This window comes from Psychrobacter sp. Ps2 (assembly GCF_022129405.1).
Taxonomy (GTDB): domain Bacteria; phylum Pseudomonadota; class Gammaproteobacteria; order Pseudomonadales; family Moraxellaceae; genus Psychrobacter.
The window spans coordinates 57,672-102,144 of the sequence record NZ_JADQAM010000055.1 but is presented as its reverse complement, the minus strand read 5'-3'; the positions used below and the strand labels follow the sequence as shown (position 1 = coordinate 102,144).

The 44,473-nt window shown below is 40.2% G+C and carries 33 protein-coding genes (1 of these 33 running past the window's edge); 25 read left to right on the top strand and 8 right to left on the bottom strand.

The features are described from left to right. Positions 1 to 196: 196 nt before the first annotated feature. Complete coding sequence (gene argH, locus I3254_RS08710; RefSeq protein WP_201571919.1) at positions 197 to 1,570, bottom strand: argininosuccinate lyase; 1,374 nt, start codon at positions 1,568 to 1,570, stop codon at positions 197 to 199. A gap of 239 nt (positions 1,571 to 1,809) precedes the next feature. Here argH and I3254_RS08705 point away from each other — a divergent pair, with 239 nt between their 5' ends. From I3254_RS08705 to I3254_RS08680, 6 genes are all read left to right on the top strand, one after another. Beyond that, complete coding sequence (locus tag I3254_RS08705) at positions 1,810 to 2,835, top strand: histidine kinase (protein ID WP_238052559.1); 1,026 nt, start codon at positions 1,810 to 1,812, stop codon at positions 2,833 to 2,835. Between the two features lie 330 nt (positions 2,836 to 3,165). Then, positions 3,166 to 3,903, top strand: a complete 738-nt coding sequence (locus I3254_RS08700) for a LytTR family DNA-binding domain-containing protein (RefSeq protein ID WP_179798594.1) — start codon at positions 3,166 to 3,168, stop codon at positions 3,901 to 3,903. A gap of 228 nt (positions 3,904 to 4,131) precedes the next feature. Beyond that, positions 4,132 to 5,166 (top strand): hydroxymethylbilane synthase, encoded by a 1,035-nt coding sequence (gene hemC / locus I3254_RS08695; protein ID WP_102091379.1) that lies wholly within the window; start codon positions 4,132 to 4,134, stop codon positions 5,164 to 5,166. Positions 5,167 to 5,348: 182 nt separating this feature from the next. Next, a complete protein-coding gene (locus I3254_RS08690) occupies positions 5,349 to 6,266 on the top strand; it encodes a uroporphyrinogen-III synthase (protein WP_238052557.1) in 918 nt (305 codons plus the stop codon). Between the two features lie 60 nt (positions 6,267 to 6,326). Continuing rightward, a complete protein-coding gene (locus tag I3254_RS08685) occupies positions 6,327 to 7,361 on the top strand; it encodes a hypothetical protein (RefSeq protein WP_238052555.1) in 1,035 nt (344 codons plus the stop codon). Positions 7,362 to 7,413: 52 nt separating this feature from the next. Beyond that, positions 7,414 to 7,905: an acyl-CoA thioesterase gene (locus tag I3254_RS08680; protein WP_238052553.1), complete on the top strand. Its 492-nt coding sequence runs from the start codon at positions 7,414 to 7,416 to the stop codon at positions 7,903 to 7,905. Positions 7,906 to 8,047: 142 nt separating this feature from the next. On the opposite strand, the gene ribBA is transcribed toward I3254_RS08680, so the two are convergent. Together ribBA and I3254_RS08670 are read right to left on the bottom strand one after the other, a co-directional pair. Beyond that, positions 8,048 to 9,160 carry a bifunctional 3,4-dihydroxy-2-butanone-4-phosphate synthase/GTP cyclohydrolase II gene (ribBA, locus tag I3254_RS08675; protein ID WP_057757842.1) on the bottom strand — a complete coding sequence of 371 codons (1,113 nt, stop codon included), beginning with the start codon at positions 9,158 to 9,160 and terminating at the stop codon, positions 8,048 to 8,050. 344 nt (positions 9,161 to 9,504) lie between these two features. Beyond that, complete coding sequence (locus tag I3254_RS08670; RefSeq protein ID WP_238052550.1) at positions 9,505 to 10,794, bottom strand: replication-associated recombination protein A; 1,290 nt, start codon at positions 10,792 to 10,794, stop codon at positions 9,505 to 9,507. 479 nt (positions 10,795 to 11,273) lie between these two features. Here I3254_RS08670 and I3254_RS08665 point away from each other — a divergent pair, with 479 nt between their 5' ends. After that, a complete protein-coding gene (locus tag I3254_RS08665) occupies positions 11,274 to 11,807 on the top strand; it encodes a type IV secretion protein Rhs (protein ID WP_238052549.1) in 534 nt (177 codons plus the stop codon). Between the two features lie 220 nt (positions 11,808 to 12,027). Next, positions 12,028 to 12,960 (top strand): hypothetical protein, encoded by a 933-nt coding sequence (locus I3254_RS08660; protein WP_238052548.1) that lies wholly within the window; start codon positions 12,028 to 12,030, stop codon positions 12,958 to 12,960. Positions 12,961 to 13,092: 132 nt separating this feature from the next. Here I3254_RS08660 and gltA read toward each other — a convergent pair whose 3' ends face one another. Continuing rightward, the gene (gene gltA / locus I3254_RS08655) at positions 13,093 to 14,373 is read right to left on the bottom strand and encodes a citrate synthase (RefSeq protein WP_102078275.1); all 1,281 of its coding nucleotides are present in this window, start codon (positions 14,371 to 14,373) and stop codon (positions 13,093 to 13,095) included. Between the two features lie 1,017 nt (positions 14,374 to 15,390). On the opposite strand from gltA, the gene sdhC reads away from it, so the two are divergent. The 11 genes from sdhC (at position 15,391) to I3254_RS08600 (ending at position 33,694) form a co-directional block, all read left to right on the top strand. Further along, the gene (gene sdhC, locus I3254_RS08650) at positions 15,391 to 15,777 is read left to right on the top strand and encodes a succinate dehydrogenase, cytochrome b556 subunit (protein ID WP_082624524.1); all 387 of its coding nucleotides are present in this window, start codon (positions 15,391 to 15,393) and stop codon (positions 15,775 to 15,777) included. A gap of 2 nt (positions 15,778 to 15,779) precedes the next feature. Beyond that, on the top strand, positions 15,780 to 16,184 hold the full coding sequence (sdhD, locus tag I3254_RS08645) for a succinate dehydrogenase, hydrophobic membrane anchor protein (RefSeq protein ID WP_057762261.1): 405 nt from the start codon (positions 15,780 to 15,782) through the stop codon (positions 16,182 to 16,184). A 331-nt stretch (positions 16,185 to 16,515) separates the two neighbouring features. Then, a complete protein-coding gene (sdhA, locus tag I3254_RS08640) occupies positions 16,516 to 18,366 on the top strand; it encodes a succinate dehydrogenase flavoprotein subunit (RefSeq protein ID WP_057757857.1) in 1,851 nt (616 codons plus the stop codon). A gap of 223 nt (positions 18,367 to 18,589) precedes the next feature. After that, positions 18,590 to 19,300, top strand: a complete 711-nt coding sequence (locus I3254_RS08635) for a succinate dehydrogenase iron-sulfur subunit (protein WP_238052561.1) — start codon at positions 18,590 to 18,592, stop codon at positions 19,298 to 19,300. 914 nt (positions 19,301 to 20,214) lie between these two features. Next, positions 20,215 to 23,091 (top strand): 2-oxoglutarate dehydrogenase E1 component, encoded by a 2,877-nt coding sequence (locus I3254_RS08630; protein ID WP_238052547.1) that lies wholly within the window; start codon positions 20,215 to 20,217, stop codon positions 23,089 to 23,091. 155 nt (positions 23,092 to 23,246) lie between these two features. Beyond that, entirely contained in the window at positions 23,247 to 24,494 is a 1,248-nt protein-coding gene (odhB, locus tag I3254_RS08625; protein ID WP_101204629.1) for a 2-oxoglutarate dehydrogenase complex dihydrolipoyllysine-residue succinyltransferase, read from the top strand. A gap of 261 nt (positions 24,495 to 24,755) precedes the next feature. Then, on the top strand, positions 24,756 to 26,210 hold the full coding sequence (gene lpdA, locus I3254_RS08620; RefSeq protein ID WP_238052546.1) for a dihydrolipoyl dehydrogenase: 1,455 nt from the start codon (positions 24,756 to 24,758) through the stop codon (positions 26,208 to 26,210). A gap of 158 nt (positions 26,211 to 26,368) precedes the next feature. Then, the gene (sucC, locus tag I3254_RS08615) at positions 26,369 to 27,535 is read left to right on the top strand and encodes an ADP-forming succinate--CoA ligase subunit beta (RefSeq protein ID WP_114701391.1); all 1,167 of its coding nucleotides are present in this window, start codon (positions 26,369 to 26,371) and stop codon (positions 27,533 to 27,535) included. A gap of 150 nt (positions 27,536 to 27,685) precedes the next feature. Beyond that, positions 27,686 to 28,561, top strand: a complete 876-nt coding sequence (gene sucD, locus I3254_RS08610) for a succinate--CoA ligase subunit alpha (RefSeq protein ID WP_101204626.1) — start codon at positions 27,686 to 27,688, stop codon at positions 28,559 to 28,561. Positions 28,562 to 28,671: 110 nt separating this feature from the next. Next, on the top strand, positions 28,672 to 32,481 hold the full coding sequence (locus tag I3254_RS08605; RefSeq protein WP_238052545.1) for a CDP-glycerol glycerophosphotransferase family protein: 3,810 nt from the start codon (positions 28,672 to 28,674) through the stop codon (positions 32,479 to 32,481). 109 nt (positions 32,482 to 32,590) lie between these two features. Continuing rightward, positions 32,591 to 33,694, top strand: a complete 1,104-nt coding sequence (locus I3254_RS08600) for a stealth family protein (protein WP_238052544.1) — start codon at positions 32,591 to 32,593, stop codon at positions 33,692 to 33,694. A gap of 38 nt (positions 33,695 to 33,732) precedes the next feature. Here I3254_RS08600 and I3254_RS08595 read toward each other — a convergent pair whose 3' ends face one another. Next, the gene (locus I3254_RS08595; RefSeq protein WP_238052543.1) at positions 33,733 to 34,704 is read right to left on the bottom strand and encodes a hypothetical protein; all 972 of its coding nucleotides are present in this window, start codon (positions 34,702 to 34,704) and stop codon (positions 33,733 to 33,735) included. Between the two features lie 161 nt (positions 34,705 to 34,865). Between I3254_RS08595 and galE the strand changes: the two genes are divergently transcribed. The 6 genes from galE to rfbC all read left to right on the top strand — a co-directional run bounded on the left by galE (position 34,866) and on the right by rfbC (position 41,063). Then, positions 34,866 to 35,927 (top strand): UDP-glucose 4-epimerase GalE, encoded by a 1,062-nt coding sequence (galE, locus tag I3254_RS08590; RefSeq protein ID WP_238052542.1) that lies wholly within the window; start codon positions 34,866 to 34,868, stop codon positions 35,925 to 35,927. A gap of 164 nt (positions 35,928 to 36,091) precedes the next feature. Further along, positions 36,092 to 37,342 (top strand): sulfate adenylyltransferase, encoded by a 1,251-nt coding sequence (sat, locus tag I3254_RS08585; protein WP_179799702.1) that lies wholly within the window; start codon positions 36,092 to 36,094, stop codon positions 37,340 to 37,342. Between the two features lie 122 nt (positions 37,343 to 37,464). Next, positions 37,465 to 38,538 carry a dTDP-glucose 4,6-dehydratase gene (gene rfbB, locus I3254_RS08580; RefSeq protein WP_160021409.1) on the top strand — a complete coding sequence of 358 codons (1,074 nt, stop codon included), beginning with the start codon at positions 37,465 to 37,467 and terminating at the stop codon, positions 38,536 to 38,538. After that, positions 38,538 to 39,446, top strand: a complete 909-nt coding sequence (gene rfbD / locus I3254_RS08575) for a dTDP-4-dehydrorhamnose reductase (RefSeq protein WP_160021410.1) — start codon at positions 38,538 to 38,540, stop codon at positions 39,444 to 39,446. The genes rfbB and rfbD overlap by 1 nt, the downstream gene beginning before the upstream one ends. Before the next feature lie 113 nt (positions 39,447 to 39,559). Further along, entirely contained in the window at positions 39,560 to 40,429 is an 870-nt protein-coding gene (gene rfbA, locus I3254_RS08570; protein ID WP_238052541.1) for a glucose-1-phosphate thymidylyltransferase RfbA, read from the top strand. Between the two features lie 94 nt (positions 40,430 to 40,523). Further along, the gene (gene rfbC, locus I3254_RS08565) at positions 40,524 to 41,063 is read left to right on the top strand and encodes a dTDP-4-dehydrorhamnose 3,5-epimerase (protein ID WP_160021412.1); all 540 of its coding nucleotides are present in this window, start codon (positions 40,524 to 40,526) and stop codon (positions 41,061 to 41,063) included. A 99-nt stretch (positions 41,064 to 41,162) separates the two neighbouring features. Here rfbC and I3254_RS08560 read toward each other — a convergent pair whose 3' ends face one another. From I3254_RS08560 to I3254_RS08550, 3 genes are all read right to left on the bottom strand, one after another. Further along, positions 41,163 to 42,089, bottom strand: a complete 927-nt coding sequence (locus tag I3254_RS08560) for a sulfotransferase family 2 domain-containing protein (RefSeq protein ID WP_238052538.1) — start codon at positions 42,087 to 42,089, stop codon at positions 41,163 to 41,165. 36 nt (positions 42,090 to 42,125) lie between these two features. Then, the gene (locus tag I3254_RS08555) at positions 42,126 to 44,306 is read right to left on the bottom strand and encodes a glycosyltransferase family 2 protein (protein WP_238052537.1); all 2,181 of its coding nucleotides are present in this window, start codon (positions 44,304 to 44,306) and stop codon (positions 42,126 to 42,128) included. Between the two features lie 68 nt (positions 44,307 to 44,374). Continuing rightward, positions 44,375 to 44,473, bottom strand: the end of a protein-coding gene (locus tag I3254_RS08550; protein WP_160021415.1) for a hypothetical protein. The gene runs 903 nt beyond the window's last position; only the last 99 of its 1,002 coding nucleotides appear in the window; its start codon lies beyond the right edge, outside the window — the gene reads right to left on this strand; its stop codon occupies positions 44,375 to 44,377.

Below are 44,473 nucleotides of genomic sequence, written 5' to 3'. Positions count from 1 at the left end.
ATACCTCTTACTTTATAAAGTGTATGCTTTATTTTAGAAGATATATACTTGTTTGCCAATTAGGGACACGCCCTAGTGATATTTTGAAAATGACATTGGCTAAACCAGTAAAGGCCAGATGACAAATAAAAACACCCGCTATCTATGCGGGTGTTAAATTTAAATTAGCAGGTTGGCTTTTATTCAAAAGTACTCATTAGGCAAAGGCTTTTAAGCGAGCACGGCCATTGACCACCGCTTGCTTGACTTGGTTTGGCGCAGTGCCACCCAAATGGTCACGAGCTGCTAATGAGCCTTCTAGCGTTAGATAGTCGAAGACATCCTCACCGATGGCATCGCTAAATTGCTGTAACTGTGCCAATGACAAATCACTTAGATCAACACCTTCTTTGATGCCTAAAGCAACAGCATTACCAACGACTTCATGAGCGTCACGGAATGCCACGCCTTGACGTACTAGGTAATCTGCCAAGTCAGTCGCAGTCGCATAGCCTTTCATCGTAGCGGCACGCATGGCATCGACGTTTGGCGTGATGTTTGGTAGCATATCAGCAAAGGCAAGCAGCGAACCTGTCAACGTATCAACGCAATCAAACAAAGGCTCTTTGTCTTCTTGGTTGTCTTTGTTGTAGGCAAGTGGCTGGCTCTTCATTAGGCTAAGCAAAGTCATTAGCTGACCAAAGACACGCGCCGCTTTACCGCGTACCAACTCAGGTACGTCAGGGTTCTTCTTTTGCGGCATGATCGATGAGCCAGTACAGAAGCGATCTGGTATTTGCACAAAATTAAACTGCGCTGACATCCAAAGAATAATCTCTTCACTCATACGCGACATATGCATCATCAGGATAGATGCTGCTGAAGTAAACTCAATCGCAAAGTCACGGTCTGAAACGGCATCGAGTGAGTTTTGGCAAATACCTTCAAAACCTAGTAGTTCAGCAGTGATGGTACGATCGATTGGGAAAGTTGTACCAGCAAGCGCTGCACTACCAAGTGGCATCTGGTTGATACGGCGGCGTGCATCGACAAGACGCTCAGTATCGCGATACAACATCTCAAACCATGCCATCACGTGATGCCCAAAGCTAACAGGCTGTGCTGTTTGCAAATGAGTAAAGCCTGGCATGATAGTATCAGTATGTTGCTCAGCCAAATCAAGTAAACCACTTTGCAAACGTACTAATAACTCAATAATATTATCAGTCTCTTCGCGCAACCATAGGCGAATGTCTGTGGCTACCTGATCGTTACGGCTACGACCAGTGTGTAGCTTTTTACCAACGGCGCCTATAATGTCAGTCAAACGTGACTCGACGTTCATATGCACGTCTTCAAGGGCGATCGACCAGTTAAACTCACCCGCCTCAATCTCGCGCAATACTTGCTGCAGGCCATCGATAATGGTGGCAACTTCATCGGCAGTTAAAATATCACATTCTTTCAGCATCGTTGCATGCGCAATCGAGCCTTGAATATCATGACGAGCAAAGCGTTGGTCAAAGCCTACAGAGGCAGTAAAGGCGGCAACGAAGCTATCTGTCGCTTCACTAAAGCGCCCGCCCCACATTTGTTGGCCTTGGCTACTAGCAGGCGCAGTCTGCGTTGTGGTACTTGTTATCGGAGCATCTGTGCTAAAATCAGAGTCAGATGAACTTTTACTTGATTCAGGATTACTAGGTTTTGAAGAATTGGCGTTCATATCGGTACAAGACAAGTCAAAAGAATAAGAACTCGAGTATAGCAAATGATGAGGTTGCCTTACTAGCTACACGCTTAGAGTTTTTTATTCCTAAACTCATGGAGATCATGAGGCCTTGGCAGTGGCTGACATATATCTTTTTTTGGTCCTTGTTCCTAACGGTAATGGCGCGCCATAGCTTAGCCACTTGGTCAGATTTCATGATTCAGTTTGTACGTAGTTTCACCCAAAACGCTCTGACGGTTATCCCCTCACTGTATTTAGTTGACTATCTACGCCCTGCATTTAAAAATGCCAGTATTCTTAGCGTAAGTATGCGCATTGTATTGTTACTGATGTTTGCTGCTGCAGTTTCGATGGCGTTAGTCACATTATCTATGATTAATTTTGGTTGGCTAACATATGATAGTCGCACGTTTGTATTGAATATCGTGCTCAATACAGTGTTGTCTGGCGGTTTTACGACTGTATTCTTATTATATTTTTTGCGTAGCTACCGTGAGCTTAATGCGCTTAAGTTGTCCTTTGAATACAAATTGACTGCGCAAAATGATCTAATAAAAGCCCGTACGGCCCCGCACTTTTTCTTTAATACTATCAATACACTTGTATCTCTGATTGAATCGAACCCGCCAAAAGCCGCTATCTTATTACAGCACGTTTCTGCACTATTTCGCGCTAGTTTTAGTGGTACACGTGAGATTAGCTTTGAAGAAGAGGTTGATCTTTGTGAGCATTATTTGGCAATCGAATCTAGTCGTTTAGCAGACAAGCTCGAAGTCAATTGGACGTTACCTGATGAAGATATCATGTATGACATGGTTATCACTGCACTAACGCTACAAAGCGTGCTAGAGAAAATACTGCTCAATGTGGTAGAGATGACGACAGAAACTATCTGCATTAATATCGAAGTCACGTGGGAACAACACCGAGTTAAAATTATGATTGATGTTGCGCTTCCCAAAAAGACATTAATTATCAATCATGATTTGCGCCAGCATATGAATTTCTATATTCAAGCTGATCGTTTGCGTGCCCATTTTGGTCAAAGTGCTGACATTCAAAGCTCGGTAGCCAGCACTCAAATTATCACCATCATCGACTATCCTCTACAAGACGTCGGTTTATAACCAACTGTTCTTTATTAACTTTCTCCATTTTTTTCAACTCTTAAAAGCCTATTTGGCATACTTATTGCATCGCCATGTATAGACGTCATAATTTATGTTTGATAAATAATGATTACGAATAAGTAATATCATAACTACCGTGAAACACAATTACACCATATAAAATCTACCGATAGCAGGAGTATATTGTCCGCTATAAAAACTGGTGGTTTTTGTCAGAATTTTATTAAATAATTTAGATTTTATATTCTAAGTGATTGATAATGAGTGCTAATATAGCCGTAATATTATTAAATAAAATATTAAGTATGTCCTTGGATGGGAGTTTGCATGCGTATCGTAGTTTGTGATGATGAGCCCCTAGCGCGTGAGCGCTTGGTGAGAATTGTACAGGAGTCAGGCCATGAAGTCGTTGCTCAGGCCACAACAGGTGCAGAAGCCATCGTCGCTGTAAAAACCCAGCAGCCAGATATTATATTATTAGATATCCGAATGCCTGAAATGGACGGCGTACGCTGTGCTCAAGAACTTGCCAAACTTGAGCATCCACCAGCGATTATATTTGTGACGGCATACGACCATTATGCGATCGCAGCATTAAAAGCCAATGCAATTGGCTATTTGTTGAAACCTGCAAACAAAGATGAGCTACTAGAGGCATTAAACAAAGCAAAGAACTTAAATGCCGCTCAACTAAATGAAATTCGTAAGCTTGAAGACCCGACAGCACGTCCGATACGTGAACATATCGCTGCTCGTACGCATCGCGGTGTTGAACTGATTAAGCTAAAAGATATCTATTATTTTGCGGCAGATCAAAAATACGTCAAAGTACGCCATAAAGATGGTCTTGTATTGATTGATGAAACGCTAAAAGAGTTAGAGCAAGAGTTCGATGATCGTCTGTTCCGAGTACATCGCAATGCCATCATCAACCTTAGTTATTTGGACTTTCTAGAAACTTTGGATGCAGGCCAGTATCAGATACGTTTTAAAGGTATTGATGAGACGCTAGCGGTAAGCCGTCGTCACTTACCTGCCTTACGTGATAAAATCCAAAGCATGTGATAGGCTGTCCTGATAGCGACCAATCATTCCATATCATCAAACCCTTATTTATGCTTAAATAGGGGTATTTTTTTGCGTCAGCATCTACTATTAATCATTTGAGTCGCCTATGCTTTGGCAAATTTGCCCTATCGAGTAATATCGATACTATTCAGTATAAATATGAATGGTACTGACATAGGGACTATAGCCACTATAGTATTAGTATCGAACTTATTGAGGCCCTTTATGAGCAATCCGCAGCAACCTGTTTTGACTACTCTAAATATCGCTACACGCCAAAGTCCGCTAGCCTTATGGCAGGCCGAGCATATTCGTGATCGTTTATTGGCGTTGTATCCTAATCTGACGATTAATTTACTAAAAATTGTCACTAAGGGTGACAAGATTTTGGACACGCCTTTGGCCAAAATCGGTGGTAAAGGATTGTTTGTAAAAGAGCTTGAGCAAGCGCTGTATGACAAGCAAGCCGATATTGCAGTGCACTCGCTAAAAGATGTACCGATGCAGCTTCCCGAAGGCCTCACATTAGGTGTCTACTGTAAACGCGCCTCACCAACAGATGCCTTTGTCTCAAACACTTATAATAGTATTGATGAGCTACCACAAGGTGCAGTCGTTGGGACATCAAGTTTACGTCGTCAATGCCAGATCAAAGCCTATCGTCCTGACCTGCAGATCAAAACATTGCGCGGCAATGTCGGCACTCGTTTGGGCAAGCTAGATGCTGGTGAATATGATGCCATTATTCTGGCAACTAGCGGCTTGCAGCGTATTGAGCTAGACGAGAGAATACGCGGTGAGCTTGATATCGCAGCTTGCTTGCCTGCAGTTGGGCAAGGTGCCTTAGCAATCGAATGCCGTGAAGGCGATGAAGAAGTCCTTAAATTACTTGCACCACTCAATGATGATAAAGCCCGTATTCGACTTATCGCTGAGCGTGCTCTGAACCGTCATTTAGAGGGCGGCTGCCAAGTACCGATCGCCGCTTATGCAGTTCTGCAGACAGCTGAAGAAACCAGTGTTAATAATGATAACAATGGTGATAATGGCAATAACGATAGCGGGAATGTGCTGTGGCTACGCGGTCGAGTGGGTCAAGCCGATGGTAGCGAATTGTTGAAGGCAGACAAACGAGCTACGTTGGTTGGGACACAAGCTGAGCAAGAAGCCCAAGCCAACCAACTGGGTATCGATGTCGCAGAAATGCTACTTGCTGATGGTGCAGGCGCTATTTTGTCAGCGATCTATCAGCCTGAATAGTAAAAGTACAGTCGCTATAGGCTTGATTAATCGCAAGATAGGCTGATCTAAGCATCAGCCATTTTTGTATACTTAAGCCTTTTTCATTCTTTTTTTGTCATGGTATATCGATGTCATCAATGCCAACTCAGTCTACATACACAACTTCTCATAAGAATTGTTCTAATGAGAAGTCAAAAGTCATGCCGCAAATTGTCATCAATACTCGCCCAGTAGAGCGAGCAGCACCGTTGACGCAGCATTTACAAGCGGCAGGATTGACAGTGATTGATATACCGATGTTGACGCTACTACCACGTTCAACAACTGATATAGATATTGCATTAATGCATCAGTGGTTGGCGGGGGAGTACAAAGCGCTTGTTATCGTCAGTCCAACTGCTGCAGCTTCGGGACTAGCAGTTTGGCAGTCACTTGAACATGAAGAGCGTGAATACAAAGAAAAAGACAGTAGTGACAAGTACGCACAGAGTTCACTAGAAGGCTTGTCATTACCTAGTCCTCTGGTTGCAGTTGGTGAAGCAACAGCGGCAGAGTTCAGTCAGGTGCGTATAGATACAACAGATTATCAAATACTTCAGCCTGAGACTGCCAATAACGAAGGCATGCTAGCAATGCCTGAAATCGATAGCTTACAAGCAGGCGATAAATTGCTGATATGGCGTGGGCTTGGTGGACGACGATTATTGGTTGATACATTGCAGGCGCGCGGTGTACATATCGATAGTATTGCGTGGTACGAGCGTGCGATGCCTATCGAGGCATTGGCTCATTATCAGCAGTGGCAACGAGCATTTCTTACTCATAGTACTGCGTCATCACAGCAGCCAAAGCCAATAGTCGTCATCAGTAGTGCGGCAGCTTTTGAGCATTGGTCAAATATCGTCAATGATGGCGAATCGAAGACGTTAAAAAAAAAGCAAAATACGGATGCAGTGGCTGATATAGCAGAGCGGCCTTCGCTTACGCTAAAAGACTTTTCTTACGTTGTGTTGGGTGAGCGTCTTGCCAATATGGTTGCCGCACAGCAGTTGAGTTACTGGCGAGTAGAGGATTTGTCGCCAGATACGATTCTCTCAGCCATTCATTCTAAAATATAATACCTAAAACTTCTCATTTGCTTTAAACATGTTTATCTATACCAATAACGGTACTGCCTTATGTCAATGAATTCTGAGTCCTTATCTAAGGATCTTTCTACTGTTCAGCAGCGCCGGCAAGCAAATATTTTGCTGCTACGGATGCAATGGCTGGTTATCTTATTACTGATCGCTGCATTATTGTGGTTATATATTAGTCAGCAGCGCTTTCAGCATAGTGTCAACGATCGTTTGCAGAGCAATGAGCAAGTAATCAGTCGACTAAACGAAATGGACGATCGTCTATTTGCTATGAGTCAGCAGACGCTGCCAGAACCTAGAGTTAAAGCCAGTAGCCAAGCTCAGAATCAGTTGGACCTATTGCGTATCCAAATCAAAGCTGCTGATAGACTGTTGGCGGATAGCAATGACAGTGCCGCGATTGAGCTATTGCGGGGTTTACATTGGCAATTATCGCAAAGCAGTAATGAGATTGCGCCTGCGTTAACCATCGTTATCAAGCAAAGTTTGCTAAAAGATATTGAGCGTCTGCAAGCACAAAGCTCGCAGCCAAGCCCGTGGCAAATACAAAATCTTGCGATTCAGAACATTCAGGAATTTTTGCACAGTCATGAGCGTCTTGGCAGTTATGAAGGTACGGATCTACAGCGTCGAGAGCTGGTAGATGCAGCTATTGAAAATAAACAGCAGCCTAAAGCAACCAATGCCACTGATACTTCAGCGACTAGTGATACAAATTTAACGCGTCGTCAGCTCACTATTCATGAAGTCATCATGACGTTAAATTTAGCAAGCCAAGCCAGCAATATGCGTAAGCAAGATCAACTGGTCAGCTATTTGACGCAGGCACGCAAACAGTTAAAAACGTTGGTACCTAAAGCTTCAACTAGCGACAATAAAAAGTCAGCACAAGCTGGTGCGATTGGCATTGTACAAGCAGATAAAAAACGAATCGATGGTCAAAGTAATCTTGAGACAATGAAAGCACCAAGTGACATACCAGAAGTAATTGTATGGCTAAATCAGTTGATTGCTCATGCACCCAAACCAACGCCATTATTGACGACAGAAATCTTAGACAAGCCGCAACGCTAAAGAGAGTTAGTCACAATAGTTAATACAGAAAATATAAAATGTAAGGTAAGTAATGACCCATTCTAATGAAAAGTCAGCATCTATATCTGACGCAGCAAACGATCACCGCCCCGAATTACTAGCTCATTATCCTGTTATTCATCATCAGCCGATACAGTGGGGAGAGATGGATGCCTTCAATCATCTGAACAATGTGGTTTACTATCGTTACGCTGAGTCAGCACGCATTAGTTATTTGCATGCGCTAGGTATGTTTGATGGCAGTATGGTCACTGTTTTAGCCCAGTCTAGCTGCCAGTATTTACGCCCAGTTACCTATCCTGATACATTATTATTAGGGGTTCGTTGTAAGCGTTTAGGCAATACAAGTATGGCGATGGAATATAGTTACTATAGTATCGTGCAAGAGATCATCGTTGCTACGGCAGAGGCTGTGGTAGTACGTCTGGATAGTGATGGAAAAGGTAAATTGCCATGGACAGCAGCAGAGCGTCAACAGCTGCTAGCACTGGAAGCCAAGTTTGGTCATACGCCTGAGTTTTAGGTCGGTTTCTATATGAGTCGATGATTCATTTCATCGAAGAAGCTATCTTTAATTAAAATCTAAAAACAAAAAAAGGCACGCTAACATAATGTTAGCGTGCCTTTTTTATCACTCATTCTGCAACTAAACTCTTAAACAGTCGTTAGTCTTGTTGCGGTGCATGAACAAAATCAACCACGTTTAGATCAAAACCTGACAATGCAAAAAACTTCATTGGCGATGATAATAAGCGCATATCACGGACACCTAAATGACGTAATATCTGTGCACCAACACCGATGCTACGATATGGCTGTTGCGTGATGGTTGATTGCGACTCGTTATCTGCGGCTTTATCCAACGCATCACCCAAATCAACTGGCTGATTGCTACCAATCCATACCAGCACACCGCGATCTGAAGCACTGATTTCTTCTAGTGCTGACTGTACGCTCCAGCCACTACGGCCAGTCATATCATTTTTAGCTGCAAACAAATCGCGTAATGGGTGGAAACCGTGTACACGTACAGTGCTGACGCCTTCGCTGACATCACCTTTTACCAAGGCTAAATGTGTTTCTTCAGCGCCAAACTCACGGAAGCGATGTAGCGTAAAAGTACCGTGTTCAGTTTCAAACGGATGTGACTCAATCTCTTCTACCGTTTGCTCATTCGCGATACGATAATTGATAAGGTCAGCAATCGTGCCTATCTTGATGTCATGCTCTTTTGCAAATATTTCAAGGTCGTCACGGCGCGCCATCGTACCATCTGCATTGATAATCTCTACAATCACCGCTGCAGGCTCTAGACCTGCTAAACGTGCTAAATCACAACCCGCTTCTGTATGGCCTGCACGGTGAAGAACACCACCGTTTTGGGCCATAATTGGAAAAATATGTCCAGGCTGAACGATGTCTTCAGGCTTTGCTGATGAAGATACCGCTGCCTGAATAGTACGTGCACGATCACCAGCAGAAATACCCGTAGTGACGCCTTCAGCCGCTTCAATTGAAACAGTAAAGTTGGTGCTAAACTTTGCCTCGTTACGATCTGACATTAGTGGCAGTGCCAATTGCTGGCAACGTGCTTGTGATAAGGTCAAACAAACAAGACCACGCGCGTGAGTAATCATAAAGTTAATATCTTCAGGGCGGACATGCGTCGCTGCCATGATGATATCACCTTCATTTTCGCGGTCTTCATCATCCATCAAGATGACCATTTTTCCAGCACGAATGTCTTCGATAATCTCAGGGATTGCATTTAAACTCATAGTAAATCTCAATATTTTATTATTTATAAATAGGTGTCATTTGGAATATAGGGCTCTATCTGCTTATTGTAGCAGTAGATAATACAAAGCGCTGTTACGGTCAAGCAAAGCGCTACTACGGTCAAGTAAATCGCGCTATAAGCAATATCATTTGATATAAAAGTGACTCGCTTAATTGCCTGTATATATCATTATGAGGTTATTTTAACGCTTTTCAGCGTCACGTGCTGCGCCATCTTCCCACTATATCGTTCAGTATGTCAAAAATAGTCATAAATATTATCAATGAACATTAAAACTGGCTCATAAATCTAGGCGTTATATTTTATTGATCTATATCACAGTTAGTCATTGCTCGCTGCTTGGCTTTTTAACCAATCCATAAACTGCTTACTGTGCTGCTCACGCTGATTGTCTGCAAACTCGTAAAAACTGGTACCAACCAAATTATCTGGTAAGTAGCTTTGAGGATAGTAATGGTTAGGATAATCATGCGGATAAGCATAACCTTGACCGTAGCCTTGACTACGCATCAGTTTGGTCACGCCATTGCGCAAGTGTAGCGGTACAGGTGAAGCATCTTTTTCAGCCAACGCCATCGCAGCATTGATTGCTTTATAAGTGCTATTGCTTTTGGCACTGGTCGCTAAATACACCACAACTTGCCCTAAAATAATACGTGCTTCTGGCATACCAATAGATTGCACACTACGTAATGCTGCATCAGCTAGGAGTAAAGCATTAGGATTGGCATTACCGATATCTTCACTGGCCAAAATCACCAAGCGCCGCGCAATAAAATCAGCAGGTTCGCCGCCTACGAGCATACGTGCCATCCAATACAATGCCGCATCCGGATCTGAGCCACGGACTGACTTTATCATTGCTGAGATAATATCGTAATGCTGCTCACCATCTTTGTCATATCTTACCAAAGCAGTTTGTGCCACTCGGCTGACCAATTCATCATCGATAATCACTGACGACTGTTTGGCATCAGCGGTCTGAATCGCTAACTCTAATAAATTTAGCGCTTTTCGAGCATCACCATGGGCCAGCTGGCTGATGGTATCTTTTGCTTGTAAATCGACGGTCAACTTTTTGAGTATATTGTCTTCCGAGAGTGCTCGTTGCAGCACGGTACTTATCTGCTCAGGTGTTAACGGCTCTAAACGATAAACTTGGCAACGTGATAGTAGAGCGTTGTTGACACTAAATGATGGGTTTTCAGTGGTAGCGCCAATTAAAGTAATATCACCAGACTCTACCGCGCCCAATAGTGCATCTTGCTGTGCTTTATTAAAGCGATGAATCTCATCGATGAAGACTACAGGTGACTCAAATGCCAGTGAGTCTTTATTATCTAAAACTTCACGTAACTGTTTGACACCAGTATTTAATGCGGAGAGCGCATGAAAAGGTCGATTAACGGCATCAGCTAACAACATCGCAATGGTTGTTTTGCCAATACCTGCTTCACCGTGCAGGATAATAGATGGCAGATGTCCTTGCTCTACCAAGCGTCGTAGCGGTGCACCAGTTGCCAGCAAGTGCTCTTGACCAATAATATCGGTAAGAGAAGTAGGGCGCATACGCTGAGCAAGTGGAGTATCGGCATGGAAGTTAGGTGACATAAGACTCTCTATCGAAAAATGAAAAAGCTATTTACTAGCTGCAAAGGTAGTAACGGCAAGGTCTTTATAGTTAAATTTAAATAACAGCATACTAGGCTAACTCCACCATTCTCATTGGATTTTAACACTCGTATACGTTTGGCATGATTTTCGCAGCAATTTTATAATGGCAATGAGTATTAGACATCAGCAGTAGAAGTAAGCTAGTTTATAAGGATGGTACTTGTTATAAGTCATACGCGCTAGGTTAGCGCAAAAATATGTTAATGAAAGCTAACTAAGCGTATAGCTTGTGTCCGGAGTACTTTAGTTTTCATCATTCATCTATATTAACGGCTCTACTATTAACAGTTTTACCGTATCGATGGGAAAAGTTGGCCAATTGCGACTGTTAACTATTAACTATTAACTATTAACTATTAACTATTAACTATTAAACACTAAAAATGGCTTATCAAATATAAGGTATTGCATTAACGATGTCTGAACCGACTCTTAAACGCTTATTCAATCGTTACTTGCGTAGTGATACGGGCAAGCAGCAGTCACGTTATCTGACAGTTGGCGAGATAGCATTGGCACATTCGGTATTTGATGACAGTATCAAACTCGATGCAGTGCAGTTAAAGACAGCATGGTGGGTACTAAAACATTATGCCGTTAGCCCCAATGGCAATATTTACTTTAATTCAGTCGATTGGATTACGGATTTTAGCAAAGCTCCACTGAGCAAACAAAGCTGGCTTATACATGAGCTAACGCACGTATGGCAGCTACAGAAAGGCTTAAAGGTTGTACGCGGAGCGATTATCAACCGAAAATATGACTACGTGTTAGAAAGAGGCAAATCATTTTTTAAGTATGGTATTGAGCAGCAGGCACGCATGGTTCAAGACTATTTTGTACGTCGTCAGCGTGGTCAGAACTGCCAAGAGTGGGAAGCTTGTATTCCATTTCTGACGGTGCAGTCTATTGTTAAGGCAAAAAATACTGATGATCTATCAGTCCTCTAGTTTTTAAAAGTAATAGTAAGCTTGGCTTATGAGAAGTCCTAACCGAGCTATAGAACGATTAAACTATATAGCAATTGAGATACAGGTCAGTTGAATGAATACTGGATAACTATATTGGACGATTTAACAGTTAATTGTATTGCTAAAAATCAAAAAACAATGAACCGTAATTGTAATTTACCCTTTAATAATTTTGCTTTACCAAAGGATATGCACTCTCATGTTTAAATTTTTGTCAGTAAAGCCTAATGTTGATACCCGCTACCCACCGACTTTGCTTTTAGCCGCACTGTCAGGAGTATTGTTTTTGACAGGCTGTCAGCAGTCTGACACATCGCCTGTAGCTGATGACAGTCAAACCAGTGAAAAAACAAGCGTAGAAGACAGTCGGCCTATACCAAAAAGTGACTCAGCTGCTGCGCGCATAAAACAATTTCAACCGATATATGTCGCACAGGCGCAAAGTTTACAGAGACGATTGCAAGCAGAGTATGAGTCATTGCAAGCGGCAGATGCGTCAGACAGTGAGGAGCTTTTATTACTGAATACTAATAATAGTGAAAATACAGATAGTAATAACGAAGTAGCGATCGATAATACCGCTCCTAACGCAAATACTAGCGCTACCAGTCCTGAAGAAGTGGTGTCATCGAATATCAATATCGCCCCGATAGACAGCAATCCAAATGTAGATGCAGAGGTTGACGTCAATACTAGCACTGAAGTTGGTGAGCGTGATTTAACTGTTTTAAAACGCATCAGTCTTGAGCCGCGTAAACCTGTTATGTTGACCGAGGACCAAATCATAGAACGCTATCAGCAAACTATGGACGCTTTATATCAACCGGTGACAACACCGCTCAGTGCAGAGGATTCTGATACATTAATCAATATAGCGACGTTGGTGCCGCAGTTATTTGAGCATGCAGAGATTGCTGGCAGAGTGAGTGCAAAAAGTCCGGCACTTGCCCGTTTGATCATTCAGCATCAGGTATGGGAACAAATAGAAGCCCAACAAGTGGTTGATATGCAGCAAATGAAGCAGAAGCAGCAACAAGAGTTTGAAGCGCTAATGGCTAAGTTCAACGAAACTATCGAAGGATACGATGAGCAGATTGCCAAATATGAGCAAACGTTAAAAGAGTTTCAGTAACTGACTATATTTTTATGAACTGATTGAATTAATCATTTCTCATAAAACAATCAATATCAAATAACGAGAGTTAAGACAATAAAAAATCCCGCACGATGGCGGGATTTTTTATTGGATAACGATTATTTTTGCTTACTTGCGATCTTCAACTTTTACAAAATCACGGCGCGTTTCACCAGTGTATAACTGACGTGGACGACCGATTTTGAACGGTGCACTGTGCATTTCTAACCAATGGCTGATCCAACCTGAAGTACGAGCCAATGCAAAGATTACGGTAAACATAGACGTTGGGATACCGATAGCTTTCAAAATGATACCAGAGTAGAAATCAACGTTTGGATATAAGTTACGCTCGATGAAGAACGGATCTTCTAACGCAATTTTCTCTAGTGCCATCGCCAATTCAAGTTTAGGATCGTTGATACCTAGTGCTTCTAGTACTTCATCACAAGTCTCTTTCATTACTTGAGCGCGTGGATCGAAGTTTTTGTAAACACGGTGACCAAAGCCCATTAGCTTCACTTCACGGCTCTTCACTTTTTCCATGAATTCAGGCACGTTCTCAACAGTACCGATTTCATCTAGCATCTCAAGAACAGCTTCGTTCGCGCCGCCATGTGATGGTCCCCAAAGGGCTGCGATACCAGCAGCGATACACGCATAAGGGTTTGCACCAGTAGAACCAGCTAAACGTACCGTTGACGTAGAAGCGTTTTGCTCATGGTCAGCGTGCAAAGTAAAGATTTTGTCCATTGCGCGAGTGATAACGTCGTTTTTCTCGTAGTCTACGTCAGCAGGTGTTGCAAACATCATGTATAAGAAGTTTTCTGCGTAGTTAAAGTCGTTACGCGGATACATGAACGGTTCGCCTTGTGAGTATTTATAACTCATCGCAGCAAGCGTAGGCATCTTAGCAATCAAACGAATCGCTGTGATTTCGCGATGTTCTTCATTGCTTACGTCTAGGTCTTCATGATAGAACGCTGATAAGGCACCAACAACACCAACCATAATAGCCATTGGATGCGCGTCGCGGCGGAAGCCTTCAAAGAATTTACGCAATTGATCATGAACAGCAGTATGCTCGCGGATTTTTTCAAAAAAGTCTGCTTTTTGCTCAGCAGTAGGTAGGTCACCATGTAGAAGTGCATAAGCAACTTCTAGGTATTCAGCGTTGTTCGCTAGCTCGTCGATAGGGTAGCCGCGGTGTAATAACTCGCCTTTGCCACCATCAATATAAGTAATCTTTGATTCAACAGGAGCAGTTACTTTAAAACCAGGGTCATAAGACCAAAATCCTGATTCTTGTAAAGCAGCAATATCGATAACTGGGCGCCCTAAAGTACCTTTAATAATAGGAAGTTCGTATTCTTCACCATTCACGGTTAGTTTGGCATTAGTATCAGCCATAAATTGCTCTCCATTGGTTTGACTTGTTAGAATAAATTACTACAGACGCATACCCTCGCGTCATTGTCGGTTGAACGGTAAAAGTGCATTCAACTCATTTAGTACGCAGGGTATATTAGCAGCAATTCTTGATGATTTGAAAAAACTTTTATGGACCATGTGTCCAATTGGCGCGGTGTGGCGGTGGTTATTCGCTGTAATTTTTGTATCAAAATATGTCTGTCAGGTTATTTTGCTTAAAATTCCTCTGTTTTTGAGCAAGTTTATAGCAGCATTACCGGAACAATATTTTGGGTTTTTAAATATATTTTAGAGACAAAACTTATAAATAATGACACCAAAAACTGGCAGACTATGCCTAGTAAGCGGATTAAAGTTTGTCATAAAAATCCCTGTCAAAACTAGCATTATTCTTATCCATTCATTTATTGATTAAATATGTATATATTCTTACTGAATGGATAAATTTGTAATTATTGCTCAGGCATTTTATAATTGTAGGAATTAACTGGCACTAGCTTTGCGCGAATTAATAAATGACCATGTTATAGTGTCGTTCAGAGCGTCTTCTATTCATGCTTATTTACGATTGTCTGGTGTTACGATAGACCAAACCGCATTCTATGGTTTGAACTTTCTTCTTAACCAATCTTTTTTATTTGTTTAGCACAAGATTTCAAGTGCCTAATATAAGGTCTGCTCTGATATAGAAGACATAGTAACGTTGTCTTACTATTCATACGACCTCTAAAATAGACTGGTTAGTCGATGTTACTCATGTTTATTTTCTTTGTTGTATAATAGATAGGTTGTTTGATAGGCCTGTCGATTCGACAAGCGACATTGAACAGTCTATCAATACCTTTATATACATGATCCTTTCTTCATATTTAGCGCAAACTAAACGAAGTCAGCTAGCTCTTCCTTACTTTATTCGTCTCGTGTGTTGCTCAATGCTCAATTGGCACTATTTATGTCAGGCGTTGATAGCAGATACAGGAGTATAACCGCAAAAGGATGCCCGCTGTGAAAAGCAACCGACCTATTGATCTGCCTTTAAGCCAAGTGATTAGCGTTAATCGCTCACCGATCGCGATCGCCTCTATCTTGCATCGTATCTCTGGCATTATTTTATTTTTATTGATTCCTGTCATGTTATGGATACTACAGAACTCATTGGCATCGCCTGAGAGTTTTGCGACCGTATTTGACAATGTACTTGTGCGCTTTTTGGCATGGATATTTGTTGCCGCCATTGCATATCATTTTGTAATGGGTATCAAACATTTATTTGCTGATATGGGCATGAACGAAGAGCTAAAATCTGGCCGCACTGCCTCTATGGTCAGTTTTGTGATTGCAGCGATTTTAGTTGTCGCGTCATTTGTATGGGTGATGTTCTAATGATAAAAAATGATTCAGGAATCAAAAGTGCTACTGGTCTGACAGGTTCAGGCTCACGTGATTGGATTATTCAGCGTATTAGTGCTGTTGTTTTAGCCGTTTATAGTGTGGTTTTGCTGGGCTTCTTTTTGACCCATGGCGATGTCACTTTCGTTGAATGGTCATCATTTATGACCAGCCTACCGATGCGTCTATTCAGCTTGGTTGCAGTACTTGCACTAGCTGGTCATGCTTGGGTTGGGATGTGGACAGTATTTACTGACTATATTACAACAGGCAAACTGGGCTCAAGCGCAGCAGGTTTACGTTTAGTACTACAGTCATTGATGATTATCGCTATTTTAGTATTTCTATTTTGGGGCATCATGATTTTTTGGGGTAACGGTTTCGGTATCGCTGCCGTTTAACCATCTCATAAAAAGCTCTGATATCTATATATAACGACGGATGCATCCAACTGCTACATTAGTTGGCAAAGTATTTTAGAGTCATCCGTTGATAGCCAAGAATAGTCATAGCATTGGACTGGCATTACTGATCAGCTAATCTGATTATAGTTGAGTAGGCTTAGTTCAGTATAACGATAGATATGCAAATTAAGTGGTTAACGATTATTGAGAGTCCTTATTTTATAAGCGTATGAAATGGCCAAATAGTAAGCCTTTATAGCTGTAATAGAGATGTCTCAAAAAATCTTTGATTTACTTTTACGCATTAACAGGCATTAGGAAAACCGTAATGGCAACTAGACAAGACAATACCATTAGTAATATCAAGACCCTAAACTACGATGCAGTTATCGTTGGTGGCGGTGGCTCAGGTATGCGTGCTTCATTGCATTTAGCAGAAGCGGGCATGAAGGTTGCAGTCCTTACCAAAGTATTCCCAACGCGTTCGCACACAGTTGCCGCTCAGGGTGGTATCGGTGCAAGTTTGGGCAACATGAGCAATGACAACTGGCACTTTCACTTTTATGATACCGTTAAAGGATCAGATTGGTTAGGTGACCAAGACGCTATCGAATATATGTGCCGTGAAGCGCCAAAAGTAGTCTATGAGCTTGAGCATATGGGCATGCCGTTTGACCGTAACGAAGACGGTACTATTTATCAGCGTCCGTTCGGTGGTCACACGTCTAACTATGGTGAAAAAGCAGTACAACGTGCTTGTGCCGCTGCTGACCGTACAGGTCACGCACTATTACATACGCTATATCAGAAAAACCTAGAGCAGGGCACTGAGTTCTTTATCGAGTGGATTGCCCTTGATTTGATCAAAGACGAAGCTGGCAACATCAACGGTGTTGTCGCGCTTGAGCAAGAGACGGGTACGATTGCAGTATTCCAGTCACCAATTACTGTCCTAGCGACAGGTGGTGCTGGTCGTATCTTCGCAGCTTCTACCAATGCTTATATCAATACTGGTGACGGTATTGGCATGGCAGTACGTGCTGGTATTCCATTGCAAGATATGGAGTTCTGGCAGTTCCACCCAACTGGTGTTCATGGTGCAGGTGTACTATTGACTGAAGGTTGCCGCGGGGAAGGTGCTATCTTGCGTAATAAAGATGGCGAAGCGTTCATGGAGCGTTATGCACCAACCGTAAAAGACTTGGCACCACGTGATCTTGTATCGCGTTCAATGGACCAAGAAATCAAAGAAGGCCGTGGTTGTGGTCCTAATGCTGACCATATCGTAATGGATATGACGCATTTAGGTGTTGAAACCATCATGAAGCGTCTACCATCAGTATTTGAGATTGGTAAAAACTTCGCCAACGTTGACATCACTAAAGAGCCAATTCCAGTAATCCCAACCATTCACTACATGATGGGTGGTATTCCAACCACTATTCATGGTCAAGTGATTGTACCGGATCTAGAAGCAGGTACTGATGAAGATGGCCTATATGCTAAAGGCAATGTGGTTAAAGGTCTTTATGCAATCGGTGAATGTGCTTGTGTAAGTGTACATGGTGCTAACCGTCTAGGTACGAACTCTCTGCTAGATCTATTGGTATTTGGCCGTGCAGCTGGTAAGCATATCGTTGATGAGTTCCACCATGCAGATCACAACTATAAGCCGCTTGATCCACGCGTACTTGACTTTACAGTGAAGCGTTTAGACAAGCTGCAACAGTCTACTGAAGGCTATAACGCTCAAGACGTGGCTGATGAGATTCGTGCTACGATGCAAAAACACGCTAGTGTATTCCGTACGCAAGCGATGATGGACGAAGGCGTTGAGAAGATTTTAGCGCTAGGTGAAAAAATCGACAAGATTCATCTTGGCGATAAATCACAAGTGTTCAACACAGCACGTATTGAGGCATTCGAAGTTGCTAACTTATATGAGGTAGCAAAAGCGACAATGATATCTGCAGCGAAGCGTCATGAAAGCCGCGGCGCACACAGTGTATCTGATTATGATCGTCCAGAAGATGATGATTACGCACCTAACGGCCGTAATGACCACGATTGGATGAAGCATACTTTATGGTACTCTGAAGGCAATCGCATCATTTATAAGCCAGTACGTAAAGTGCCATTAACCGTTGATTATATCGAACCAAAAGTCCGCGTCTACTAATTCTAGACTGCATGCTTTATATATAGTTGATAGATAACAGCAGTGTTAACGTTTTATCCCTTATTAATTTATTAAAAAGGTGACCGCCAGCTACATGCTCATGCCAGCGCTACTACGCTATTAATTGGTACCCGATACTGGTTATCAGTACTGATTAATAGCTAGCGCAAATATGTTGCAATCTTTGTATGCCCGCCATCACCTACGTGTGGAGTTTAGCATTATGAGCCGAGGTACTCGCACCATCGAAATCTATCGCTACGATCCTGATCTGGACGCAGCGCCACGCATGCAAACTTATACGATTGAGCTACTTGATTCAGATCGTATGTTGCTTGACGTACTATTACGCCTAAAGAAAGAAGATGAAACGCTTACTTTCCGTCGCTCTTGCCGTGAAGGTATTTGTGGCTCTGACGGCATGAACATCAATAGTAAGAACGGTTTGGCATGTCTAATCAACATGAACACGCTACCAGAAAAAGTAACGGTTCGTCCGCTACCTGGTTTGCCAGTGGTTCGTGATTTGGTTGTCGATATGAACCAGTTCTATGAGCAGTATGAAAAAGTACATCCATACTTAATTAATGATCAGCCAGCACCACCAACTGAGCGTCTACAGTCGCCTGAACAGCGTGAAAAATTGAACGGTCTATACGAATGTATCCTATGTGCTTGCTGTTCAACCAGTTGCCCATCTTTCTGGTGGAACCCTGATAAGTTCCTAGGTCCATCAGCATTACTGCATGCTTATCGCTTCGTTGCTGATAGCCGTGACGGTGATACTCAAGCACGTTTAGCTCGCTTAGACGATCCGTTTAGCTTGTTCCGTTGCCGCGGTATCATGAACTGTGTATCGGTTTGTCCAAAAGGCTTGAATCCAACCAAAGCGATTGGTCATCTACGTAATATGTTGATTGACCAAGCTGGTTAAGCATAAATAATGGATCTTTATAGTTACTATACGAAAAACACCACCTATATATTAGGTGGTGTTTTTGTTAGTTAAAAAGCTGATATATAGATTTACTACTTTTTATAGCTAACTTGTCATTTAGAAATATGATGAATTTAGCCTATTGAAAAATAGGTATTAAATGATTTAAGAGTAAAACTGTATGGTCAATACGTTGGTCGTATGTAAGAAGAAATAATATATAGACAATCACCCTATATAATCAAATATAGACATAGTCGAATTTTGGTATAATTGTATTTGTTATTTAGTGAGATGATCAAAGCATCTTTTTTAGCGCTTAATATGTGCCGTTTGAGCAGATTATGACATTATCAGGCTAAAATACTATGCGCACAATGATTATGCGTTTATAATTGATGATAGATATTCATTACATAAATACCTAGTATTGAATAAACAAACTATGTCGAAAAAAATGGGCATGATAATCTATACAGCAATGTATGTCTGTCTGAAAAGGCAGAATTTATCAGCAAATTTAGGGTAGTTCAGCATTAATAACCAGTTTATAGGTTAGCTGAAAATATAATTATCTATTAATAGCTTATCATTAATGGATTGGTTATGACTCAAAGAAGTATATATAAATTAATGTTGTGAAACGAGCTAGATAAGAAAACTGAGCGTTCACAAATAGTTTTATTTTTAGACGGGTATTGCAATAAGACTTGTTACCACTATTTAGCATCACTTGCTCCTGTAGACAATGACAGCAATATTCTATGGTGATGGCAATACTTAGGGATAAAAGTGTTTTATCGAATAGTATTTAACAGGATATGACACATTGTCTAACTACCTGAGCATACAACGACTGACACAATAATAAGCACGATTCCATTCATTTATCTATCAAATAGACGATTATTATGAATAGTATAACCAAAGAAAAATCTGGCCAAGTACATACCGAACTGGCTGCCGATAACGCCAACTATATAGAAGCTCTCTACGAGCAATACCTAACAGACCCTGATAGTGTTGATACTGACTGGCAAACGTACTTTGAACAGTATAAGTCGCAGAATGATGCTCAGCATAACGCTATCAAAGATCAGTTCTTACTACTTGCTCGTAATCAAACGGCGAATAAGAGTAGCAGTACTGATACGGACTCTAGCAGCTCTGACAACTGTGATCCTAAGCAGATGGGCGTACAGCAATTAATCTCAGCATATCGTCGTCGCGGTCATCGCCGTGCCAAACTTGATCCTTTAGATTTGCATCCACGTGCAGAAGTAGAAGATTTGACGCTTGCTTATCATAATTTGTCAGAAGCTGATCTCGATACCGTATTCCCAACCAATGATTTAGTTATTGGTAAAGATGAAGCCACATTGCGCGAAATCATCGAAATCATGGAACGTGTTTACTGTGGCCATATCGGTGTCGAGTATATGCACGTTACCACCAGTACAGAAAAACGCTGGATGGAAGAATACCTAGAAACCAATCTAGGCTATATCAAATTCGATAAAGAAAAACGTTTATCTATTCTTGAGCGCTTAACCGCTGCTGAAGGTCTAGAAAAATATCTTGCTCGTAAATACACGGGTGTTAAGCGTTTCGGTCTAGAAGGGGGTGAAAGCTTCATTCCTGCGATCAATGAAATCATTCAACGTGCTGGTGGTTATGGCACCAAAGAAATGGTCATTGGTATGGCTCACCGTGGCCGCCTAAACCTACTAGTCAACATCTTAGGTAAAAATCCTGCAGACTTGTTTGACGAGTTTGATGGTAAAGTACAGCCAGAAAAAGGCTCAGGTGACGTTAAATACCACAACGGTTTTTCATCTAATGTGATGACACCAGGTGGCGAAGCGCATTTGGCTTTAGCATTTAACCCATCGCATCTTGAAATTGTCGCGCCAGTACTACAAGGTTCAGTACGTGCCCGTCAAGTACGCCGTAACGATCAGCCATTACTAGACAACACTGGTGGTAATTCAGTATTACCTATCGTGATTCATGGTGATGCTGCTTTCGCTGGTCAAGGTGTGGTCCAAGAAACCTTCCAAATGTCACAGACCCGTGCTTATACCACTGGCGGTACTGTGCATATCGTGATCAATAACCAAGTTGGCTTTACTACTAGCCGTCAAGAAGATGTTCGTTCAACTGAATATTGTACTGACGTTGCCAAGATGGTTCATGCTCCTATCCTACATGTAAACGGTGATGATCCTGAAGCAGTCGTATTTGCCGCTCAGTTAGCATTAGATTATCGTCATAAGTTTGACAAAGACATAATCATTGATTTGTTCTGCTATCGTCGTAATGGCCATAACGAGGCAGATGAGCCATCTGCAACTCAGCCATTGATGTATGCTGTTATTAAGAAGCTTCCAACTACTCGTACTCTTTATGCGCAAAAACTTATCGCAGAAGGTATCTTGAATGCCGAAGAAGAGAAACAGTACGAAGATGACTATCGTGAGTCGTTAGACCGTGGTGATTATGTTGTTAGCTCACTGGTTCAAGAGCCTAACGAGCAGCTGTTTGTAGATTGGAAACCTTATCTAGGTCATGACTTGGTTGATGACTGGGATACCAGTGTTGATATCGAAAAGCTCAAAGGTTATGGACGCCGTATGGCCGAAATGCCAGAAGGCTACAAGTTACAACGTCAGGTTCAAAAAGTTGTTGAGCAGCGTCTAGCGATGCAAACGGGCGAAGAGCCTCTTAACTGGGGTGCAGCTGAGACATTGGCTTATGCATCATTGGTCGATAACGATGGTGTATTAGTACGTATTACTGGTGAAGATGTTGGCCGTGGTACTTTCTCACATCGTCACAGTGAAATATATAATGTAAATGATGGCAGCATGTATGTGCCGTTGTCTAATTTGAGTGAAAATCAAGCACGCTTTGCCACTTATAACTCATTGCTATCAGAAGAAGCGGTACTAGCTTTCGAATATGGTTATGCGACCACTGTACCGAACGCATTGATCGTTTGGGAAGCACAGTTTGGTGATTTCGTTAACGGTGCTCAGGTTGTGATTGACCAGTTCATCTCAAGCGGTGAGACCAAATGGCAGCGTGTTTGTGGTTTGACAATGTTGTTACCACATGGTTTCGAAGGTCAAGGCCCTGAGCATTCATCTGCACGTCTAGAGCGCTTCTTACAGCTATGTGCTGAAGACAATATGCAGGTCATTACCCCAACGACTCCTGCGCAAATTTATCATGCATTACGTCGTCAGGCTGTACGTCCTATTCGTAAGCCACTGATCGTTATGTCACCAAAGAGCTTATTACGTCATAAGCTAGCAACTTCTAATTTAGAAGAGCTTGCGAATGGTAAGTTTGAGACGGTATTGTCAGAGATGGACGATCACAACGCAGATAAAGTGACTCGTATGGTTCTGTGTGGTGGTAAGGTTTATTATGATTTGTTAGAGCAGCGCCGCGCATTAGGTCTTGATCATGTGGCTATCGTTCGTATTGAGCAATTGTATCCATTGCCAGAGACTCGCTTAATCGCTGAAATCGAAAAATACAGCAACCTAACTGAAATCGTATGGACGCAAGAAGAGCCATTAAACCAAGGCGCTTGGTACTATTTAGCACCGCATATGTTCCGTATTGTCGTACCGCATCCAACCAAAGCAAAAGTCATGGAGCCAGTAGCGCGTCCTCCTAGTGCAGCCCCTGCAACAGGGTCACCGAAACTGCATGCTCAACAACAGCAAGCACTTATTGCTGGTGGCCTTGGCATAAGTGTTGATGAATTAGCTCAGTAACACCTTGCCTAATCAAAAGATTATAGAATATAAATGAATCAGGCGATGACAGTCAGTGTTTTTTAATAAAATATAAGCAAAGTTATTAAAAGATTACCGGCTGCCTATCACGACTTAATAATAAGTATGAATATCCAAATCTAAGGAGTATATCGATGGCTGACATCAAAGCCCCCGTTTTTCCAGAATCGGTTGCCGATGGCACAATCGTTGAGTGGCATGTCACTGAAGGTCAACAAGTTAATCGTGATGACCTATTGGCTGAAATTGAAACTGATAAAGTTGTATTAGAAGTTGTAGCACCTGATGATGGTGTATTGACCAAAATCGTAAAGCAAGTTGACGATACTGTATTGTCTGATGAGCTTATCGCTCAGTTTGAAGCCGGTGCAAGTGCTGGTGCTAGCGCAGAAGAAGCGCCAGCAGTAGATCCAGACCAACCAGCTGCGCCAGTTCAAGCAAAACAAGCTGCTGATGGTGGCGAGCCTGTTCAAGCAACAGATAAGAAAGGCGAAGCTGATCATAAAGATCAAAGCCCAGCAGTTCGTAAAGCAGCAAAAGAGTCAGGCGTAGATCCTAAAGAAGTTGAAGGTAGTGGCCGCGGTGGTCGTGTAACCAAAACTGATATGGCTAATCCAACATTGAAATCAGACAGCAGTATCAAGTCTGATAGCGGCCGTCCAGTTGCTGAATCGATGGGTGAGCGTACTGAAAAACGTGTTCCAATGACTCGTCTTCGTAAGCGTGTTGCTGAGCGTCTATTATCAGCATCACAAGATACTGCGATGTTGACGACGTTTAACGAAGTGAACATGAAGCCATTGATGGACATGCGCGCTAAGTACAAAGAGAAGTTTGAAAAACGTCATGGCGTACGTTTAGGCTTTATGTCGTTATTCGTAAAAGCAGCGACAGAAGCATTGAAACGCTTCCCAGCAGTAAACGCTTCACTAGATGGCGATGACATTGTTTATCATGGTTTTTATGATATCGGTGTAGCAGTATCTTCAGATCGCGGCTTGGTTGTTCCAGTATTACGTGATACTGATCGCATGAGCATGGCTGACGTTGAAAGCACAATCCGTGAGTTTGGCGGTAAAGCACAGCAAGGTAAACTTGGCCTAGAAGATATGACTGGCGGTACTTTCACTATCTCTAACGGTGGTGTATTTGGTTCATTGATGTCAACACCTATCTTGAACCCACCACAAACTGCTATCCTAGGTATGCACGCTATCAATGACCGCCCAATGGCTGTCGATGGCAAAGTTGAAATCTTACCAATGATGTACTTAGCATTATCTTATGACCATCGTATGATCGATGGTAAAGAAGCCGTACAGTTCTTGGTAACTATCAAAGAGTTGGTCGAAGACCCTGCAATGCTACTACTAGACCTGTAAGCTTTTAAGCTTGTATTGGCAACCGCTGATACAAGCTTTTTAACTTTGGTATAGATAATGATTTTTATAAATCAGTGATCACTTGATGCGCTGATAACTGTATTTAAATAAATTTAATAATGGTGACTTGCTATCGATTATCGATGAGTGAGTCTATCTCATTGATATAGTGTATTAACTGTTCAGTGTAGATAACGCTGATCTATCAGCGAGATAACAACCAGTTTAAATGACACATACAATTAAAAATAGGAACGTACTATGAAAGACAATTATGATTTAGTCGTCATCGGCGGCGGTCCTGGTGGTTACGAAGCAGCTATTCGTGCAGGCCAGCTCGGTATGAGTGTTGCTTGTATCGAAAAGCGTGTTTATAAAGGCGAGCCAGCACTTGGCGGTACTTGCTTAAACGTTGGTTGTATCCCATCAAAAGCCTTACTTGACAGCTCACATCGTTACGAAGCTACTAAACATGACCTTGACGAGCACGGTATCAGTACTGGTGACGTTGCTATCAATATCGAAAAAATGATAGAGCGTAAAGAAGGCATTGTTAAGCAGTTGACTGGTGGTGTTGCAGCGTTGCTAAAAGGCAATGGTGTTGACTGGCTACAAGGCTGGGGTACATTGGTCGACGGTAAAGGCGCTGACAAAAAAGTCAAATTTACTGCTCTAGAAGACGAAAGCGAAATGACGATCACTGCTAAGAATGTCATTCTTGCGGCAGGTTCTGTGCCTATCGAGATTCCGGTTGCCAAAACTGACGGTGACCGCATTGTTGATTCAACTGGCGCACTTGATTTCACCTCAGTCCCTAAGCGTCTAGGCGTTATTGGTGCTGGTGTTATCGGTCTTGAGCTTGGTTCTGTATGGCGTCGTCTAGGTAGCGAGGTCGTCGTATATGAAGCACTTCCTAGTTTCTTAGCTGCTGCTGACAAAGACATCTCAAAAGAAGCTGGCAAAATGCTGAAGAAGCAAGGCCTTGATATCCGTGTCGATACCAAAGTAACCAATGCTGAAGTACAAGGTGACCAAGTTGTCGTCACTAGTGAAAGTAAAGGCGAATCGAGCGAGGAGAGCTTTGATAAGCTAATCGTTTGTGTTGGTCGTCGCGCTTATTCTGAAAAACTGCTTGGCGATGATAGTGGCATCACGTTGACTGAACGTGGCCTTATCGATGTCAATGACCAGTGCAAAACCAATCTTGATGGCGTTTATGCTATCGGTGATTTGGTCCGTGGTCCTATGCTTGCGCATAAAGCTATGGAAGAAGGCATGATGGCTGTTGAGCGTATTCATGGCGAAAAACCTCAAGTTAACTATGACACTATCATCAATGTCATTTATACTCACCCAGAAATCGCATGGGTAGGTTTGACTGAGCAAGAAGCCGAAGAAGCTGGCTATGAAGTTAAAACAGGTTCTTTCAACCTAGCTGCTAACGGTCGTGCATTAGCGCAAAGTGAAGCGCAAGGTTCTGTGAAAGTAGTTGCTGATGCAAAAACAGATCGTCTATTAGGTATGCATGCTATCGCTGCTGGTGCTGGTGATATCGTCCATCAAGGTATGATCGCGATGGAATTTGTCTCTAGCATCGAAGATCTACAGTTGATGACATTTGCTCATCCAACTATTTCAGAAGCAGTGCATGAAGCTGCTCTATCTGCAGATGGCCGTGCTATCCACGCTATCCAGCGCAAAAAACGTAAGAAATAAGTCGTTGCTCGTTTAGTTATTATCGATTTACAACCTGATTGGGGTGTCGCTATTTTGGTGATGCCACAATCATGAGTGCGTCAGACGTATGATTCATATGTATATGTGCGCACTTGATTTCACTTTTTATTAATTGTAAAAAATAAAGGATACAATCAATGAATTTACATGAGTATCAAGCAAAAGAGCTATTAAAAAGCTACGGTTTGCCAATTCAAGAAGGCATCATCGCTCATAACGGCGAAGAAGCTGCTGCAGCTTTTGATAAAACCCCAACTGACATTGCGGTCATTAAAGCGCAAGTACATGCTGGTGGTCGCGGTAAAGCTGGTGGTGTAAAGCTAGTTAAAACTCGTGAAGAAGCTAAGCAAGTTGCTGAAGAGCTGATCGGTACTAACCTAGTAACGTTCCAAACTGATGCTGATGGTCAGCCAGTAAACTTCGTATTAGTTGCAGAAGATATGTACCCAGTACAAACTGAGCTATATCTTGGTGCAGTCGTTGATCGTGCGACTCGTCGTGTAACCTTCATGGCATCTACCGAAGGTGGTGTAGATATTGAAGAAGTAGCAAACGAGACACCAGAAAAAATCTTTAAAGTACATGTTGATCCTTTAGTTGGTTTGATGCCTTTCCAAGCGCGCGACGTTGCGTTCAAACTTGGTCTAGAAGGCAAGCAAATCAACCAGTTCGTTAAATTGATGACTGGCGCTTATAAGGCATTCGTTGAAAACGACTTTGCTCTAATGGAAATCAACCCATTAGCTGTTCGTGAAAATGGCGAAATCGTTTGTGTTGATGGCAAAATCGGTATCGACTCAAACGCACTATATCGTTTGCCAAAAATCGCAGCGCTACAAGACAAAACTCAAGAAAATGAGCGTGAGCTTAAAGCTGCTGAATTTGACCTAAACTATGTTGCTCTAGAAGGTAACATCGGTTGTATGGTTAACGGTGCTGGTCTTGCAATGGCGACCATGGACATCATCAAATTGTATGGCGGCAAGCCTGCTAACTTCTTGGACGTTGGCGGCGGCGCAACTAAAGATCGCGTTGTTGAAGCGTTCAAAATTATCTTAGAAGACAGCAGTGTTGAAGGCGTTCTAATCAACATCTTCGGCGGTATCGTACGTTGTGACATGATTGCAGAAGCTATTATCGCTGCTATCAAAGAAGTTGACGTACAAGTACCAGTTGTTGTTCGTTTAGAAGGTAACAACGCTGAGTTAGGCGCGCAAATCCTAGAAGAGTCTGGTTTGAAATTGATTTCAGCTCAAGGTTTATCTGACGCGGCTCAAAAAATTGTCGATGCTGTTAAAGCGTAAGTCTTTAAATATAAGTGTTTAGAGATAAACGCTTAAGCATAGTAGTCAAATCGTAATAGTGGTTCTTATAATAAAGATTGGTTATCAAAATTTGATAATGATAGTTATAAAGACCGCTGTTACAAGACAACCGAATACAAGGAAAATATAATGAGTGTATTAATCGATAAAGATACCAAAGTATTGGTACAAGGTTTTACTGGTAAAAATGGTACGTTCCATTCTGAACAAGCCATCGAATATGGTACAAAAGTAGTTGGTGGTGTGACTCCAGGTAAAGGCGGTCAAACGCACCTAGGCCTACCAGTATTCAACACCATGGCGGAAGCCATGGAAGCGACTCAAGCTGACGCTTCTGTTATCTACGTACCAGCACCATTTGTACTAGACTCTATCGTTGAAGCAATCGATGCTGGCGTTAAGTTGATCGTTGTGATCACTGAAGGCGTACCGACTATCGATATGCTAAAAGCAAAACGCTATCTTGAAGAAGCTGGTGACGTACGTTTGGTTGGTCCTAACTGCCCAGGCGTTATTACTCCAGGTCAGTGCAAAATCGGTATCATGCCAGGCCATATCCATCAGCCAGGTAAAGTGGGTATCATCTCACGCTCTGGTACATTGACTTATGAAGCCGTAGCTCAGACAACTAAGCTTGGTTTTGGTCAGTCAACTTGTATCGGCATCGGTGGTGATCCTATCCCTGGTATGAACCAGATTGACGCATTGAAACTATTCGAAGCTGATCCACAAACTGAAGCTATCATCCTAATCGGTGAGATCGGTGGTACTGCTGAAGAAGAAGCAGCTGCTTACATCAAAGACCATGTGACTAAGCCAGTTGTTGGTTATATCGCTGGTGTTACCGCTCCAGAAGGCAAGCGTATGGGTCATGCTGGCGCTATCATCTCTGGTGGTCAAGGTACTGCTGAAGAGAAATTCAAAGCGTTTGAAGATGCTGGTATCGCGTACACACGTGACCCATCTAAACTTGGCGACAAGTTAAAAGAAGTTACTGGTTGGTAAGATAGGCATTAGTCTACTATCTACTAAAACTACATTGAATTATTAAAAAGACACCCCTACAATGGGGTGTTTTTTTTAACTACATTTAAATTTATATAGGTCTTTGAGAAATGAAGAAAATACAGAAATTAGTCGAAATTGTTGACGAGAATATAGTCAACAATTTACCTATCAAAGAACATGATAAAAAGATCTATATAAGACGATTGAGGAAATTAAGAAATGATCCTATTGGTTTCATAGATGGCTCTATCAGGAAACGAGTTCCACAAATTAAAAGTAAAATACCAATCAAGCATACTGGTTCGAATCAATTTGTGGTTGTTTCAGCTGTTTACAATGTAGAAAGCTATATTGAAGAGTATTTCAGAAGCTTAGTCAATCAGTCATTGAGTTTCAAAAAGAATATTACCCTTATACTAGTAGATGATGGATCAACTGATAATTCCAAGAATATTATCAGAAGGTGGCAGAAAAAGTATCCTAAAAATATTGTCTATCTAAGCAAGTCAAATGGCGGGGCATCAAGCGCACGGAACTATGGGTTATCATATTTAAAAGAAAACCATAGTTCAAGAGTTGATTACGTCACATTTATCGATCCTGACGATTTTGTTAGTAATAATTATTTTTCTGAAATAGATACTTTCTTAGAGCAGAATAGTGAATGTAGAATTGTCTCTTGTAATATGAACTATTTCTATGAAGAAAGTGGGTTAATCAAAGACAATCATCCTTTAAAGTTTAGATACAACAAAACTAAAGTTTTTAATACTGAAAATTTTGGAAAAAATATCATACTATCTTCAGCAACAACGATTTATAACGTTAGCATGATACAAAATTTAGGAATACGCTTTGATGAAAGAGTAAAACCCTCATTTGAAGATTGTAAGTTTAATATTGAGATATTATCTATGTACCCTAAAGTTCAGGTAGGGTTTCTAAAAGAATCTATATATTACTATAGGCAGCGTGAAGATTCTTCATCTCTAATGAGTACTTCTTGGCAGAATAAAGGGCTTTTTCTAGATACATTAGAGTACGGTGTATTGAGCGCTTTAGCTTTAACTAAACGAAACATGGGGTATGTACCGAATTATGTACAGAATACGGCTTTATTTCATTGTATAGGTTACTTTCGTAGGTTAGTTAATGCAGAAAACCATGCTGATTTACTTGAGAGCTTTGAAATAGATAAGTTTAAAAGATTATTAGCGGAGATATTTTCTTATATAGAAGAGGATACAATCCTTTCTTACAATCTTCCTAACATGCTTACTAAAAATAGGATTGGATTACTTGGTTATTATAAAAGCGTTAGACATCCTATCAGCTACTTTTATACAAATAGAATAAATACATACACGAATGAAATAAGTATTAGCTTCTTCACGTATTTTTTGAACGACTCTATTAATTTTAGTATTAATAATATTGATACCATTCCAATAGAAGAAAAAATAGTTAAATACGATTTTTTAGGAGATTCGTTTTTCTACGAAAGACGTCTATTGTTAAAGTATACCGAACTAAATGATGTTCTTGAAATTAGGGTAAACGGTAAATTAGTGAATTTAACAGCTTTTACTAAGTCGGTAACGGGAGGTGACTCTGTATCAAATCTAGTTGCTTATATGAAAAAACGAACAGTTTTTGAGAACCATAAGGATTCTTGGGTTATTGTAGATAGGATTAATAAAGCAGATGATAACGCAGAACATTTCTACAGATTTTTAAAAAGTAACCATCCAGACCAAGAGATATATTTTGCACTTGATAAGAATTGTGAAGACTGGTCAAGGTTGGATAGCGAAGGGTTTAATCTGATTGATTATGGAAGTGATAGATTTGTTAACGAGCTGAGACGATGTAAATATATCTTAAGTTCTCATCTTTTTGTATGGAACTTTTTTATAGAACATGGCTTAGAAGCATTATCACAAAAGAAAAATATATGGTTGCAGCATGGTGTTATTGCTAACAATAATGCAAATGTTGTCAATACTAAACATATAGATTTAATGGTAACTTCAACTCATGGTGAGTATCATTCTATAGCTGATAACCATACAGAATATAACCTTACTTCTAATCAAGTACTCCTTAGTGGCCTACCTAGACATGATAAGTTGTTAAGGCTAAATAATGATGTTAAAGATGATAAAACAATATTTGTAATGCCTACTTGGAGAACTTGGTTAAAAAGTGAAAACTTTATAGAAACTAAATACTTTAATGAATGGACTAATTTTCTTAGTTCTTTAGAAACAGAAGCATTATTAGAAAAGTATGATTATAAGATCGTATTTGTAATGCATGAAGAAATCAAAGACTTCAAGTGTTTTTTTCCTAATAGATCCTATATAAAGTATGAAAGTCTCAATGATAAGGGCTTGCAAAATATGTTTGCAACTTCGAAGTTGATGATAACAGATTATTCGAGTGTTGCTTTTGATATGGCATTTATCCAAAAACTTGTAATTTATTACCAGTTTGACCGTGATAGATTCTTTGGTGAACACTATAGAGGAGGTTACTTCTCTTACGAAGAAGATGGGTTTGGCCCAGTAGTTACCACTGAAAAAATGCTATTAAATAGTTTAGAGTCTGCTCTCAAGAGCGATTGTGTACCAGCAGAACCCTACAGAAGTAGGATGCTTGATACCTTCCCATTTAGAGATGGTAAGAATTGCGAGCGAATCTATGAATCAATAATTTCACTTGATAATCCAAGTGATAAGATTAATCAAGGTATACTTACAAGCTTTACTCAACAAGCTTTTGAAGCTGAACAATGGGATTTATCAGTATCTCGTAGTCAGTTTTTTATAGATAATGCAAGTGACGAAGGTAATAAATGGGCGGAAAATATATGGTTGGAATCACTCTTTAGGATTAATAGATTTTCAGAAATATTAGAATACATTGATAGTAAAGCTGAAAATGAACCTATGAGAAAGTATTATTGGCAAGCTAGAATAGCGTTTTCTGTTGCGGATTGGGATAAAGCAATATCTCTATTAGAAAGAATAAACTCTTCAGATGTTGAAATTCTTTTAATTCAATTGCAATGCTATGCCGAAAAAGGTGAGGTCGATGCATTCATTCGTTTGAAAAACGAGATTTCTACAGTAATGTTAAGTGAAGTACAGTTAATTGTATTAGAGGCATGGCATCTACAAGTTATTAAAAGTTGGGAAGAGTTAATTCTATTTTTAGAAACAAGGATCCCAACATTCAGAGAGTGTGAACTAACAGTATATAAGCTTGAAATTTTGCTAGCGCAAGCGTATCGAAAAATTAAAGACTACGATCAAGCACATAGAAATATAGTAAAGTTTGAGACCCATACAAGGAACAATGCAAGGTGTCGTATAGAAACTGCTCTGCTTGCTTTTTCCTGTAAAAAATACAATGAATGTCTCTATCAGTATTTGAAAGCAGTAAACGATGACCTTGAATTGCTAGCACTACCATATGCGCTACAACTCTTAGAGGTATCTACTAATGTTGATAATAGATTAAAAATTAGAGAGACTGTAAATAAACTTTTGTCTATTTATCCAGACTGTAAAGAGATCAAAATAACTCATATTGAGCAACTAACGAAAGAGTTGAAATGGACAGAAGTTATTCTAGCAGCAGAAACATATGGGTTAGTCAATGATAAAGCTATTAATTATCTTCTAACATTGGCACGCTACCGCTTGGGTTGTCTAGATGAAGCCTACAAGAAAGCTTCAAAACCTAATAATAGTGATCCTTATGAATATTGGAATTTAATTAGTGAGATTTCGCTATTAGTAGAAGATGTAGAGCTAGCTAAATACTGTTATAAGGGTATGATTTCTATTTATCCAAATTATAGTAGTTCGGAAAACTGGGCTAAACTTAACGATTTAAGAAATGTTATTTGAGCTATAGTTTGATAATAAAAAAGCTAGGCTTAAGCCTAGCTTTTTTATTAAAACAAATAATGTCTATTAGTAAATAGCTGAAGAGTATGTGTGAAAGGATATGGTTACAATGAAGTTATACAAGCGCAAATTTAGAAAATTGAAAAATAATCCAGGTATTTTTTTTAGAGATTATTTCAATAAACGTTACCCAGTTGCTAATACTGAACTTGGTGTAGACGAAGCGGTAGAAACTGCATTCGTAGAATACTCTAATATTAACACTGTAGACATGCCTAGCGATATGTCTATAGATGTTGTATTTACTTGGGTAGATAACACTGATAAAGTATGGCAAAAAAAGTATGAACAACATAAAGATAGTAGGGGAAATATAAATCTAGGTCAGTATGCCACCGATAGTGCACGCTTTGATAATCACAACGAGTTATTTTATTCAGTCAAGGCTGTTAAGAAATATCTTCCTTGGGTCAGAAATATATATATTATTACTGATAACCAAATACCGACTTGGTTGAATAAAGTGAAGAGTGTTACCGTCATTGATCATACGGAGATTATCGATTCACAGTATCTTCCAACATTTAATTCACATGTGATTGAAGCGTTCCTCTATCGTATCCCTAATTTGTCAGAAAATTTTATTTATTTCAACGATGATGTTTTTGTCGCAAGAGAGCTACCCAAAGAACATTTTTTCTCTGCCAATAATATTAGTTCGTTATTCGTTTCAACTAAGAATTTATATAATATGCAGAAAAAAGGTGTCGAAACACCTACCTTAAAGGCCTCTTTACATAGTATTAAATTATTACAGAGACATTATTCTTACAGTATAAAAAATCCTCTTGTTCATACTTACTTCCCATTGAAAAAATCTGGTTATGAGAAGGCATGGAACTTATTTAAAAAAGACATAGAATCTTTTTTACCTAATAAATTCCGAGGGGTCAATGACATTAATATGGCTTCTTTTCTAGTACCTTGGTTATTATATTGTGAAGCCAAAGCCATAGAAAAGGTAGATGTTTGTTATTATTTTAATATACGTTCAAGACATGCAGTTACTCGTTATGAGAAGTTACTTAAGATGAAAAAATTGAACGTATCTCCGCATTCTTTTTGTGCTAACGATTTCCACAGTGCGGGTTCAAACAAGCTTCCTGATTATCATCAGCGCTTGATGGATATGTTAGAACATTACTACAAATAAGGCTTTTCCAGTATGAATAGCGGTTATCTGCAAAAAAATTAGTAATAATTATTTATTAGATAGAATATCTTGTGTTTGTCTATTTGCTGTTTTAGTTCTGATGTATTTGAGCAGTAATTTTTATAAAACGGCTGTCCTAGTGTGGTAACTTCTATGCCTCGAAGCAATGCTTCAAATCCACCTAGTGAAGTAATCGTATAGACATGATCGATAGTCTCTAATGCATCGACCAAATGAATAGATTGGGTGAGGATCAGGCAATCTAGTTCAGTGAGCGTACGAATGATAGAGTGGTCACCTAACGTCATTGGATGTGGTTTTACAATAATTTGAGCGTCAGGATTTTCTTTAATCGCTTTATTCACTACATCGAGTAAAGTAAAGTCCTTACCGCCACCGTATTTCAGTGAGTCGTCATGAGGTACTTGGCCTAATACCAGAATACGTTCTTTATTCTTAGGACCATATATTGGTGTGACATCGACATAAGATTGATGATTGTATTTGCTCACTCTATGCGACACATAGTAGTCGAGTATCTCTTGTGCTAATACTTCATCATAGTTATCCTGCTCAAAGTCAAAATTTGCAATGAGGTCGGTCAGATCGTTTGGGCGGGTGGTATCAAAATATGGTGCTTGACTATCCATTACAATGGATAATGGTGGCGCGCTACTATCATCTTCAGGACCTGAACGGATAAAACCATCTTCTAGGAAAAAAATGTCTACACCTTGGGCGCGGACATACTCAATAAAGTAATCAGGAGCCTTATAACCCCAAATATAGATAACAGGATTTACACGCTTGATAAAAGGTTTGAGCCATCGATGAAAATAACGCTCATCAAAGTGTCGTTGTATTTGTACATGTGCCGACTCAAACACCCACTCGCCGACCATATCTCGCCAAGGTAGCATACCAACGACTAACGCCAAACGCTGTTTTGAATGGCAGGAATGTTTATAATAGCCCGATAATAGTGGTCGGATGTAAGCATTAAATTTCATGATGTGATGGACGGCTTAGGTAGATAAAAGAAGATCGGATATAAATTATTAAGACATTTATGTTCGCAATGTTTTATAGTTCCCAGTATAGTTACATTTACGAATAAAAACGAATGCCTGCTGCGAAAAATAATGGGTCGATAGAATAATGGGTCGATAGTATGAAAAATAAAATATTAGTTACTGGTGGTGCTGGATATATCGGTTCGCATACTTGTATAGCACTACATGAAGCAGGCTATGATATTGTTGTATACGATAACTTATCTAATAGTAGCCGTGAAGCGATTGACCGTGTCTCTACTCTTATTGGACAGACAATTGAGTTTATTGAAGGGGATATACGAGATTCTGAGTTACTGAGAGAAGTCTTTGCTTCGCACGAATTCTTTGGCGTGATTCACTTTGCTGGTTTAAAAGCCGTTGGAGAGTCAGTAGCAAAGCCATTGCTGTATTATAATAACAATGTCAGCGGTACCATTACCTTATTAGAAGTTATGGCAGAATATAACGTGAAGAATTTAGTTTTTTCATCATCTGCCACTGTCTATGGTGATCCTGAATACTTACCCATCGATGAGAGCTCGAAGCGTTCTTGTACCAATCCTTATGGACAAAGTAAACTTGTTGTCGAATACATATTAGAAGACCTAGCTGTGTCTGATGACAGCTGGAATCTGATTGCTCTTAGGTATTTTAATCCAGTAGGCGCGCATCCATCAGGACAGATTGGTGAAGACCCCAATGATATTCCTAACAACTTGATGCCTTATATTTCTCAAGTGGCCGTGGGCAAACTTGATAAGCTCAGTATCTTTGGTAATGACTATCCTACTGTCGATGGAACAGGTGTCCGTGACTTTATTCATGTTACTGACTTAGCTCAAGGTCATGTGACTGCCCTCGGTTATTTAGAGGAACAAACCAGACCAAACGAAAGTGGTACGACACAACAATACTCAGTAGGCTTTTTACCTATTAACTTAGGTACTGGTAAAGGTACGTCTGTATTAGAATTGGTATCTGCATTTTCTGATGTATCTGGACAAGCTATTCCCTATCAGTTTACAGGTCGTCGAGCAGGTGATATTGCGAGTTGTTATGCCAGTGCCGATAAAGCAAAAACGTTATTAGGGTGGCAAGCTGAGTTATCAATTAATGATATGTGTCAAGATACATGGCGTTGGCAGAGCATGAATCCCAATGGTTATTATATATCATAGTTTTTACTAGAGTCATGTTTAAGGAATGTCCGAAGCAACTCAACAAGTATTTTCTAATTGAAATTAAGTCATTTATAATAGATTTCGTGGTTTTTTAATTGCTATAAGTTATAGTCTACAAGTTTTTCAAATCATATATCTAACCTCAAAAAAGGAAGTAATCTATGTCGAACGATATCGAACAAGCTCTTGATAACTTAGTAACGCCACATGGTAGCCCAGCCCTAAATATTCTTTTGCTAGAAGGCGAAATGCTAGAAAATGCTTTGAAAAAAGCAGAGACATTACCAAGTGTTACAATGAGTTCACGTGAGCGTGGTGATTTAATCATGTTTGGTATTGGTGGCTTCACTCCTCTAGACGGCTTTATGAACAAAGCGGATTGGCAAGGTGTCTGTGATGACATGGAGCTGAAATCAGGGGAGAATGAAGGTCTATTCTGGCCAATTCCTATCACATTATCAGCCAGTTCAGAGCAAGCGGAAGGCTTTGAGATTGGTGATGAAATTGCCCTGAAAGCCGAAGATGGCGAAATCATGGGTATCTTAACGCTTGAAGAGAAGTACACCATTGATAAAGAGCATGAATGCAGAACAGTGTTTGGTACAACAGATACTGACCACCCAGGCGTTAAAAAAGTCATGGAACAAGCTGATGTAAATTTGGCAGGTCGTGTTGAAGTGTTCAGCCAAGGCGAGTTCCCAACGGAGTATGCTGGTATCTATATGACACCAACGCAAACACGTGAAGAGTTTGCAAAAAAAGGTTGGAAGAAAGTTGCTGCTTTCCAGACACGTAACCCAATGCACCGTTCACATGAATACCTAGCTAAAATTGCAGTTGAAATTTGTGATGGCGTGATGATTCACTCGCTACTTGGTGCATTAAAACCAGGTGATATTCCTGCAGAAGTACGCCAAGAAGCGATTGGAACTCTAATTGATAATTACTTCAAAAAAGATACGGTAATTCAGTCTGGCTATCCATTAGATATGCGTTATGCAGGGCCTCGTGAGGCGTTACTGCACGCTTTATTTAGACAGAACTATGGTTGTTCAGAGCTAATCGTAGGACGTGATCATGCAGGTGTAGGTGATTATTACGGCGCATTTGATGCTCAAGATATCTTCGATCAAATTCCAGAAAATGCACTGAAGACCAAACCAATTAAAATTGATTGGACTTTCTGGTGTAATGCTTGCCAATCAATGGCATCTACCAAGACATGTCCACACGATGCAGATCAGCATATTAAAGTGTCAGGAACCAAGCTGCGTAAAGCATTGTCTGAAGATGAAGAGGTTCCTGAGAACTTTAGCCGCCCAGAAGTATTACAGATTCTTCGCGACTACTATGCAACGATTGCAAAAGAAGACCGTGCCAAAGTTGAGCTGAAAGGTGCTTCTGCTAAGTAATTAAAGAAACATAATTACAATTTAAATAGAAACCGAGCCGCATGATAATAATAGTAAGTTCAACTTCGATTATTAAAATGCGGTTTTTTTATACAGTAAATGGCTTATAAATTAGATACATTATGAAAAAGAAAATTATAGTTACTGGTGGTGCAGGGTTTATTGGTTCAGCTGTAGTTAGACATCTAATAAATGATACGGATCATACGGTGTTAAATCTAGATAAGCTAACTTATGCGGGCTGCTTGGCATCTCTTAGTGATGTTGAAAGTTCTGATCGCTATCAGTTTGTTCAAGCAGATATTTGTGACTTTGAGAAGTGTCAGTCTGTTATTAATGAGTTTCAGCCAGATATTATTATGCACTTAGCGGCTGAAAGTCATGTTGATAGATCTATTGACGGTCCAAAAGAATTTATTGAAACCAATGTTATAGGTACCTATAACCTGTTGGAGATATCTAGAGCTTACTATCAAGGTTTGAGTGATGATAAGCAAGCTGGGTTTCGATTCCACCATATCTCAACAGATGAGGTGTATGGTGATTTAGAAGGGACCGATGATTTATTTACTGAAACGACTTCTTATGCACCTAGCAGTCCATATTCAGCAAGTAAAGCTTCTTCAGATCACCTTGTCAGAGCTTGGCAGCGTACATTTGGACTGCCGACGTTGATAACGAACTGTTCAAACAACTATGGTCCTTATCATTTTCCTGAAAAGTTGATTCCACTAACGATATTAAATGCTTTAGCAGGAAAGCCTTTACCGATTTATGGAGATGGCAAACAAATTAGAGATTGGCTGTTTGTTGAAGATCACGCACGCGCTTTAGTTTTAGTGGCAACGACAGGTGATATTGGTGAAACCTACAATATCGGTGGTCACAATGAGAAGCAGAACATCGAAGTTGTCAAAACGATTTGTAAACATCTTGAGGTATTAGCACCTAATAAGCCTGAAGGTGTTTCAAATTACGAAGATTTGATTACTTATGTTACTGATAGACCAGGGCATGATGTTCGATATGCGATTGATGCATCGAAGATAGAAAAAGAGCTTGGCTGGACACCAAATGAGACCTTTGACACAGGTCTCAAGAAGACAGTGCAGTGGTATTTGGATAATCCCACTTGGTGGCAGTCTATCCAAGATGGCTCTTACCAAGACATCAACAACAAATTGGCGAAAAAATAATGGCTAAGAAGATAGTACTCCTTGCACATACAGGGCAGGTTGGCTTTGAGTTACATCGTCAGTTACAGTCTTTGGGTTCTATTATCACAGTCAGTCGTGGTGACGTGGACTTTTTAGACTCTGATGCTGTGTATAAGCATATTGATGAGCTAGCGCCTGACATTATTGTCAACGCTGCTGCATATACGGCAGTTGATAAGGCAGAAACAGATGAGAACAATGCCTTTGCTTTAAATAGAGACTTACCAGAGGTTTTGGCAAAACTAAGCGTGACGCATGATGCTCTATTGGCTCATTACTCATCTGACTATGTTTACCCTGGTGATGGTGAAAAACCTTGGTCAGAAGATGACTTAACAGGACCTCAGAATTTATACGGTCGGTCAAAGCTTGAAGGCGATTTAGCAGTAGAGAGTATTGCCTCAAAATTTCTGATTTTTAGAACAAGTTGGGTTTATGCGGCTCGAGGCAACAATTTCCTGCTCAGTATGCTGAGGTTGGGTCAAGAGCGAGAAGCGCTTAATATTGTGAGTGATCAAATTGGCGCACCAACACCAGCACGTTTGATTGCAACGGTCACCTCACTGTGTATTCAAAAGTTTATGGCGTCTAACAATGCTAATAAATTGAGCGGTGTTTATCATTTAGCACCAAGAGGATTCACCAGTTGGCATGGCTTTGCTCAAATGATATTTGAAAGAGCGCGTGCAGAAGGTGTCACGTTAGCCTTAAAAGAAGACGGTCTGGGTCAAATAGAGTCTACTGAATACCCAACACCAGCAGCCCGTCCTTTAAACTCGCGCTTAAGTCTCGATAAAATAGAATCAGCGTTTGGTCTAGCAATGCCAACATGGCAAAGTCAGTTATGCTTAACATTTGATGAATGGCTGGAAATGAATAAAAGTTAGGTTTTTTTAGTGAGATTTGAGTGAAATTGGTGTGGCTAGAACAAATAGCTTAACTGCAAATTAAGTTTATCTGTATTTTAAATGAAAATAAAATTAATAAGGTTGAAGCAATTATGACAAAAGGTATTGTGCTGGCAGGCGGTTCGGGAACACGGTTGCACCCTATCACCATGGGTGTTTCAAAGCAGCTACTGCCTGTTTATGACAAACCTATGATTTACTATCCAATTTCGGTATTAATGCTTGCTAGAATTTCTGAAATACTGATTATCTCTACGCCTGATGACATGCCAGCCTATCAAAAACTATTAGGCACGGGTGAAAGGTTTGGCGTTAAATTCAGTTATGCAGTTCAGCCAAATCCAGATGGCCTTGCCCAAGCCTTCATTATCGGTGAGGAGTTCATTGGTGATGACTCCGTTTGTTTAGTGCTGGGTGATAATATATTCCATGGTCAACATTTTTCTGTACAGCTAAAACAAGCTGCTGAACGTAAAAATGGTGCAACAGTATTTGGTTACTTGGTTAATGATCCTGAGCGCTTTGGTGTGGTTGATTTCGATGAGAATGGAAAAGCCATCTCGATTGAAGAAAAGCCTACAGAGCCTAAATCAAACTATGCCGTAACTGGGCTTTACTTCTACGACAATGATGTTGTCTCAATCGCTAAATCTGTTAAGCCATCTGATCGTGGAGAGCTTGAGATCACTTCAGTCAATAATGCTTATTTAGAACGTGGAGACTTGCACGTTGAGAAATTAGGCCGCGGCTTTGCTTGGTTAGATACGGGAACTCATGACTCACTGCTTGAAGCAAGTAGTTATGTACAGACTGTTGAACATCGTCAAGGTTTAAAAGTAGCTAGCCTTGAAGAGATTGCTTGGCGTAATGGATGGATCGATGACAAGCAGCTTGTAGCTGAAGGTAATAAATTCAAGAAAACGCAGTATGGACAGTATTTATTAAAGTTGCTTGAAAGCTAATACCTAATAATTTACCTCTCTCTCGTTTTGGCACAGTTGCTTATACAAAATATTGGTAAAATATTAAATAAGTGCGTAATCAAGGTTGAATGCTATGGAATATAAGAAGTTAGAAATACCCGATGTGGTTTTAATGACCCCTCCTGTATTTGGTGATGAAAGAGGTTTCTTTATGGAAACCTTCCGTCAATCAGAGTTTGAAAAAAACTGTGGTAACTACCAGTTTGTGCAGGATAATCACAGCAGTTCATCAAAAAATATATTGCGCGGTTTGCATTATCAACATGAGAAGCCACAAGGGAAACTAGTCCGAGTTGTTCGGGGTGAAGTATTTGATGTGGCTGTTGATATGCGTAAAGACTCACCGACATTTGGTCAGTGGGTAGGTGAATACCTGAGTGCAGATAACAAACGAATGCTTTGGGTTCCCTCTGGTTTTGCCCATGGTTTTATCGTTACCAGTGAGCAAGCTGAGTTTGTTTACAAATGCACGGACTATTACAATCCGGGTGATGAATACTCTTTGATGTGGAATGATGACACTATTGGAGTTGACTGGCCTGCAGGTGTTGAACCAATACTTTCAGATAAAGACGCTAAGGGGCTTACGTTCGAAGAAGCACCTAAGTTTTAGCTCACCCCACCATTGGTTATCATATACAAAAAGCCTCTATCTTAAGATAGAGGCTTTTTGCTAGCTAATCTTTTGAAGTAAGTGGCTGTTAACCTTAACCTAGGTTAGGTAATGTGTATTAATCACTTGATTGGTAGTCGAGTTGACTACTTTAATCGTAGATTTTGCGGCAAAGGCAGCTTTAGGTAGTTTGCAAGCATACCCAACATAGCCGTTACGTGGCACACCAAAGGTCCTCATGTTTAGTAAAAGCTGGTCTGCAGTTATTTCTTGGAAGAGCTCTTCGTCTATATAAAGACTTAAGTGAACAGCCTCATCATTATCCATGGTATAGGCCCAACCATGTATGCGTAGCTTTTCGATAGAAGAATCGCCATACGTCCAAGGCTGTGTTTGCTTAAATAAAGCCTTTCTTTCCTCAAACATATGAAGGGCTATTTCGTAAAGATCGAAATCAGTTTTATTGTTTATTTTGATTAATTCGTAAACGTCAGTGGTAGGCTCGGGTTTCTTAATAATGCCTTTATTGCTATTGAGTTCCGTTAGGTTTAAGTTGTACATTTTATTAATCATAGCTAGGCTTAATGCATATTGTTCTGTCATACCTATAAAGCCGATTTGACGAAGTGGCAAACCAGCTAAATATTTTGACTGAACATTCTGATAGCGTTTATCAGTAACAAAGGTCTCTAAGCTTTCGCTATAATTGTTGTGATATGTGTGATGGCTATAGTGAGACAATACTTGATCTATAGGATTCCTAATGAAACAGAATATATTTTGAGATCGGAAGTGGAATCTATTCGTTTTTAGTCTCGTATGCCCTGTAAATACTTTAACATTATGAGTCTCTATATAGCTTTCAAAGTCAAAGCCATTATTGCGGATATTATGAATAACATCGCTTGTTTCTGAGTTTTGTCCATAATCCTTTAATAAGCGATTAGGATACTCCCTTTCCAAGGCGTGTCTTAAGCTAGTGCCTGCAGTTTTTGGGATATGTATAAAAAACAGTGTTTCATTCATTTTATAACCAACTAAAGTAGTAACGATGGGCTCACATTAGACCGTGAAGTTTTCTTTATTTGCAGCAAAATTAGGGTTGTGATATGGGTCGCTCTTAATATAGGTATCCCACTTGTGATGCATATATCCCACCTCTTTTAAGAATCGAGCTTTCTTTTCAGGTGTGGTATCTTTGCCACGAGATAATGATTCATAATGGTATAACTCTGCATAAGGAGTCCAAACATTACGATACCCTTTTTTGAAAGACTTAAGACACAGGTCAACATCATTATAAGCAACCGGTAATTTCTCTTCTTCAAACCCATCAATTTCTTCAAAGACAGAACGACGAATAGCTAGGCATGCACCAGTGACCGCTAAATAGTTCTGAACCTGTTTCAGCCTACCTAAGTAACCATCGCTGTCTTGATCAAAAAATCGATGCGAGTGGCCTGCCACATGTCCTAGGCCCATAATGACCCCTGCATGTTGAATAAGGCCATTCTCATAATATAGCTTAGCACCCACACAGCCAATATCTTCTCTTAGAGCTTGGCGTACCAGTTCTGTTAACCAGTTGGCACTTATGACTTTTACGTCATTATTCAAGAATACTAACACTGGAGCACTGGTATGTTTGGCAGCAAAGTTATTGATTGCTGAATAATTGAAAGGATAAGGGTAGTCCAAGCAAGTCACATTGGTATGTTGTGATACTAAGCGCTCAAAGTATTCTAAAGAGCTGGCTTTTTCACTATTGTTGTTAACTATAATAATCTCATAGTTGGTATAGGTTGTATTGGCAAAAATGCTATCAACAGCTGTTTTTACAAGGTCAATACTGTCCTTAGTAGGAATAATTATGGCTACTTTAGGTAGGTTATGTGGAAGTGGCCAAATAATATGGTGAGTATTTGGAAGCATGCCTGCATTGATTGTGACACTGGGGTTTACTGTTTTAAAGAACTGTGTAATGCATTGCAAGCTACTAAAATGCTGCAACTCTATAGGCCCTTCATAGCTTAGAGAATATGTACTTGCGGTACTATCTGTTTTATCTCTCAAAACCCTATGCAATAATATCTTAGGGATATGAAAAATATTTTGAGGTGACTGTTGGCTCGTTTTTAAATAATGATAATATAGAAATGAATCTTGGAGTACAGGGTCAAAGCCACATTGTTTTACAAAGCTAGAATAAGAGATGTAGCAACTATTGCCAATATAGTTTTGTGAATAGAGTAGATCAATATTTAAATTTTGCTTGAAGATAGGATGCACTCTTTGCTCTTTATAGAGACGGTCTTCATCAAAATAAATAATTTCACAGTTTGATTGTTGTTTTATATAATGAGTTAGCTCGCTAAAGATATATGGTGACAGTGTGCAAGCTTGAGTACTGTCGATGAAAAGACAATGTGAAGGTTTGTTAACACTTAGAAAAATGTTTAAGCGGTATACAATTTTATCGACACTTACCGTTATCACATCAAGGGTTTCAGAAGTATGTTCATTTAGGATGCTTTTTTTGTCACAAGCAATGGTGCTCAATAATAAGACTTTATTTTTTGTCTCAAAGTGCATCAACTGATTTATGAGTTGTTTACAGTTACGAAGCTGCGAGGGAGTACGTGCCATCAAGATGATTTGAAACTCTAATGTATCGGATATGACGGGGAACCATAGTTTGGGCTCTTTAAATCTAATCCATTGTATATAGTTACTCTGGTTTTTATGAGTAGGAAAGAAAGTATCGTATAGCTCCCAACACTCTTCAAAGGATAACTCTTTCAGTTCATCATTAGAATATTCTGATTTTTTGATTATCTTTTGCTGAATTTTTTTCCTTGCAAAATTTTGAGAAACTTTATTGATTGTTATCGATACATCTATCGTTTTTGAAGGTTTATCAGATGATAAGAAGATTTCTTGAATAGACTCAGGCAGCCATATCAGACGTTTATGCTTCCCTTTTCTAACTACTGGTAGTGAGTAGTAAACCGATTTATCAGATTTCAACTGAATATGAATTTTATAATAACCTAGTGAGCACTCACATTTCGCATCCAGCTCAAAAAAATAGAAACCATATAGTAGGCTTTTTTCAAAAGATGAAAAAAGCAATTGATAGATAGTAGGTTGTCTCGTGGTTAGTTCAGTGTCGACAAAATTAAAAGAAGCTGCTGCTCTAACTTGAGGGGTGATTTTATAGTTAAGCCAAGAAAGGATTTTCATAGACAGTTATATCATTATATTTTAGAGATATTAAGTAACGCATTTTCGATCCTTTTAAGTCATATCTATCAAATTTTATTCTCATTAATAAAGCTACTTTTATGATAGTTTCTAACAGACTGTCCTAACCAAACATCAGCTAGACTACCGATGTCTATAGCCATCCC

Coding starts and splice junctions, on each gene's coding strand:
- I3254_RS08595 (WP_238052543.1), bottom strand. CDS start 34,704: ATGAAATTTAATGCTTACATCCGACCACTATTATCGGGCTATTATAAA.
- sdhC (WP_082624524.1), top strand. CDS start 15,391: ATGCCCGCTGTGAAAAGCAACCGACCTATTGATCTGCCTTTAAGCCAA.
- hemC (WP_102091379.1), top strand. CDS start 4,132: ATGAGCAATCCGCAGCAACCTGTTTTGACTACTCTAAATATCGCTACA.
- galE (WP_238052542.1), top strand. CDS start 34,866: ATGAAAAATAAAATATTAGTTACTGGTGGTGCTGGATATATCGGTTCG.
- I3254_RS08560 (WP_238052538.1), bottom strand. CDS start 42,089: ATGAATGAAACACTGTTTTTTATACATATCCCAAAAACTGCAGGCACT.
- I3254_RS08600 (WP_238052544.1), top strand. CDS start 32,591: ATGAAGTTATACAAGCGCAAATTTAGAAAATTGAAAAATAATCCAGGT.
- sucD (WP_101204626.1), top strand. CDS start 27,686: ATGAGTGTATTAATCGATAAAGATACCAAAGTATTGGTACAAGGTTTT.
- I3254_RS08665 (WP_238052549.1), top strand. CDS start 11,274: ATGTCTGAACCGACTCTTAAACGCTTATTCAATCGTTACTTGCGTAGT.
- sat (WP_179799702.1), top strand. CDS start 36,092: ATGTCGAACGATATCGAACAAGCTCTTGATAACTTAGTAACGCCACAT.
- I3254_RS08700 (WP_179798594.1), top strand. CDS start 3,166: ATGCGTATCGTAGTTTGTGATGATGAGCCCCTAGCGCGTGAGCGCTTG.
- I3254_RS08660 (WP_238052548.1), top strand. CDS start 12,028: ATGTTTAAATTTTTGTCAGTAAAGCCTAATGTTGATACCCGCTACCCA.
- sucC (WP_114701391.1), top strand. CDS start 26,369: ATGAATTTACATGAGTATCAAGCAAAAGAGCTATTAAAAAGCTACGGT.
- odhB (WP_101204629.1), top strand. CDS start 23,247: ATGGCTGACATCAAAGCCCCCGTTTTTCCAGAATCGGTTGCCGATGGC.
- sdhA (WP_057757857.1), top strand. CDS start 16,516: ATGGCAACTAGACAAGACAATACCATTAGTAATATCAAGACCCTAAAC.
- argH (WP_201571919.1), bottom strand. CDS start 1,570: ATGTGGGGCGGGCGCTTTAGTGAAGCGACAGATAGCTTCGTTGCCGCC.
- I3254_RS08670 (WP_238052550.1), bottom strand. CDS start 10,794: ATGTCACCTAACTTCCATGCCGATACTCCACTTGCTCAGCGTATGCGC.
- I3254_RS08705 (WP_238052559.1), top strand. CDS start 1,810: ATGAGGCCTTGGCAGTGGCTGACATATATCTTTTTTTGGTCCTTGTTC.
- rfbB (WP_160021409.1), top strand. CDS start 37,465: ATGAAAAAGAAAATTATAGTTACTGGTGGTGCAGGGTTTATTGGTTCA.
- ribBA (WP_057757842.1), bottom strand. CDS start 9,160: ATGAGTTTAAATGCAATCCCTGAGATTATCGAAGACATTCGTGCTGGA.
- lpdA (WP_238052546.1), top strand. CDS start 24,756: ATGAAAGACAATTATGATTTAGTCGTCATCGGCGGCGGTCCTGGTGGT.
- I3254_RS08605 (WP_238052545.1), top strand. CDS start 28,672: ATGAAGAAAATACAGAAATTAGTCGAAATTGTTGACGAGAATATAGTC.
- I3254_RS08630 (WP_238052547.1), top strand. CDS start 20,215: ATGAATAGTATAACCAAAGAAAAATCTGGCCAAGTACATACCGAACTG.
- I3254_RS08635 (WP_238052561.1), top strand. CDS start 18,590: ATGAGCCGAGGTACTCGCACCATCGAAATCTATCGCTACGATCCTGAT.
- I3254_RS08680 (WP_238052553.1), top strand. CDS start 7,414: ATGACCCATTCTAATGAAAAGTCAGCATCTATATCTGACGCAGCAAAC.
- gltA (WP_102078275.1), bottom strand. CDS start 14,373: ATGGCTGATACTAATGCCAAACTAACCGTGAATGGTGAAGAATACGAA.
- I3254_RS08685 (WP_238052555.1), top strand. CDS start 6,327: ATGTCAATGAATTCTGAGTCCTTATCTAAGGATCTTTCTACTGTTCAG.
- I3254_RS08555 (WP_238052537.1), bottom strand. CDS start 44,306: ATGAAAATCCTTTCTTGGCTTAACTATAAAATCACCCCTCAAGTTAGA.
- rfbD (WP_160021410.1), top strand. CDS start 38,538: ATGGCTAAGAAGATAGTACTCCTTGCACATACAGGGCAGGTTGGCTTT.
- rfbC (WP_160021412.1), top strand. CDS start 40,524: ATGGAATATAAGAAGTTAGAAATACCCGATGTGGTTTTAATGACCCCT.
- rfbA (WP_238052541.1), top strand. CDS start 39,560: ATGACAAAAGGTATTGTGCTGGCAGGCGGTTCGGGAACACGGTTGCAC.
- I3254_RS08690 (WP_238052557.1), top strand. CDS start 5,349: ATGCCGCAAATTGTCATCAATACTCGCCCAGTAGAGCGAGCAGCACCG.